Genomic DNA, 53,596 nt, shown 5'->3' on the forward strand with positions numbered 1-53,596 from the left:
GCGCGCCAGATGGCCGCCGGAGTGGAGTTTCAAACGGCTTTCAGCCGCCTGACTTGGGCACCAGCAGGGGAATGATCCGGTCGGTCTTGGCCACGGAAGGTCGTCCTGCTGAACCATAGGAAATGCCGAGCGCGTCCCAGGTCTCGACCAGGGCGTCCTGCAGCTCGGCGATCAGCGCATCGGAATGGAACGGCGTCGGCGTGATGCGCAGCCGCTCCGTGCCGCGCGGCACGGTCGGATAGTTGATCGGCTGGATGTAGATGCCGTGCACGCCGAGCAGCCGGTCGCTGGCCATCTTGCAAAGCTCGGGGTCGCCAACCAGCACTGGCACGATGTGGGTCGCCGATTCCATCACCGGCAGGCCGGCGGCGGAGAGGATCTGCTTGGTCCGCGTCGCCTGCTGCTGCTGGGCGTCACGCTCGGCCTGCGAGCGCTTGAGATGACGGATCGATGTGGTGGCAGCGGCGGCGATGGCCGGCGGCAGCGCGGTGGTGAAGATGAAGCCCGGCGCATAGGAGCGCACGGCGTCGATGACAGCACTCGTGCCGGTGATGTAGCCGCCCAGCGTGCCGAAAGCCTTGGCGAGCGTGCCCTCGATGATGTCGATGCGGTCGGCGAGGCCTTCCCGCTCGGTGATGCCGCCGCCGCGCGGACCGTACATGCCCACGGCGTGGACCTCGTCGATATAGGTCATGGCGTTATAGCGCTCGGCGAGGTCGACGATCTCTCTGATCGGCGCGATATCGCCATCCATCGAATAGACGCCCTCGAACACGATCAGCTTGGCGCGTTCGCGGCCCGCCGCCTGCAGCAGGCTTTCCAGGTGCGCGACATCGTTGTGGCGAAAAATCTTCTTTTCCGCGCCCGAGCGCCGCACGCCTTCGATCATCGAGGCATGGTTCAACTCGTCCGAGATGATCAGGCAGTTGGGCAAAAGCCGCGCGATGGTCGAGATCGAGGCCTCGTTGGAGACAAAACCGGAGGTGAAGACCAGCGCGGCTTCCTTGTCGTGCAGGTCGGCGAGCTCATGCTCGAGTTCGACCAGCGGATTGCTGGTGCCGGAGATGTTGCGGGTGCCGCCGGCGCCCGAACCCATCCGGCCCGCCGCGTTCTGAAACGCTGCGATGACATCCGGGTGCTGGCCCATGCCGAGATAGTCGTTGGAGCACCAGACGGTGATTTCCTCTGCGCGGCCGTTGGCGCGCCAGATGGCACGCGGAAATTTGCCCGCTATGCGCTCGAGGTCGGCAAAGACGCGGTAGCGTCGTTCCGCATGGAGCTGGTCGATCGCGTCCTCGAAGAACCGCTGATAATTCATGTCGGCTTCCCAGTTTTGCGCTGGATCATAATCATTGCCCGATTGGCCGTCCACCGGCCCGTTTTGGTCAAAATGCCACGCCCCGCACCTGTTCCTAACGAGGGGCGGATCATGGCCTATTTCCTGGCGATAACGGCCTGTAGGGCGCTTTTGTTTCGACATGATGCCATATGCCGGCCAAGTCGGTTACGCAGGGTTTTATTGGTCATGGGGCGGGCTTTCCAGTAGAGCGGTATTGAGACAGTTTCCGATAGATCTTGAATGCGAGGACGCGGAATGACGGTTTTGGTGACGGGCGGCGCCGGTTATATCGGCAGCCATATGGTCTGGGAATTGCTGGATGCGGGCGAAAGCGTGGTCGTTCTCGACCGGCTTTCGACCGGTTTCGAATGGGCGGTGGCACCGGAGGCAAAGCTGGTCGTCGGCGATGTCGCCGACAAGGAATTGGTCGGCTCCATCATCCGCGACAACAATGTCGATGCGATCATCCATTTTGCCGGCTCGATCGTCGTTCCCGAATCCGTCGCCGATCCGCTCGGCTACTACGAGAACAACACCTGCAAGACGCGCACGCTGATCGAAACGGCGGTGCGCGAGGGCGTGCCGAACTTCATCTTCTCCTCGACAGCCGCCGTCTATGGCGGCGCTGGGCTGGAACCGGTGCGCGAGGATGCCCGCCTGGCGCCGGAATCGCCCTACGGCCTCTCCAAGCTGATGAGCGAATGGATGCTGCGCGATGCGGCGATCGCGCATGGCCTGCGCTATACGGCGCTGCGCTATTTCAACGTCGCGGGCGCCGATCCCAGGGGGCGCACCGGCCAGTCGACGCCGGGCGCCACGCATCTGATCAAGGTCGCTTGCGAGACGGCGCTCGGCAAGCGGCCGTTCATGCAGGTGTACGGCAGCGATTATCCGACGCCCGACGGCACCTGCATGCGCGATTATATCCATGTCAGCGACCTGGCCGCGGCGCATCGCCTGGCCCTTGAGCGGCTGCGCGCCGGGGGCGCGAGCCTCGTCGCCAATTGCGGCTACAGCCACGGCTACTCGGTGCTGGAGGTGATCGAGAGCGTGCGCCGCGCCTTCGGCCATGATTTCGAGGTCAGGACGGGCGAGCGCCGCCCCGGTGACGCCGCCGCGGTGGTTGCCAATTCCGATCTCGCCCGGACGGAACTCGGCTGGACTCCGCAACGCGACGATCTCGACCAGATCGTTGCAGATGCGCTCGCCTGGGAGCGTATCCTGACGGGGAAGAATTCCGCACGCGGTTGAGCGGGTTTTCCCAAGGGCTCGCAAGCCGCTCCGCGAAGCGCTATGGAAGCGTTCGCGGAGGGTGCGGAAGCGCGCTGCCCGGTTCGACCTTTTTTGGGGGGACGACATGAAGATAACGGTGCTCGGGGCCGGCGTCGTCGGCACGGCGGCCGCCTACTATCTGGCGAGCGACGGCCATGAGGTCACCGTCATCGAGCGTCATCCGGCGCCGGCGCGGGGCACCAGCCAGTCGAATGCCGGGCTGGTGTCGCCGGGCGATGCCACCGCCTGGGCTTCCCCGGCGGCGCTGAAGACCTTCCTGCGCGGGCTCTACAACCACGATCTCGGCATCAAGGTGCGACTGCGCTTCGATCCCTATTTTCTCGCCTGGAGCCTGCGCTTCCTGCGCCAGTGCACGGTGGCGCGCCTGCGCGCCAACACCGACATCAAGCTGCGGCTCGCGCTCTATTCGCGCGACTGCATCAATGCGCTGTCGGAGGCGACCGGCATCCACTATGACGAGCGCAAGAAGGGCATCCTCTACTTCTTCCGCTCGCAGAAGAGTCTCGACACCGGGACCGACAATTATCGCTATCTTGCCGAGCATGGCTTGCCGATCGAGATCGTCGGGCGCGACCGGCTGGTCGAACTGGAGCCGGGGCTTGCCGGGGTGAAGGACAAGATAGCCGGCGGGGTTTATTCGCCCACTGACCAGACTGGCGATTCCAAACTGTTTGTCGACAGGCTCGCCGCCTATGCGACCGAGAGGCTTGGCGCCGAGTTCCGGTTCGGCACCACGGTCGAAGGTTTCGATATCGAAGGCGACAGGGTGCGGGCCGTCATCACCTCGTCAGGCCCGGTGGCCGGCGATGCGGTTGTCATCGCAATGGGCCCGGAAAGCGGCCTACTCGGCCGCCGCTACGGCATCGACCTGCCGGTTTATCCGGTGAAAGGCTATACCGCGACGATCCCCCTGGAGGACGAAAGCAAGGGGCCGACTATGGGTGGCGCCGACGAGGACCGGCTGATCGGCTATTCCAGGCTGGGCAACCGCTTGCGGATGTCCTCGACGGCCGAGTTCACCGGCTTTGACCGAAGCTTCAAGCCCGCTGACTTCAACACCATCATCAGCACCGGCAAGGATCTTTTCCCTGGCGCCTTCGACGAGAAGAAGGCCATGTTCTGGGCGGGCCTGCGGCCGATGATGCCCAATTCCGTGCCGGTCATCGGCCGGGCCCGCTACAAAAATCTCTATCTCGACACCGGCCACGGCCATGTCGGATGGACCATGGCCTGCGGCTCGGGCAAATTCCTCGCCGACCTCGTCGCCGGCCGAAAGCCCGAAATCGATCCACAGGGGCTGGTCTATGAAGATTAGGCAAGCGGATCCGTAGTTAGCCCCGCCCTTCGACCGCCGCACGCCAGGTGCTTGCATAATCCGTCAAGGCGGGGTCGACCGGCGGTTCTTGTCTCAAGCCCTTGCCATGCGCCTCAGCCTTGTCCGATGCCAGCAACGCGGCGCCGATGCTGGTGCCGGTCGCGGCTTCGGAGGCGACGACGCTTCTGGCGGTCGCCGCCGCCAGCATGCCGACAAAGAGCCGGTTGCGGGCGAAAGGGCCTTCGACAATGGTCGGGCCGTCGGCGCCGATCAGATCGAGGCAGGTCGCCGACATCAGCGCCAGATAGAAAGAGATGGCGGCAAAGCGCTGGCCGCTATTCATGCCGTCAGCGTTGAGCCACGCCGCCGCATGATGCGGGAACGGTCCCGACCCCTGTTGTGTCGATGGCAGCAGCAGCGTCCTTTTTGCCAGCACGGCCCCGACATCGTCTTCGGTCCAGTTCTCCGGCTGATCATCCGTCAGCACGGAAAATTCGCGGCCGCCCATGAAGCGCGCCGATGGCACGGGATCGCCCAGCGCGTTGACGTTGACCAGCGTATCACACGCCGGATCGAGCGCCACCGATCTGCCGCTGACCGACATCGACACCACCCAGGTGCCGGTCGAGACGACGCTGAAAGGCGGCGCGTCGGCGAGAAGATGCGGCAACAGCGAGGCGTTGGAATCGTGCAGGCCGCAGAACACAGGCGTCCGCGGATCGAGCCCCGTTCGCTCGGCAAGCGCCGGCAGGAGCGGGCCGAGCCGGTCCCTTGCCGGCCGCACCGGCGCCATCAACGCGCGCCAACCGAGGCGGTCGATCATTGCCGAAAAATCCGCTTTCCACGGGTTCCACAGATCGGTGTGGCAGCCGAGCGAGGTCACCTCGTTGGCGGCGATGCCGGTCAGCCGCAGCGCCCAATATTGGGGATACATCAACATCGCCGTTGCCCTGGCGAATTCCGTCGGAAAGCGCTTCTGCTGCCAGAAGAATTGCGCGCCGAGATTGAGGCCGAGCGGCAGCCGCGGCGTGCCGGTTTCAGCGAAGGGCGGACGGATCGCGTCATACTCGGCCGCGAGTTCCTCGGGGCCGTCGAATTCGTAGTCGAGCACGGGCAACACCAGTTCGCCGGAGGCCTCAACCAGAGCGCCCGTCGCGCCATGGGTAGTGATCGAAACGGCGTCGATGGTCTGTTCGCGGTTGAGATCGGCAAGACTGTCGAGGATGAAGGCCCACAGCGCCTCGACGTCGTGATGCGGGTAGCGGGCTTGCCGCACCGGCGCGTTCGCCACTCGGCGCAGCGAGACCTCGCGCAGCGTGGCGAGGTCGACCAGCGCCACCTTGGCGTTGGTCTTGCCGATGTCGATGACGGCGATGTGGCGCGGGGCACTCATGCCATGTGGAACATGGTTTCCAGGGGCACGGCCACCGGCTCATTGTCAGGCCTGGTCTCCATGAGGTCGGCCATGTCTGCCCACCAGCGCTGCATCACCGGATGCTTCGGCAGGTCGGCCATGCCATGGTCGTCCCGCCGCCACAGCACGCCGAACAGGATGTTGGTCTCCTCGTCGAGATGGATGGAATAGTCGGAAACCCCGGCCTGCTTCAACAGCGCGACCAGCGATGGCCATATCTCGTCGTGACGCTTCTTGTATTCCGCCTTCATGCCGGGCTTGAGCATCATCTTGAACGCGTATTTTTCGGCCATCAGCGTCCCCCGCGCAGCCGCCGCCAGACGATCGGCAGCGCGATGACGATGATCAGGAGCAGGCCGATGAAGATCGACATGACGATGCCGGGCACGTTGAGCAGGCCGAGCCCGAAGGTCACCAGCCCCATGATGAAGGCGGCGAGCACGACGCCGACAATGCTGCCTGCGCCGCCAAGGATGCTGACGCCGCCAAGCACCACCATGGTGATGACTTCCAGCTCATAGCCCTGCGCGATCGAGGGACGGGTCGAACCGAGCCGGGAGGTGATCAGCACAGAGGCGATGCCGGACATCAGCCCGGTCAGGCAGAACAGGATGAACTTGATGCGGCCGACACGCACGCCGGAAAACTGTGCCGCGACCGGATTGTTGCCGATGGCGAAGACGCGGCGGCCGAAACTCGTGCGGTGCAGCACGAACCAGTAGACGACGGCGGCGATGAGAAAGAGCACCAATTCGAACGACACCACCCACCGGACGTAACCCTGGCCGAAGAAGGCGAAGCTCTCGGGATAACCCTTGTAGGCCTGGTCGCCGAGGATGATGAAGGCGATGCCTCGAAACAGGCTCATCGTGCCGATGGTGACGACGATCGAGGGCAGGCCAAGCCTCGTGACCAGCAGGCCGTTGAAGGCGCCGCAGCCGAGCCCGACGACGATGCCGATCGCCACCAGCACCGGCGTTCCGGCGCCGGCCTGCACCGCCATGCCCATCATGGTCGAGGCCAGCGCGATGATGGCGGCGACCGACAGGTCGATCTCGCCCGAAATGATCAGCAGCGCCATGGCGAAGGCGATCAGGCCCTTCTCGGTGAAGTTGAAGGTCAGGTCCGACAGCGAATAGGGGTCGAGGAAATAGGGCGAGGCGAAGCTGTTGATGGCGAAGATGGCGAGGGCCACCACGACCAGCAGCGCTTCCCAGGAAAAGATCGCCGAACGAAACGGCTTGTCGAGCCGGTCCGGAATGTGGCGCGGGGCAGGGACGTCGCTCATGCCGCCTCCATTTTTCTCAGGATGATGCGGCCCTGCTGGCGTTCGCCGCGCGCGTTGAGCACGACGGCGAGGATGATGGCGCTCCCCGAAATCGCCATCTGCCAGAAGGGCGAGATGTTGATGACCGGCAGCGCGTTGGAGATGATGCCCAGGAACAGCGCCCCCAACACCGCGCCCCCGACCGAACCGATGCCGCCGGCAATCGAGATGCCGCCGATGACGCAGGCGGCGATGATGTTGAGCTCGTAGCCATTGGCGACCTCGACCGAGGCGATCACGTAACGTGAGATCCAGAGATAGCCGGCGAGCCCGCCGATCATGCCGGAGATGCAGAAGACGATGAATTTCGTCCGCCCGACATCGATGCCGGCATAGACCGACGCCGTCGGATTGACGCCGATGGCATAGATCGAGCGGCCGAGCGCGGTGCGTGTCATCAGGATGAAGAACAGCGCGATGACCAGAATGGCGATCCAGGACAGCACCGGAATGCCGAGTAAGGCCGCGCGTTGGAAGCCGATGAACTCGGGGCTCATCTTGTCGGCATTGACCCAGGCGCCGCCGGAGATGACGAAGGTGGCGCCGCGATAGATGGTCAGCGTTCCCAATGTCACCACGATCGAGGGGATATTCAGCCGCCACACCAGAAGGCCGTTGATGGCGCCGAGCACCAGGCCGACGACCAGGGCAATGACGATCAGCAGCGGGATCGGGATCGCCGGGTGAGCGGCGTTCAGCATCGCCACCACCATGCCGGTGAAGCAGAGGTTCGATGCCATCGACAGGTCGATCGAACGGGTCAGGATGACCACCATCTGCCCGAGCGCCAGGATCATCAGGATCGAGGTGTCGTTGAACACCTGGCGCAAATTGCCGGGGTCGGCGAAGGCGGGAAAACGCGTCGAGATCAGCCCGATCAGCACGACGATGGCCGCCAGCAACCAGATTTCGCGATATTTCAGCAAAGTTTTCATGCCGCGATCCCCGCCGCCGTCCGGACCAGCGTCTCGGCGTCCAGTCCGTTGTTGTCGTAGACGGCCGCGACAAGGCCCTCGCGCATGACGACGACGCGGTCGGACATGCCGAGGATTTCGGGCAGCTCCGACGACACCATGATAACCGACAGGCCTTGCGCCACCAGCTCGGCCATGAAGCCGTGCACGGCGGCCTTGGAGCCGATGTCGATGCCCTTGGTCGGCTCGTCCAGGATGATGACCTTGGGCGTGGTCGCCAGCCATTTGGCAATGACGATCTTCTGCTGGTTGCCGCCCGACAGCGTGCCGACATCCTGGCTGAGCGAGGAGGCCCTGAGGTCGAGCCGCTCGGTGTAGGAGCGGGCGAGCGAAAATTCCTCCGCCAGCCGCAGCACGCCGGATTTGGAGGTGCGTGCCAGCGACGGGAGAGAAACATTCTGGAAGATGGGCAGGCCGATCACCACGCCTTGCTTGCCGCGTTCCTCCGGCACGTAGACGATGCCGGCCTCGATCGAATCCGCCGCCGATTTCGGCACGATCGACTTGCCGTCCAGCGTGATCGTGCCGCCGGAGGTGCGAGTGATCCCTGAAATCGCCTGCATCACCTCGCTGCGGCCGGCGCCGACAAGGCCGTAGAAGCCGAGAATCTCGCCTTTGCGCAGCTCGAAACCGATGTCGTTGAATTCGGTGGGGTGCGACAGGCCGGAGACCGACAGCACCGGCGCGCCGATCTCGGCCTTGCGCTGTGGAAAGATGTGGTCGACCGCACGTCCCACCATCATGCGCACGATCTGGTTCTGGGCGGCATCCTTGATCAGCCCTTCGCCGACCATCTCGCCGTCGCGGAACACGGTGTAGCGGTCGGCGATGCGGTAGATCTCGTCGAACTTGTGGCTGATGAACAGGATCGCCTTGCCTTCGCTCTTGAGGAACTCGATTAGCAAAAAGAGCTCTTCGATCTCCTTCATCGAAAGGGCGGCCGTCGGTTCGTCCATGATGACGATCTGCGCGTCGATCGACATGGCCCGCGCCACGGCAACGAGATGCTTGTTGGCGATGCCGAGGTCCTTCAGCCTTGCATCGGCGTCGATATGGCGGGCATGCATGGTGTCGAGCACTTCGCGCGCATTTCTGCGCATGGTGCGCCAGTCGATGGTGCCAAAGCGGGTGCGCGGCGCATGGCCGAGAAAGATGTTTTCGGCGACCGTCAGATCGTCGAACAGCACGGTTTCCTGATGGATGGCGGTAACGCCATGGCCGAAGGCGGCGTGCGCGCTGGGCAGGGTGACGTCCTGCCCGTCTATGCTGATCGTGCCCGCATCGGGCTGGTAGATGCCGGTCATGATCTTGACCAGCGTCGACTTGCCGGCGCCGTTCTCGCCGATCAGCGCCGTCACCTGGCCCGGATAGAGCGAGAGGCTGACATTGTGCAGCGCGCGCACGCCGGGAAAGCTCTTCGAGATGCCGGACAGCGTCAGGCGCGGCGTGGAGGCCAGGGGCCCGTCCTTCACCGTGCCGTGTTGGGCTGTCGTGTCCATGGTCGTATCAAGCCCTGAAACAAGGTGCGTTTGAAGTTGCGGCGGGGCGTGAACCCCGCCGCGTCAGCTTGAAGCTCCGGATCAGTAGATCTTGGAGAACTTCTCGATGTTGGTCTTGTCAAACTGGAAGGGCGGAGCCATCGCAGCCGAATTGGTGTCGTCGAGCGTGACCTTGCCGACGCGGCCGATCGACAGCGTCGCGCCGGGCTTGGCCTCTTCCTTCTTCACCGCCAGATCGTGGGCGAGGTAGACGGCGGAGTAACCGAGGTCGATCGGGTTCCAAAGAGCCACGGCCTGTGAAGCGCCGTTGTCGATGAACTTCTTGAACTCCGACGGCAGCGCGAGGCCAGTGACGTTGACCTTGCCGATCAGCTTCTCATCGGTGACGACCTGGGCAGCGGCGACGACGCCGACGGTGGTCGGCGCGATGATCGCCTTCAGGTTCGGATAGGACTTCAAGAGGCCCTTGGCTTCGTCGGTGCTCTTGGCCGAGTCGTCATCGCCATAGACGGTAGCGACGAGCTTGATCTTCGGAAATTTCTCCGGCAGCACCTTCTTGGCCGCGTCGATCCAGGCGTTCTGGTTGGTCGCGGTCGAGGAGGCCGACAGGATGGCGACGTCGCCGCCCTCAGGCAAATAGTCGGCGGCGAGCTTGATGATGGTCTCGCCGATCAGGCCGGTATCGGACGGGTTGAGGTGAAGCTGGCGGCCTTCCTTGGCGACGCCCGAATCCCAGGAGATGACGGTGATGCCGCGCTCCATGGCCTTCTTCAGCACCGGCACCAGCGCGTCGGCGTCATTGGCCGAGATGGCGATGGCGTTGACCTTTTGCGCGATCAGTGAATTGACCACCTCGATTTGCGCTTCGGCGGTCGCCTTGGTCGGGCCGGTGTAGATGATGTCGATATCGCCCAGTTCCTTGGCCGCCTCTTCGGCGCCCTTGTTGGCGGCGTCGAAGAAGCCGTTGCCGAGCGACTTCACCACCAGCGCGATCTTGACGTTCTCGGCATAGGCGGCATTCACGACCATGGCGGCGGAAAAGGCCGCCGTAACCATCAGTTTCTTCAGAAAGCTCATCGAATACTCCTCCCTTGAGCGTTGCATTCCATCGCCGCTGCGGGCGTGAGGGTGTCTCAGGCTTGCAGCGAAGATTCTTCCTTTGCCGACTTGCGGGCGACGATCAGCGTTACCCCCGCTGTTTCGAGCATCTTTGCCTCGCGGTCCTCGATGCCGTCGTCGGTGATGACGGTGGCGATGCGCGACAGCCCGCACAGGATCAGGCTGGAGCGTTTGCGGAATTTCGAGGAATCGACCAGCACCACCAACTCGTCGGCCTGATCGATCAGCTTCTGTTCCGCCTGGATCAAGAGCGGATCGCCTTCCATCAGGCCGAGCGGCCCGAGCCCCTGGGCGCCCATGAACATGCGGCGCGCGTAGAAATTGCGCGTCACGTCATTGTCGAAGGGCGACAGGATGATGTTCTGCTCGCGGTAGATGGTGCCGCCGGACAGCATCACCGTGTTCTTGGAGTGCTTGAGCAGGCTTTCGGCGATCGGGAAGGAATTGGTGAAGATCGGCATGCGGCGGCCGGTCAGGAAATGCACCATCTGGAAGGTGGTGGTGCCGCCGTTGATGATGATCGGCTCGCCGTCCTTGCAGAGTTCCACCGCTTCCCGCGCTATCGCCCGCTTCTGCGCGGCATTGAGCGTCTCGTTGACGGAAAAAGGCCTGCCGGCAAGGCCGATGAACTGTGGCGGCGTGATCGCCTCGGCGCCGCCGCGCACCCGGCGCAGTCGCTTTTGCACGTGCAGGGCCGCGATATCGCGCCGGATCGTCGCCTCGGAAGACTCCGTCAGGTCGACCATTTCCTGCACCGTCACCACAGGCTTTTCCTGGACGGCGGACAGAATGATCCTGTGGCGCTCTTTTTCGTGCATGGTTCCTCCCTGCATGGCCATCTGGCATTAGAAATCGCGCAGTGTCAATCATTTCCGATCATATAATTTCATTGTGCAGTGCAATATGATTGATGTTGATCGTTTGTGATTGACAAAGCCACGCCTTGCGTAGACATTCCCGACGAAAAGAGGAGCGCACCGTCCGCGCTTCAAGGGAGGATTACCCATGCTCGACAAGCGCTCCGGCTCGCGCCTCGCCAATCTTTGGGATGATGCGAAGGTAAGGGGGATGAGCGATCCCGAGCTTCTGGTCTATCGTTCGAACACGCTCGGCTCCGACAAGCGTGTCACCAATTACGGCGGCGGCAACACATCGTCGAAAATCCGGCAACAGGATCCGCTCACCGGACAGGACGTGGAAGTGCTGTGGGTGAAGGGCTCCGGCGGCGACAGCGCTTCGATCAAGCTTGATGGTTTTGCCACGCTCTACATGGACAAATTGCGAGCCCTCAAAGGCCTTTATCGCGGCGTCGAGCATGAAGACGAGATGGTGGGTTATCTACCCCATTGCACCTTCAATCTCAATCCGCGCGCGGCCTCGATCGACACGCCGCTGCATGCCTACGTGCCGAAGCCCTATGTCGATCACATGCATCCCGACGCCATCATCGCCATCGCTGCCGCCAAAGATTCCAAGGCCCTGACGAAGGAAATCTTCGGCGACGCCATAGGCTGGCTGCCGTGGAAGCGGCCGGGCTTCGAACTTGGCCTGTGGCTGGAGAAATTCTGCCTCGACCATCCAGCCGCCAAGGGCGTGATCCTGGAAAGCCACGGCCTGTTCACCTGGGGCGACAGCCCGAAGGAATGCTACGAAACGACGATCTCGGTGATCAACCAGGCGATCGAGTGGTTCGAGCGCCGTTCCGAGGGCGTCGCCATTTTCGGTGGCGAAGCGGTCAAGTCGCTCGACGCCGCCGAACGCCGCGCCATCGCCGCGAAGCTGATGCCGAGGATCCGCGGCCTCATCTCGGAAAAGAGCCATAAGCTCGGCCATTTCGACGATTCCGCCGCCGTGCTCGAATTCGTCAATTCCAGGGATCTGCGCCCGCTGGCGGCACTCGGCACCTCATGCCCGGACCATTTCCTGCGCACCAAGATCCGGCCGCTGGTCATCGAGTTCGATCCGTCCAAGCCCGATGTCGATGCCGTCATCGCGCGGCTGGCCGACGACATTGCCGAATACCGCGTCGGCTACCAGGCCTATTATGACAGCTGCAAGCATGCGGACTCGCCCGCCATCCGCGATCCCAACGCCGTCGTCTATCTGATGCCCGGCGTCGGCATGTTCACCTTCGCCGGCGACAAGGCCACGGCGCGCATTTCGGGGGAGTTCTACGTCAACGCCATCAACGTCATGCGCGGCGCCTCGACCGTCTCCTCCTATGTCGGCCTGCCTGCGCAGGAAGCCTTCGACATCGAATACTGGCTGCTCGAGGATCTGAAGCTGCAGCGCATGCCGAAGCCCAAGGCTCTTGCCGGCAAGATCGCGCTCGTCACTGGCGGCGCGGGCGGCATCGGCCGCGCGACGGCGAGCCGGCTGCTGCGAGAAGGCGCCTGCGTGGTGCTCGCCGACATTGACGAGACAGCACTTGCCAGCGCCAACGACGAACTGGCCAAGGCCTATGGCAAGGATTTTGTCCGCCCCGTGGTCATCAACGTCACGTCGGAGGATCAGGTCGTCGCCGGCTTTGCCGAAACGGCGGTCGAGTTCGGCGGCATCGATATTCTGGTCTCCAACGCCGGCCTCGCCTCCTCGGCGCCGATCGAGGACACGACGCTGGCGCTGTGGAACAAGAACATGGACATCCTGTCGACGGGATATTTCCTGGTCTCGCGGGAAGCGTTCCGGCTGTTCAGGGTGCAGAAGATCGGCGGCAACGTCGTTTTCGTCGCCTCCAAGAACGGCCTTGCCGCCTCGCCGAACGCTGCCGCCTATTGCACCGCCAAGGCCGCCGAGATTCATCTCGCCCGCTGCTTGGCGCTTGAGGGCGCGGAGGCGCAGATTAGGGTCAACGTCGTCAATCCGGACGCCGTACTGCGCGGCTCCAAGATCTGGTCCGGCGAGTGGAAGGAACAGCGCGCCGCCGCCTACAAGATGTCGACCGACGACCTTGAGGAACATTACCGCTCGCGCTCGATGCTGAAGCGCTCGGTGTTTCCCGAGGACATAGCCGAAGCGATCTATTTCTTCGCCTCCGACATGTCGGCCAAGTCGACCGGCAACATCGTCAATGTCGACGCCGGCAACGCGCAAAGCTTTACGCGCTAGGCCCTCCTTCTCCCCGTTCACGGGGAGAAGGTGCCGGCAGGCGGATGAGGGGCAGCGCCAGCTGAACGAAATTTGGGAGGAGCAGCAGTGTCCGAAACCATCATCTCGGCCGACGTCGTCGAAAAAAACAACGCGGCGCGCAAGGCCGACCTCGAGCGTGACTACGCCTCGCTCGGCGAACGGCTCGACCGTCGCGGCATCGCCATCGACGCGATCCGAGACAAGGTCGAGAAATTCGCGGTGGCGATCCCCTCCTGGGGTGTCGGTACCGGCGGCACGCGCTTTGCCCGTTTCCCCGGCGCCGGCGAACCGCGCGACATCTTCGACAAGATCGAGGATTGCGCCGTCATCAAGCAATTGACGCAGGCGACACCGACGGTGTCGCTGCACATTCCCTGGGACAAGGCCGACCCGAACCGGCTGAAGCAGGCGGCCTCGCGTTTCGGCCTCGGCTTCGACGCCATGAACTCCAATACGTTCTCCGACGCCAGGGACCAAAAGCTGTCCTACAAATTCGGCTCGCTCTCGCATGCCGATGCCGGAACGCGCCGGCAAGCGGTCGAGCACAATCTTGAATGCATCGAGATCGGCAAGACGCTTGGGTCGAAGGCGCTGACGGTGTGGATCGGCGACGGCTCGAACTTCCCCGGCCAGGTCAACTTCGCCAAGGCGTTCGAGCGCTATCTCGATGCCATGAAAGAGGTCTATGTCGGGCTGCCCGCTGACTGGAAGCTGTTTACCGAACACAAGATATACGAGCCTGCCTTCTATTCCACCGTCGTGCAGGATTGGGGCACCAATTACATTATTGCCAAGGAACTCGGCGACAAGGCGTTCTGCCTGGTCGACCTCGGCCACCACGCGCCCAACGTCAACATCGAGATGATCGTGTCGCGGCTGATCCAGTTCAGGAAACTCGGCGGCTTCCACTTCAACGATTCGAAATATGGCGACGACGACCTCGATGCCGGTTCGATCGACCCCTACCGGCTGTTCCTGGTCTTCAACGAACTGGTCGACGCCGAACTGTCCGGCGCCGACGGCTTCGATCCGGCGCATATGCTCGACCAGAGCCACAACGTCACCGATCCGATCGAGAGCCTGATGCTGTCCGCGGTCGAGGTGCAGCGCGCCTACGCGCAGGCGCTGCTGGTCGACCGCAAGGCGCTTGAAGGTTTTCAGGACGGCAACGATGCGCTGATGGCAACGCAGACGCTAAAATCAGCCTACCGCACCGATGTCGAGCCGATCTTGGCCATGGCGCGGCTGAACACCGGCGGCGCCATCGACCCGGTCGCCGCCTACCGGGCGGCAGGCTACCGCGCCAAGGTCGCGGCGGAACGCCCGGCCGTTGCCGGCGGCAGCGGGGGCATTGTCTGAGGCCGAGCCCGCCCCCTCATCCGGCGGCTTCGCGGCCACCTTCTCTCCGCTGGGGAGAAGAGACTGGCACCAGCGCTGACGGCCTCCTTCCACCAGGATAGGTCGGATTGCCCCGAATTGCCCTTCGCAATTCGCATGGCAAGCGGGTGAGGGGGCTCTTTCTCGTGCTCCCTCAATTGTTAGTGGACTCGATCACCCCAACACGGTTTCCTAGGCGTCCCCCGCCAGGAGCCTCGCCATGCATATCACTCGCCGCACGCTGATCGCCGTCAGCCTCTCATTCACAATCGCTTTCGCGCCATGGGCGGCCGCCATCGCCGCCTCGCCAGCGCCTGCCAAGGGCGAGAACGGCATGGTTGTCACCGCGCAGCATCTGGCGTCGGAGGTGGGCGTCGAAGTCCTGAAGAAGGGCGGCAACGCCGTCGATGCGGCGGTCGCTGTTGGTTATGCGCTCGCCGTCGTCTATCCCAATGCCGGCAATATCGGCGGCGGCGGCTTCATGACTGTCCGCTTCAAGGACGGCAAGTCGACCTTCCTCGATTTCCGCGAACGTGCGCCGCTGGCCGCGACCAAGACCATGTATCTCGACAAGGACGGCAAACCGGTGAAAGGCGCCAGCCTCGACGGCTACCTCGCCGTCGGCGTGCCGGGCTCCGTCGCCGGTTTCGAGATGGCGCGCGAAAAATACGGCACCTTGTCCCGGCAGGACCTCATGGCGCCGGCCATTCGCTATGCCAAGGACGGGTTCATCCTCAATCAGGGTGACGCCGCCTCGTTTGCCGGAGGTGCCGACAGGCTGGCGAAGGATCCCGCTGCGGCGGCCATATTCCTGAAGCCGGATGGCAAGCCCTATGGCATCGGCGAGCGGCTGGTCCAACCCGACCTAGCCGCGTCGCTCTCGGCGATTTCCGAAAAAGGCCCCGACGCCTTCTACAAGGGCGCCATCGCCGATGCCATCGTCAAGGCAAGCGGCGCCAAGGGCGGTATCCTGGCCAAGGGCGATTTCGAACAATATGCGGTGCGCGAGCTCAAGCCGGTGACCTGTTCCTATCGCGGCTACGAGATCATTTCCTCGCCGCCGCCAAGCTCCGGCGGCGTCATCATCTGCGAAATCCTCAACGTGCTGGAAGGCTATCCGCTGTCCTATCTTGGCGCCGGTTCGGCCGAGACCGTGCATGTCATGGTCGAAGCCATGCGCCACGCCTATGTCGACCGCAATTCGGCGCTCGGAGATCCCGATTTCGTCGACAATCCGGTCTCGAAGCTGCTGGACAAGGCCTACGCCAAGGATATCCGCGACAAGATCGATCCGTTCCGGGCCGGCGTCTCTCAGGACCTGATGCCGAAGGGGTTCGGCGAGAGCAAGGAGACGACGCATTATTCGATCATCGACAAGGACGGCAACGCGGTCGCGGTCACCTACACACTGAACGGCTCGTTTGGCGCCGGCGTTGTCGCCGACGGCACCGGTATCCTGCTCAACAACGAGATGGACGATTTCACCCAGAAGCCCGGCGTGCCCAACCTCTACGGCCTGGTCCAGGGCGAGGCCAACGCCATCCAGCCGAAGAAGACGCCGCTGTCGTCGATGAGCCCGACCGTGGTGGCCAAGGACGGCAAGCCGTTCATGGTCATCGGCAGCCCCGGCGGTTCGCGCATCATCACCATTACACTGGAAACCATCGTCAACGTCATCGACCACGGCATGAACATCCAGGAGGCGATCGACGCGCCGCGCATCCATCATCAATGGCTGCCCGACACGGTCTATATCGAGCCGTTCGGACTGTCGCCGGACACCGAAAGGTTGCTGGCCGGCATGGGTTATCATCTCGATCTCAGCGACAAGACCTGGGGTCAGGCAGCGGGCATACTGGTCGGCGGCAAGAGCCTGGCGGAAATTGGGAAGGGTGGCGGCGCCCGCTACAATGGCGCCATCGACAGCCGCGCCGCTTCCGGCGAGGCGCTCGGCTATTGATGGGACTGGCGCACTCCGCAAGCGCGTGAACCCGCGTCCGCAATCGCATCGAAAACGAAAAAACAGGGCGGTCTGGGTTTCCGTGAAACGACCGCTTTAATTGACGATCAAGCCGTCACGAAATCAGCGTGACGGTGGATGCGATCAGCATCAGGGCCGCGATGCCGACGAACAGTGCGTAGATGCGCGGCCGGTCGAGCAGAAGCGCGTTTCCCGATATCCAGGCCGATGTGGCGCCGCCGAGCGCGAACAGGAAACCGTTGCGGTGGCCGAAGGTCATCGACGCGGCCATCAGCCCGCCTATGATCAGGGCGCCGAACACGATTATGACGGCGACCGCGTATCTCTCGAAGTCATTGCCGCTGCCCATCGCCGGACCGATCGCATTCAAATTCGGCAGGTCATCCGGATCGAAGGGGCTGGTCGACCCGTATTCGTCTTGACCGATGGATTCTCGCATCACTCGTTCTCCGCTGACCGGCAACAAACCATCAACACATGCCGAGCGCAACCCGATCGCGTGTTTCTCCCTACGTGTTGACCGCGATATCAAACCGTCCGGCAGGGCGCGCCATCCGTTTTGGCGGGTTCGGATCACCGCCGCAACGCCAGCGGTGTCTGCCCGAATGGCAACGGCCCGCCAACCTGCTTTTATATGGGCGTTTCTTCTGGAGAAAACATGATGGCGGAGTTGATTCGAGCTTCGACAGAAGCATTTTTACGCGACCGGAGCCGCGGCGCCAGGCGCGGCCGCGTAAAATTTTCAGCTCCGGGCGTCCGCTTGATGTTGAGCCAGGTGCGTTCCGCACTTGGGGCGAGCGTCATGCTGGCGCTCGCGGGCTCATGATGAACCAGCTCGACCAAAGCGGCCGGGCTGATCGCATGGACAAAGCTCGGCCGGGGATCGATTTTCGGCGACGGCCTGCGATATCCTAAGCTGGTATCAGGGCGGCGATACGATGGATGCTGATCTCCTTGCGTGCCTTGGACGCCTCGTTGGTCAGCCTCATGTAGAACCTCTGTACTGGACAGCCTCAATCCATAGTGCGAGCGCGGTGGCAGGCGACCGTCCCTTTACTTTCAAATCGCGGCCTCGATAGCCGCCGGCCGCGATCCATACCGTTTTTGAACGCTGATAGATTGTTACGCCTCGTGCATTCGCCCAAGCGCATGATTCCGCGAACTTTGGAGCCATTGCCGAGCCCGCTCCCGAGAATGCTGTCTCTATGTGACAAAGCTGCGTGGCCATATCAGGTCCCCTAATCTTGACGGTCCCGGCCGACGATCCCGGCCCCCGCCCAAAATCACCGAATGAATGATAGGACCGCTTCCGTTACGGTAATGTGTCGCCACCAGCGCGGTCAGGTATCTCCCGATGCAAAAGCCGCCAGCTTTCGGCAGGGACAGGTCTGGAGTGGCCAGGGATTAAACCCAGCTTAGGTCAACGAGCGGGCGGAGAGCCGGGATCGGCCGCCATTCAAACCTGATCAGGAGATCGGGCTGGAGACGATGGTGCGCAAGGCGCACCTGTTCGACGCACAGCGCGGCGCCAGGATAAATTAGGGGGAATGGCTGACGCGCGCTGGCGACTGTCAGTTCATCCTGTCTATCAAGGTTTGGCGTTGGCTTTCCGCCAAGCCTCGTACTCGTCGTTCGCGCTTGGGTGCAGTGGATAGTAGCGTTGCAACGGCGCGCCCCCCATGAGTTTCATTCGTGAGAATTCCTCCCAATCGTGATGCTTCTGGGATTCTTCGATGACCTTCGGGGCCATTGCGACGGGAAGCACCACCACCCCGTCGTCATCGGCGACGATGATGTCGCCGGGGATCACCGTGACACCGCCGCAGGCAATCGGAACGTTGACCGCATTGGGATAGATGCTGGTCTGCACATGATAATTTGGCGTCCAGCCGCGCAGCCAAAGAGGCAGGTCGAGCTTTTCGACATTGGGCCGGTCGCGCATGCACCCATCGATGACAATGCCCGCACCGCCTCTGCCCTTGAAATAGGTCGACATCATATCGCCGAAGACACCGGAGCTCATGTCGCCGCGCGCGTCGACGACGACCACGTCGCCCTCCTGCGCATGGTAGAGCACATGTCTGTGAAGTTGCGTCTCCGGATCGGCATATTCTCCCTCGGTGAAGAGGTCCGGTCTCTGCGGCATGAACTGCAATGTCAGTGCCGGCCCGACGATCGACTTCCCATGGTTCTGCGGCACCGGGCCGACCATGTGCGGATTGCGAAAGCCCATATGGCCAAGTGTGCCCGCGACCGTGGCGGCGCCGATCTCCCTTAGCGCGTCGATCAGGTCCTTGGGCGGCCGCGTGATATCGGGAGTATGCGTCATTTTCGGACTCCGGTTGAAATTGAATTACCAGTTGGTGACAGAGCCGTCGCGGCGCTTGAGATGTGGCGCTTCCCAGAAACGGAAACTCTGCGCCTGGACCGCCGCTTCATTGACCTCGACGCCGAGCCCCGGCAGGTCGCTGACCGGATAATCGGGCCCGTCGAGCCTTGGCTGTACGGGGAAAAAGTCGGAATTGTCGAAACCCAGCTTCCTTTCGGGGATCCTGGTTTCTAGCCACGCAAAGTTGGGCACCGCGGCGGCGAGATGCACGGTTGCGGCCGTGCACACCGGGCCAAGGGGATTGTGTGGCATCAGGTCCACATAGTGCGCCTCGCTCCAGCCAGCGACTTTCATCGCCTCGGTGAGCCCGCCGACATTGCAGACATCGAGCCGGTTGAACTGGTGGATGCCGCGCTCGATGTAAGGCAGGAACTGCCACTTGCTGGCAAATTCCTCGCCGATGGCAAAGGGGATGTCGGTCATCGTACGAAGGGACTCGTACGCCTCCGGTGTCTCAGCCCGTATCGGCTCCTCGAGGAAATCAAGCACGCCGCGGCCGAGCTTGCTGCAGAAGCTCGCCGCCTCGGCCACCGACAGCCGATGATGATAATCGACGCCGAGCACCACCTCATCGCCCAGCGCCTCGCGCGCTTTGTTCAGCATGCTCGCGGTAGGGCCGATCGATTCACGCGGCTCGAAGACGTCCTTGCTGCTTTGTCCGATGGGGAAGAAGCGGATCGCCTGCCAGCCCTGCGCGCGCAGTTCGCGGGCGCGTTCGATCGCAACATCGCCCTCGGCCTCGTCTCCGGTCGAGGCGAAGGTGGGCACGCGGTCGCGCTGCTTGCCGCCAAGCAACTCGTAGACCGGCACCCCCAGCGCCTTGCCTTTGATGTCATGAAGGGCGATGTCGATGGCGGAAATCGCCGCCTGCAGGACCCGACCCCCCTCGAAGTACTGGCTGCGATAAACCTCCTGCCAGATACGCCCGATCTGCATCGGGTCGCGGCCGATGAGAAACTCGCGATAGTGCTCGACCGCGCCCGCCACGGCTTTCTCGCGACCGCTCAAGCCGCTTTCGCCCCAGCCGAAGATACCCTGATCGGTCTCGACCTTGACGAGCATCTGGTTGCGCGTTCCCACCCACACCGGGTAGGGCTTGATCGCGGTGATCTTCAGGTTCTTAGTCATCCACGCCCGCGTTCCACGCGCATCCCCTGTCTCAGTCGGCCTTGAGGGCCATTTCAGTTTCGCCATCGAACAGATGCATCCGCTCCTGGTCGAACTCGAGCCAGATACGCTCATCAGCTTTGACGGCGACGTTGGGCGACACGCTGATGTTGACGATGGCGCCCGACAGGAATGCTTGCACGAAGGTGACGTCTCCGGTCGGCTCCACCGTATAGGCCTTGGCCGGAATGGCACCGGGGACCGCGCTTTTGTGCAGCTTGATCGTCGAGTGCCGCGCGCCGAGCACGACCTTCTTGGTGGTCGCTCCCTGGACCTTGCGCGCGTTGAGTTGCGACAGCTCAAGCGTCCAGCCTTCCGCGCTGGTCAATGCGGTGCTGCCGTTTGCCGTCGAAGCCTCCAGCGGAATGAGGCTCATCGCCGGGCTGCCGATGAAGCTGGCGACGAACATGTTGACCGGATGGGCAAAGACCTGCGCCGGCGAATCGTATTGCTGCAGATAGCCGCCATTCATCACCGCCATCTTGTCGGCCATGGTCACGGCTTCGAGCTGGTCGTGCGTCACGTAGATGATCGTTGCCTTGAGGTCCTGGTGGAAGCGCTTGATCTCGGATCGCATCTGCACGCGCAGTTTGGCGTCGAGGTTGGAGAGCGGCTCGTCCATGAGGAACACAGCGGGGTCGCGGACGAGGGCACGGCCAAGGGCGACGCGCTGCTGCTGCCCGCCCGAAAGTTCCCGCGGTTTGCGCTCGAGCAGGTGCGTCATGTCGAGAACGCGCGCCGCTTCCCTGACCTTCTTGTCGATCTCGTCCCTGGAGAGTTTCCGCATCTGCAGCGGGAACGCCAGGTTCTTGTAGACCGATTTCTGCGGGTACAGCGCGTAGTTCTGGAACACCATTGCGATGTCCCGGTCCTTGGGGTCGAGATCATTGACCACCCGGTCTCCGATGACGATGTCGCCCGATGTGATCGAGGTCAGCCCCGCGACGAGATTGAGCGTGGTTGTCTTGCCGCAGCCTGACGGGCCGACCAGCGCAACGAACTCGCCGTCATTGACCGTCAGCGAAACATCGTTGACAGCTTTGAAGCCGCCATAGGTCTTGACGAGATCTTTGAGGACCACGTGGGCCATTGGCAACTCCCTAATGCTTGACCGCGCCTTCTGTAAGGGCGCGTACGAAGTATCGTTGCAGGACGAGGAACAGCACCACGACGGGCACGCTCATCATGAAGCTGGCCGCCATCAGGCCCGGAAAGTCCGTCGTGTTTTCCGAGAAGAAGCGCTGGATGCCGACCGGCAGCGTCAATTGCTCGTTCTTGGAAAGGAAGGTGTAGGCGTAGATGTATTCGTTCCAGGCGCCGATGAAGGAATAGATCGCGGTGGCGATGATCCCGGGCGTCGAGAGCGGCATCACGATCAGGATGAAGGCCTGGAACCGCGTTGCGCCGTCGATGCGCGCCGCTTGCTCGAGTTGCACCGGGATGTTGTCGTAGAAGCCCTTGAGCAGCCAGATCGCCAGCGGCAGCCCGAACGTCAGATAGGTGAGAATGAGCGAGCCGTGCGTGTTCACCAGGCCGATCGCGCGCATCAGGATGAAGAGCGGCACGAGAAAGATCACTGCCGGAAACATGTTGCGCAGCAAAACGGCGAAGAACAGGAAGTTCCGTCCGGGGAAACTGAAGCGCGAAAAAGCGTAGGCCGCGGGGACAGCCACGATTACGGAAAGGATTGTCGTGACGGTCGACACGAACAGGCTGTTCCAGAAGAAGCGGAGGAAGTCCTGGCCGACGCTGTTCTGCGGATCGAGCAATTTCTGATAGCTGGCGAGGGTCGGCTCGTCCGGCCACCATTGCGGCGGGAATTGCGTCGCCGCGAACCCCGATTTGATCGAGGTGATCAGCATCCAGATCATCGGCAACGCCGTATAAAGCAGCATGAAAACGAGGAAGATGCGCCCGGCCCACCGCCATCCGTCGACGCGCATACGGCGACGGGTCTGGCCTCGGGAGACCGTCTCGGCAATCGCGCTCATACGCCGCCCTCCTTCCGCTCGTTGCCGCTCAGCGCACGGACGTAGAAGTAGCCCAGCGTCATCAGGATGATGAACAGGAGCACCGAATAGGCCGATGCCACGCCCCAGCGCTGCCGGCCGAAGGCGAGTTCGTAAATATGGGTGATCCAGATATGCGATGCGTTCGACGGCCCGCCGCCGGTCATGATCCAGGGGATGATGAAGGAATTGAAGTTGGCCACTGCCAGCAGCAGGATCGTCACCACCGAGACGTTGCGCAGATGCGGGAAGGTGACGTGCCAGAAGCGCTGCCAGGCATTGGCTCCGTCAACTTTCGCGGCGAGCAGCAACTGCTCGGGGACTGTCTGCAGGCCCGCCATCATCATGATCATGGCGAACGGAAACTCGCGCCAGATATTGACGACGATCAGCGAGGGGAGAACCGTGCTGACGTTGTCGATGAAATTCGGCGGTCGGTCGGCCAATCCGAGGCCGACCAGCACTGCGCCGATGATGCCGAAATCCGAATGGTAGATCCACTTCCAGATATAGGAGGCGGCGACCGCGCTGATGACCCAGGGAATGATCAGGATAGCGCGCAGCACACCGCGTCCGATAAAGTCGCGGTGGAGCGCCAGCGCAGTGGCAAACCCCAGGACAAAGGAGATGAAGGTGGACCCGAATGTCCAGATCAGCGTGTTCCAGGTGACTTTCCAGAACACCTCGCTGGTGAGGATGGCCGTGTAGTTGTCGAAGCCGATGAAGGTCTTGTCACGAAGCTGCAAGCCGGGCGGCGTCTTATAGAACGACAGCTCGATCGTGTAGTAGATCGGATAGGCGATGACGATGAGCATCACGGCGATCGCGGGCAGCACGTACGCGTAGTCGGCGCGATGCTCCCAGATATCCCGCAGCGCACCGGACCTGCCGGGTTGCAATTTTCGGCGCGCCTCGGCCTGGCCGGTCACGATCGTCACGATGATATGCCCTTGTTTCTTCGGAACGAACCGGCTGCGCTGTCAGCGCGGCCGGTCAGGTCGTGGGTCAGGCGCAGGCTAGAGCCCGCCCATCAGGTCTTTCACCTTCTGGGCCGCGTCGTCCGCCGCCTGGTCGACGGTCATCGCTCCGGTCAGGGCATTCTGCAGCATGTCCGGGACGATGATGTTCATGATCTCCGGGGCCTGCGGCAGCGCCGGGAACGGGATGCCGTATGGCAGCATCGAGGTCGTGACATCGAGGAATTTGATGTTGTCCAGACGTTCCTTCATCCATTTGGTCTTGAAGCCGTTCAGGTTGCCGGGATTCGATCCGGCATAGGCCATCTTCAGCGACCATTCAGGGCTCGTCCACATGCAGATGATAGCCTTCGCCGCCGGCTCGTCTACCTTGCCGCCTTCGACATATTCGGGCTTCAGGATGTGGATGTTCGAGCCGCCGAACACGACGGCGCGCTTGCCGTCGGGCCCGGCCGGGATCAGGCCGTAGCGCATGTTGTCTATGACGGTCTGCGCCTTGTCCTTGTCGGTGCCCGTCGCCTTCTTCTGCAGGTCGAGCATGACATTGTAATCGGACGGGTGCGAGATCATCATGCCGAGTTGGCCGGCGACGAACAGGGGCTGGTTATCGGCCTGCTGGTTGGTGAGTGCCGAAACCGGAACCGACTTGTCGCGAACATACATGTCGTAGGAAGCCTGCAGCGCCGCCTTGCTCTGCGGGCTGTCCAGCTCGACCTGCTCATAGGTCGGGTTTGCCGCCGCTTCGTCGAAGACGCCGCCACCATAGGCCCATAGCTGCGGCATGAAGCGATACGGCGTATTGCCGGCATTCTTGCGAGCCACGAGGCCATACCCGGCAATGCCGAGCTTGTCGTGGATCTGCTTGGAATACTTGATGACGTCGTCCCAGGTTGCCGGTGGCTTGTCCGGATCGAGGCCGGCGCGTTTGAAGATGTCGGCGTTCCAGATGAACGCCATCGTTTCGTTGTTGGTTGGAATGCCGTAGGTCACCCCGTCCCAGGTCACGGCCTTCATGGCGCCGGGCCAGAAGTCCTCGGTCGAATAGCCCACGTCCTCGGGCTTCAGCGGCTGCAGATAGCCTTTTGAAGCGAATTCGGTACCACCCAGGATTTGCAAGCGGACCGCCATCGGCGCGGCATTGCCGAGGAGCGCGGTGCGGAACTTGTCGAGAAGATCGTTATAGGTGAGGGCTTGTTCCTCGAGCTGGATGTTTGGATAGGTCTTGCGGAAGGTTTCGAAGAATTCCTTGTAGTATTGGCGCAGGAGGTCGGGGTCGCCCTCGAACACGCCCTGATACCAGAAGGTCAGTCGCCCCTTGTAGTCCAGCGGGGTGACCTTGGCACAATCGGCCGCCGTGTCGAAATCCTGTGTGCCCGCAATGGCGCGAACATATTCCGGCGACCACTTGCTGAGGTCGACCGGCGGTGCGCCCAGCGCCGATGTGGACATCAGTGATGCCGCCAAAACGCTGACGACAGTGCCGCGCAGGACCGCACTGCCGAGTATAATCCTCGTCATAGGTATCCTCCCTGGTTCTCCCATGCCGCTTTGCGGCGAGGCAAAGCGGTCTTGCTCGTTTGATCGCAGGACGTCTTTGTATCTGTGTACCCGTTCGGGAGCCTTGTACGTTTTCAGATCATGAATTGCCTGTCAACGCGTTAGATCGTACATTGTTTATCGAAACTTTGCGTGTTAATCGGAAAGGGTGTGTATTAATCCAGGGGAGCCGGCCTTGGCCGAACCAAACGATTTCAAAGCCAAGCCACCGGTGGGGATTGACCCCATAGGGGCGTCCAGCGAGGGCGCCTCGCTTTATGAGCTGATCAGGGAAGACATCATCGAGGGACGGCTTGCCGCCAACGAACGGCTCGTGGTCACTGATCTCGCCCGGCGCCACGGCACCTCGACCAACCCCGTGCGCGAAGCCTTGCAGCTGTTGCGCGGCGAAGGCTTTGTCACCTTTCTCCCCAACCGCGGGGCGCGCGTCCGGCCTATCGATCAAGAGTTTGTCCGCGACATTTATGAGATCGGCGTTCTGATCGAGCCGGCCCTGACGCGATGGTTTGTGAATATGGCCACCGGCGAGGACATCGCCGAACTCCAACGTCTCCAGGACCTGATTGAAGAGAACAACTTCGCCGATACGTTCAGGCACAGCGAGCTGGATACCGCCTTCCACACCGTGATGTACCAGCGGCATTACAACCGCCATGCCGCCGAGCTTTGGTGGAAGCATCGTGAAGTGCTGCGAGCCGTGAGCCGGCGTTTCAATTTCACGCTTGCCCGGCGTGCCGCGATCATTCGCGAGCACCGCGAGCTCATCGCGCTGGTAAAGGCGGGAGATGCCGACAAGGCGGCCGAACTCGTTGCTCGCCATGTCGAGGGCTCCGGCCGGCACATCCTCGAACATATGCGTGCGCGCAACGCCGCTCGGGCCGGATAGAATGCGCGATCCAGAACATCGTTAGCCAGACGATCAGACAGAGGTAGCTGACATGAAAATTACGAGCATTCGGCCGTGGCTGATCAAGTCCGATGCGTCCTATTGGGGAGAGTACCTGTTCGTCGAAGTGACGACCGACGAGGGGGTGAGCGGCTGGGGAGAGATCACGACCACCACCAAGCTCGCCAACCGCGCGCTCTGCACGATCCTACGGCAGATCGGCGCCGCCGTGACCGGCGAGGACCCGGCCCGGATCGAGCATCTCTGGCACAAGATTTTCCGCAGCTTCACCTATATGGGCAGCCGCGGCGCCGCGGTCGAATGCGTGAGCGCCATCGACATAGCTCTCTGGGACATCCGGGGCAAAGTTTTGGGCAAGCCCATCTACGAGCTGCTGGGCGGGCCGGTGCGCGATGAAATCGCGCTCTACACCCATCCCAACCAGTCCAAATTTACCAGCAAGGAGGCGGTGGTCCGCGAAATTCGGGACATCGTCGAGTCCGGACACACCGCGCTCAAGTTTGATCCTTTCCCGCATCAGGGACGTGGCGCCGATGGCGTGTCGCGCGAACAGCGGGACGGCTACCTCGATGGCAGCATGACTCGCAAGGACGAGCGCGAAGCGGCCGAACTCACGGCTCTGATCCGCGAAACGGCGGGCCCTGATGTCGATATCCTCATCGATGCGCACGGCCGTTTCGACGTTCCGACCGCCATTCGCCTCTGCCGAAGCCTCGAGGAAGCCGGCCAGATCGACTGGTTCGAGGAGCCTTGCCCGCCCGAGAGCCTCAATGCCCTCAAGCAGGTGCGTGAGAAGGTCAGCGCCGCCATCTCGTGGGGCGAACGCGGCCACACCAAGTGGGACTTCGTGCCGGTGCTCGAAAACAAGCTCGCTGACTACATCATGCCTGACGTCACCTGGACCGGCGGCATTACCGAACTCAAGAAGATCTCAGCCCTGTGCGAAGCCTACTACGTCCCGGTCTCGCCGCATGACGCCGCGGGGCCGATCAACGTGGTGGCGGGGGCGCAGGTGATGATGACAGTTCCTAACTTCTACAAGCTCGAGACGTCGGAGTGGAACCTGGGTAAATACGATCATCTCATCGACACACCGCTCGACGTTTCGAACGGCAGCCTGAAACTGACGTCGAGGCCCGGTCTCGGCATCGAGATGGACCGCGAGTACCTGCAAGCCCACGAGATTGAGCTGGGCTGACGCATGTCGCCTCATGTCGGGGCTGCATGCCGCCGAAAAGCCCGCCTACCAAAAACGAGGATAAGTGATGCCCAAGACCGGTGGAGCCGACGAAGCCCTTGATCGGGTGAACATGAACTCCAAGCCGTCCGATCTTCGCATCACCGACATGCGGGTGGCTGAAATCGTCGGCGCACCGTTCACAACGGCGCTGCTCAAGATCTACACCAACCAGGGCATCGTCGGGCTTGGCGAGGTGCGCGACGGGGCCAGCGCCACCTACGCGCTGATGCTGAAGAGCCGGTTGCTTGGCGAGAATCCCTGCAACATCGATCGCCTGTTTCGCCGGATCAAGCAGTTCGGCGGGCACGGCCGGCAAGGTGGCGGCGTCTCGGCGGTCGAAATCGCGCTGTGGGATCTCGCCGGCAAGGCCTATGGCGTTCCGATCTACCAGATGCTCGGCGGCCGGTTTCGGGAGAAGGTGCGCCTCTATTGCGATACCGATGCAACCGTGCCGAGCGGCACAGAGACCGGCAAACGTCTCAAGCAGCGCATGGAGCTCGGCTTCACCTTCCTCAAGATGGATCTGGGGCTGATGCAGATCGCGGATGTGCCCGGCGCGGTCGTGTCTCCTGCCGGCTCACTGGAAGGCTATCGCGTTCATCCCGCCCGCGGCCCACTCAAGACCGTTGATGAGCGGCGCGCCCGCAACGCGGCCTACGACCTGCATAATGTCGCCCACCCGTTTACCGGCCTCCATTTTTCCGACAAGGGCCTCGACCTGCTCGAGCAGTACATTGCCGAAGTTCGCGAGGTCATCGGCATGGAGATCCCGCTCGCTATCGACCACGTCGGCCACATCTCACTCCAGAACGGCATTCGGCTCGCCAGGCGAATTGAAAAATACGTGCCGGCCTGGCTCGAGGATGTAATCCCCTGGCAGTACACCGAGCAGTACCGGCAGTTGCAGGACGCCACCACGGTGCCCATCTGCACCGGCGAGGACATTTACCTCAAGGAGGGGTTCGAACCGCTGCTCAAGAGCGGGGGCCTCTCCATTATCCACCCGGACCTGCTCACCAGCGGGGGCATCCTGGAGACCAAGAAGATCGGCGACATGGCGCAGGATCACGGCGTCGCCATGGCCATCCACATGGCCGAAAGTCCAATCGCTGCGATGGCCGCGGCCCATGTCGCGACCGCGACCGAGAATTTCATGGCGCTCGAATACCACTCCGCCGATGTCGACTGGTGGGACGATATCGTCACCGGCCTTCCCAAGCCGCTCGTGCAGGACGGGTTCATCACTGTTCCGGACAAGCCGGGTCTGGGGATCGACGACGTCGTAGACGAGGTGATCTCGCAGCATCTGCAGCCGGGTGTCACCGGCATCTGGCAATCCACCGAGCATTGGGACAATGAATATAGCTGGGACCGGACCTGGAGTTAGCCCAGACGCCCAGCCCTCATTCCTCAAGCTCACAGGGCTAACGACCGACCATTTGTGTCGACCTCTCCGTGGGGAGAGGCGAAGAAAGAAACGGACGAAACCATGATCTACGAACTGCGTATCTATGACTGCCTGCCGGGCAGGCTGCCGGCTTTGCTCAAGCGCTTTTCCGACCAGACGCTGGCCATCTGGGAGAGGCATGGCATCCGCCAAGCCGGGTTTTTCACCACGGCGATCGGCGAAAACAGCAATCGCCTTACCTATTTCCTCGCCTGGGAATCGCTGGCCGAGCGTGAGGCGAAATGGGCGGCTTTCGTCACCGATCCGGCATGGCACAGGGCCCGGGACGAGTCTGAGCGTGACGGGCAGATCGTTGCCAATATCGCCAGCCAGCTGCTCACACCGACAGCTTTCTCGTCTGTGAAATAGGACTGTGCCATGAAGATCACCGACCTGCGCTGCGCCGTCATCGGGCGGCATCCCATCGTTCGCGTCGTCACTGACGAGGGCCTCCATGGCCTTGGCGAGGTCGAGTTCACAAAGACCTATCTCAAGCCCTTTGTGCTGCATTTCCGCGAGGCGCTGATCGGCGAGGATCCGACCGACGTCGAGCGGGTGATGCTGAAGATCCGCCAGCGAGGTTCGTTCAAGCCCTATGGCGCCGCCGTCTCCGCGATCGAGCATGCGCTGTGGGACATTGCCGGCAAGGCCGCTGGCGTGCCGGCCTACAAACTGCTCGGCGGCAAGGTGCGCGACAAGGTGCGCGTCTATAACGGCTCGATCCGCCGGAAACGCGCGGGCGACCGGCCGGAGGATTATGCGGCCGACGTCAAATGGATGATGGAGCAGCCGCAGAACTTCTTCATGGTCAAGCAAGGAATCTCGTTCCACTCGAACATGAAGGACAGCATCGAGGACTTCCATTATGGCGTGACGCAGAAGAAGGCCGGCTATCACGGTGCCATGGATCAGGGCGTGATCAGCGAGCGCGGTTTCAACCACATGCTCGACTGCGTGATCGCCATGAAGGAAGTGCTGGGCGACAAGGTCAGCCTGGCGCTCGACTGCGGCCCGGGCTGGATGCTGCCCGATGCGATCAAGTTCGCTCGCGCGGTGGAGAAGTACAATTTGATGTGGCTCGAGGACATGCTGACCGGCGACTATGTGCCGTGGGTCAATCCGCAGGCCTATCGGGAGCTGACCACCTCCACCTCGACGCCGATCCATACCGGCGAGCAGATTTACCTGCGGCACAATTTCAAGGAGCTGATCGAGACGCAGGCGGTGCGCGTCATCGGCCCAGATCCTGCCGATATCGGCGGCATTGCCGAGCTCAAATGGGTCGCCGAGCATGCCTACATGCACTCGATCCTGATGGCGCCGCACGGCACCGCGAACGGCCTGCTGGGCCTCGGCGCCCTGATCAACGTTTGCGCCACCTTGCCCGCCAACTACATCGCCTTCGAATATCCCAGCGCCTCCGACCCCTGGTGGGAGGATCTCGTGATCGGCCTGCCGTCGCAGATCGTGAAGGACAGCATGGTGGACCTGCTGGAAGCGCCGGGCCTGGGCCTCGATATCGACGCCGAAGCAGCCAGGAAGTATCTCAGGGAAGAGGATACGGGCTTCTTTGATTGAGCCCCTCTTCTTTCGCCACCGGAACCACGCCGACCGCGCCGCTACATTCTCATCGGTACCCATCGTCAGACGCCTGTTGATGTGATCCACAGCTTGGGTCAAAATTGGTTGGTCTGAACTGGACCTTCAAAGGCGGTGGTGTTGAAGCGGACTGGCAAAAACATCGTTGTCTGCTGCGATGGAACGGGAAACCAGATCGAGCGCAATCTCTCGAACGTCTTGAAGTTGTTCCGCATCCTGAAGAAGAATGAGGAGCAGCGCGTCTATTACGACGCCGGCATAGGAACCATCGGTGCCAGCGATGCCTTGACGCGATGGCGCCAGAACGCGAAATCCGTGTTCGAGCTCGCAACTGGATATGGTCTCGACGCCGAAATCGCCGGCGCCTACGCCTTCATCTGCAGGCACTACGTCGAAGGGGACGCAATCTTCCTCTTTGGCTTCAGCCGGGGAGCCTATACAGCCCGCGCCGTTGCGGGCTTGATCCACATGATCGGCCTGCTGCATCCGGACCAACTCAACATCGTCGAGTATGCCGTAAGCTCTTACAAGCAAGCCAGCGACGAGCACGACCTTAACGTTGCCTGGCACTTTTCCAAGGTTTCAGGAGCCCGGGACGCGCGCATCAAGTTTCTTGGTGTCTGGGACACCGTAGCGTCGATCATCGTGCCGCGAGGCGACCGGCTTCTGCCACAGCTCCTCACACTGCCGCATACGAGGACCAACCCGAGCGTCGAAGTCTTTCGACATGCAATTGCGATCGATGAGCATCGCCGCATGTTCCGGTTGAACCGGTGGATCGAGCCGCAGCCATTCGTCGAAAACCCTTTCGACAAGATTGCGCCGGCAAAAGAGCAGGACATCAGGCAAGTCTGGTTCGCCGGATCTCATTCGGATGTCGGCGGTGGCTATCCTGAAGAGGAAAGCGCCATATCCAAATTTCCGCTCGACTGGATGGTTGATCAGGCCAAAGCATTTGGATTGCAGACCAATTCCCGCATGCTGGAGCGGCTTGTCTTCGGGGAAGGGAAGGGCGAGGGGACGATGACGTTCGTCAGCCCCGATCCGTTGGGGATCGTGCATGATTCAATGACCGTGGGCTGGAAGCCGCTCGAGTGGATCCCAAAGTCCGTCAAATGGCGTGAATGGAAGCGAAAATCGGTCCTCGGCTTCTACCTACCGCAAGCCGAGCCGCGCACGATCGAGCGACAGGGACGGCGGCCGCTGGTCCATCAGTCGGTTCTGGATCGGAAGGCGGCGATTCCGGCCTATAAGCCCGAGAATTTTCCAACCGCATTCGATGTTGAATCTTATGGTGACCTCATGAAGGACCACCTGGCCAACGAAGCCGCTACCTAGCGCAGACACCGAGCGGGCCGTATAGCCGGTGAAGAAATTTCAGGTGGGCACGGCGCGATTTCGGCAGTCAACGCGTGGAACGCGCGCGTTTCGTCGGGTCATGGAACTCTGCTGCTTTCAACGCCGGTTCAACGAGACGGCAATGATGATGATAGCGCCCTTGATCACCTCCTGGATGCTGGTCGAAAGACCGAGCACGAGAAGACCGAATCCGAGAATTCCTATGAAGATTGCTCCGACGACAGAACCGACGATCGATCCATAGCCGCCGAAGAGACTTGTCCCGCCTATGATCACGGCCGCGATGACGTCGAGTTCGAGACCCGCCCCCAGGCTGGGATTGCCGGCGGTGGAGCGGGCCGCGAGCATCATGCCTGCAAGGGATGCCATCATGCCGGACAGCACAAAGGCGAAAATCTTGACGCTGTCCGTCCGCACCCCGGAAAAGCGGGCGGCTACAGGGTTTCCACCAGTCGCATAAACACGCCTGCCGAAGGGCATCTGGTGCAGAAGATAATAGCCGACGGCAGTTAGGACGATCGTCCACCAGATTGGCGCCTGCACGCCCAGAAAACTGCCGTTCCAGAACAGGTTCGAGAAATCATCGTCGACGATCGACACTGGCCGGGTGCCGGTGATCGTCAGCGCCAGTCCGGAAAAGATCGACAGCATGCCAAGGGTCACAAGAAACGATGGGATGCGTATTTTTGTAACAAGGATGCCGGAGGTGGCCCCGATCGCTGCGCCGGCTGCCAGCACCAGAAGAGCTGCGACGTAGGTGGGAACATCCTGGCCGAGCAGCAGCGCTCCGATCATCCCTGAAAAACTTGCAACCGATCCTACCGACAGGTCGATTTCGCCGCAGATGATGACGAATGTCATGCCGATCGCCATTGCCGAAACGATGGCCGTGATGCGCAGAACCGCGCTTGCGGTCGAGACAGACGCGAAGTGGGGAGCAAACAGGACGAAGTAGAGGGTTATCGCCAGGAAGATCACATAGGTGATGTGATCGCGGAAAAAATTTATCGCATTTGCGTGCGAGGGCATAGGCGAAGGTTTCATGCTGCAACTCCCTGGGCGCGCGTACTGGCTTGTCTGGCCGCCTCGGCCTGCAGCAACGCGCGAAGTTTTGTCTCGTCGTCCGCGCGATCGATGCTGCGCGTGATCCGCCCTTGCGCCATCACCAGAATGCGATCGGACAAATCCAGGAGTTCTTCGAGTTCCGAAGAAATGAGCAGCACGGCGACGCCTTCGCCGGCCGTGCGGCGCACAAGGTCGCGCATATCGCGCTTGGCATTGATGTCGACGCCGGAGGTTGGCTCGTCGAGGATCAACAGCTTCGGCTTCATGGCCAGCCATTTGGCGAAGACGATCTTCTGCTGATTGCCGCCCGAAAGCTCCTGGGCTTTCTGTAAGGGACCGCGGCACAGGATACTGAGATCGTCCCGGTATTGTCTGAACAGAGCCGTTATCCGGGCCTTCGCCATCGGCCCGAACGGACCCGCCAGCGAGAAATCGGAAAGACGCGGAAGGGCGAGGTTCTCCTCGATCGAGCGACCACCCACAAGACCTTCGAGCCCACGGTCTTCGGGAACAAGCGCGATACCGGCAGCGATGGCCCTGCTGACACTGCCCGGCTGAACGGGGTCGTTCCCGACGGCGATGTGGCCGGTTACATCCGGAAGGACGCCGAACAAGGCCTTGCCCAGGGTCGAGCGGCCACTGCCGACAAGCCCGGCAAGGCCGACGATCTCGCCCGGGCCGATCGAGAACGACACCCCGGACAGTTTGCGCGAGGTGGCAAGGCCACGGACCTCAAGAGCCGGCGTTCCGGCGGGCATTGCCGGTTGACGATTTGCTGGCGCGGCTGCGGCTGGGGAAACTGTTTCGACCTTGGGCCGGGACATAAACGCCGCGATATCCTCGATGGACGTCTTCTCCGGATCGAGCGGACCGACCAGACGCCCATCCTTGATGATCGAGATGCGATCCGAAAGGTGCAGCACATCGGCCATGCGATGGCTGATGTAGACGATACCGATTCCGTTCTGCTTGAGCTGACCGATTGTCCGAAAAAGCGTTTCCTCCTCATGGATGGTCAGGGACGAAGTCGGCTCGTCCATTACGAGCAGCTTGGCGCCCCGCGAGATCGCTTTGAGAATCTCGACCATCTGGCGCTGAGCGAACGCCAGGTCGCCCACACGTGCCGAAGCATCGAGCGAGAAGGCATATCGCTCGATCAGAGCCCGGGCCTCGCGCAGCATTTTTCTGGCATCGACACGTCGGCCGAAGGCGAGCGGCTCGCGAAGGATAAACAGGTTTTCGGCAACCGAACGATTCGGCAACACGCTCAGCTCCTGGAAGATCATTGCGATTCCGCGATCGATCCTCTCTCGAAGCGACAGGGCGGTGACATCCTCGCCGTCGAACAGAATCCGGCCTTCGTCCGTCCGATACGCGCCCATGAGGATCTTCATGAGCGTCGACTTGCCCGCACCGTTTTCGCCGAGCAGTGCATGCGTTTCGCCGGCCTTGACCTCGAACGAAATGTCCGACAGCACGCGGTTCGCGCCAAACGACTTGCCGATGCGTTGCATCGTTACGATAGGGCGCTGGGACGTTGGAGTTTTCGCTTCGGCCATGACGATTTTCTCGATCGCTCGGGGAGCGCCGGCGGACTGCTGCGGCCCGCCGGCGAAAGAAGGAGCTAGAGCAATTCCAAGAAAAGTGTGTACGGTTTTCCGTCCGGAATTGCGCAAAAACAAAGAGATAGAGCGGTTCGCCGTTTCCGTGAAACGGTGAACTGCTCTAGAAGCACTCGCCGTTGCAGATTTTCACCACCGAAGCCGGCGCATCTTCCTTGGTGACCTGCTTGAGGGCACTGAGAAGGTCGAGCTTCTTGACGCGCAACGTCGGTACCGAAATATACGGCGGGACGTCATGTCCAAGCAGAGCAAGCGCGGCCGCCTTGGCCTCCGCGACGCCCTGGTCATAGGGGCGTTGCGCACCCACGGCCAGAAACTCGCCACGTGCAACGTTCAGCGCGCTGTCTGCGGCAATGTCATTCGTGGTGATGACGATGTCGCGGCCGAGTGTCTTGGTCGCTGCCACGACCTGCTGCGCGGGCGTGTCCCAGGCAACGAAAATGCCCTTCATGTCGGGATGCGCCGTCAACATGGCTGTGGCGACCTCGTAGGCCTTCTCAGGCGCGGTGAAGGTACCGACGTCCGCGACCTTGATGTCGGGGTGTTCGCCGAATGCCTTGAGTGCGCCGACCTTGCGGGCCGCGACAGAGTAGTAATAGTCATAGACCAGCGTGATGATGCCGACCTCGCCCTTGCCGCCAATGGCCCCGACAAGTTCCTGCGCGGCGAAATAGGCGTTCTTCTCATTGTCGGAAGCGACAACGGACACATAGTCCTTGCCCGGCGCCATATCGACCGGAACGTTGTCCATGAAAACCAGCTTGATGCCGGCTGCCGCCGCCTTCTTGTAGGCTTCGGATTCGGACTTCGGATCGATCGGGATCGAGAAGATCACATCCGGCTTGCGTGCGATCATCTGCTCGAGATCACTGATCTGCTGGCCGGGCTGGAACTTGGCGTCGGTGGTTCCGACAACCTCGATGCCAAAATCCTTGAGCGTGTTCGAGATCCCGGCCACCTGCAATTGAGGCCAGCCGGCATCCATCGTGTGCATCACCAGCCCGGCGGTGAACTTTCCGGCCTTCAGCTTTGCAAGGTCGGCATCGGAGAATTTCAGCACGTCTGGCGACACCGCCGGTGGACCGTCCGGGAAGCCCGGAACGGGTTGGCCTCTCGGCGATAGAGGCAACGGCTCAAGCAACGCCTTTGCTTCCGGTGGAATGGTGTCGTCGGCGATCGCCGAAGATGCGGCCAGTCCTGATAGTGCCACGGCCAAAGCCGCCGCCATGAATCCACGATAGTGCATTTTATTCCTCCCGATGAGATGAAACGGCCATTGCGGCCGGGTAGCGACCTGGCTGGTCGTACTGGCTGGGCGCTGTTCAGCGCCCGTAAGGCATCAATGCCGCCGTGGCGGCACCCGAGTAATTCACGTAGACCGTCTTCTTGCGCATGTAGCTCTCGAGCCCGTGTACGCCGTCGTCACCGCCCAATCCGCTCTCGCGGAAGCCGACATGGAAGCCCTGCAGCATTTCTGGCCCGATCCGGTTCACATAGATTTCGCCAAACGAAACCTCGTTGACGGCGTTCATGACGCGACCAAGATCGTTGGTGAAAAGATAGGCCGACAGGCCATAGCGACTGGTATTGGCGATGCTGACTGCCTCCTCGAAGGTGTCGAAGGGCATGATCGGCACGACCGGGCCGAAGATTTCCCGCGTCATGATCGGCATGTCGGGCGTCACGTCGGTCAATACGGTCGGATTGAGCCAGTAGCCGCCGTCGATCGGCGCCTTGGCCGGGCGTCCGCCGGCCAGCCCCAGCTTCGCGCCGCCCGCGACGGCTTCCGCCAGGACCACCTCGACCTTTTCCAATTCCTCACGGCTGACTTTGGGACCGATATCGGTATTCGCCTGCATCGGGTCACCGACGACCAGCGACTTCGAGAACTCCACGAAGCGCGTGACGAACTGATCGTAAATCGAACGGTGAACGAGCGTGCGTTCGTTGCATATGCAGACCTGCCCGCAATTCATGTAGCGCGAAGTGGCCGCCGACCGTACCGCCAGGTCGAGATCGGCATCGGCCAGGACGATGAAGGGCGCCTTGCCGCCAAGCTCCAGCGAAACGGGCGTCAGGTGGCGCGAAGCATTCGCCATGATGCGCTTGCCGGTCGGCACGCTTCCGGTCATGGTGATGAGGTCGACGCCGGGTTCCGTGCACAGCACCTCGCCTATGGTTTCGCCTCGTCCTGTTATGATGTTGACGACGCCGTCCGGCACGCCCGCTTCCACAAAGATGCGAGCCATTTCGAGCGCCGAAAGCGGCGTGTCTTCATGCGGTTTGAGGACGATGGTGTCGCCGGCGATCATGGCGGGCGCCACCTTTCGGCTGACCAGGGCGCTCGGATAATTCCAGGGAATGATGGCGGCGACGACGCCTACGGGTACGCGCTGGATCCAGACCTGCTCTCCCGCGTAGTCGGATGGCAGGATCTCACCTTGAATGCGGCGGGCAAACTCGGCGTAGTAGTCGAAGAACTCGGCCGCACCGCCCACTTCACCCATGGCCTCATTGATCGGCTTGCCTTGTTCCCTGACGACCACCTCGGCCAGATGTCGGGTGTTCTGCCGGATCAACACCGCGATCCGCTTCATGATCGCCGCACGGGCGAGGGGTGATTTGAGCCCCCAGGCTTTCTGCGCCTTACGGGCTGCCTCTATCGCCTGGCGAGCCTGATCCGGACTTGCCTCGGGCACGTCGACAAAAACCTTGCCGTTGGCCGGGTTGATCACCGGGCGCGTGCCGGCTTCGCCGGTGACAAATCTGCCGTCGATCAGCATGAGATGGGACTTCTCTACAGCCATGATTCGATCCGCTTCTTCGTGCGTTGCAGGCGTGCCGGTGCCTAAGGTTTGGATTTTGCCGCGGCCATCTGAACGGCGAACTCGATCGCCTCGACCAGGCTGTCCTCGTTGGCGATGCCCTTGCCGGCGATGTCGAAGGCCGTGCCGTGGTCGACGGAGGTACGAATGATCGGAAGGCCGAGCGTCACATTGACACCGGAGAGCGCTTTCCATTCACCGGTCGCGGGATCGACATTGAAGCCGAGCAGCTTCACCGGAACATGGCCCTGATCGTGATACATCGCGACCACCGCATCATACTGACGGGCACGTAGCTTGACGAAGACCGTGTCGCCCGGAACAGGTCCAACCACGGCGAAATCGGGCGATGTGTAAGAGGCGACGACCGGGGTCGTGATGTCGATGTCCTCACGACCGAAAATGCCGCCTTCGCCAGCGTGCGGGTTGAGCGCGGCAATCGCAATGCGCGGATGGGCAATGCCGAGGCTCTGCAATGCCTCGACAGTCAACTCGATAACCCGGCGCAAACGAGGTTCGGTCAGTTTCGACGGAACCTGAGCCAGCGCCACATGGGTCGAGACATGGCTGACGCGAAAATCGCCATGGGCAAGCATCATCACGGAATCGCGTGCGCCTGTCAGCTCCGCCAGCATGTCGGTATGGCCGGCATAGTGATAGCCGGCCAGGTTGAGTGCTTCCTTGTTGAGAGGGGCCGTAACGATGCCTGCTATCGAGCCGGCCTGGGCCAGGCGAACAGCCTTTTCGATGGCCAGGTAGGCAAGGCGCCCGCCTTCGGCCGACATGACGCCTGTCTCTATGGGTGTCCGCTCTGGTCCGGCCTCAAGAATGGCCACGGGCGGAAAATGTCCGTTGGGCGAAGCCGACGGTTCTTCCCGCTCGATACGTCCTGAAATGGACTCCATCGCGCGCATCGCGGTGACGCTGCCGATGATGAGAAGCGACAGTGACCCCTCGGCAAGGCGCGGTTTCAGCCGTGCGCATGCCTTCGCGATGATCTCGGGGCCGATGCCCGCGGGATCACCCATTGTGATGCCGAGCCTTGGACCAGACATAAACACCCCATATCGGTCAATTGTGATCATCTTCTAATCCTTCTGGCCAGATATGCGCAATAGTTTTCTTTCGCGATCATTCGCAATCAAATTTCACGGATGATCGGACTGCGCCTCTCCCTCTGCGGGCTGAAATCTCGACCGCACCCGGCTTCGCAGTGTTTTTTGACGCTATTTGACCGGCAAGGCGGATGTGCCGCGTCTTCGCCGGCGATCGTCCTGATCAGGAACGCGCGAGAGCGGCAAGCCTGCAGAGCAGGGCGCTGTCGCCGAACGCGCCCGATTTCGAAATCGTGGCCAGCCCCTCGAAAACGCCGCCTTTGATGACGGAAACCGGCAGCCCCGGCTCGATCTCGCTTTCGACCGTGAGTTCGACGGCGCCTAGGCTGTCGCACACCGACCGCAATGTTTCGCCGCCAGTGACGAGCAACGTGCCGGGCTTCGGCAAATCTTCGAGAAGCGAGGCAAACACCTTGCCGATATGATCCGCCACCGCGTGGCGATCACCCGATGCAGCGACGCTGACAATTGATGGCGCGCCTTGCATCATCCGCTCCGCCAAGCGCTTTCTCGCTTTGTCGATGTCGCGTTCGATAACGATATGCGCATCCGCATGCCGGGCGGCAAAGAGGGCCACCTGTCCCGCTGTGACCTCGTGATTTGTGCCGACAAGGCCAAGGAACGGCCCGGATAACGCAAGAGCAGGCTTCTGCTGTGCTTTCATGTGCCGGGCGAGTGCCGCCGCCAGGCCGCCTGTGCCGACCCACAAGATCCGTGCCTCCGGCATTCCGGCCGTTGCGACGATCTTGTCCAGGTCCGTGTCCGTTTCGGCATCGTAGAGGGTGATGAAATGGACCGGTCGTGCCCTCGGTGTTGAACGCCCGACCGAAAAGCGCTGGCCGAGGTCGGCGAGGAGGTCGGGACCAACCATTTCAGGCCGATCGAGCCGCCATTGGCGCCCGGCGCGCGTAACACGCCCTTGAAATGGGAAAGCAGGCGCCAGCACAACGCGCTGGTACGTCCCCTCGACGATGCAGGCTTCTATTTCGGCGATGACGTGACCGCGCAAAAGGCTGTCGATCTTCTTGAAACTCAATTGTCCGGCGGCGAGCCATGGCGCGAGCGCCCGGTGCCTGGCGACGGCCGTCGCCTCGGCGCCCTCTCGCGTGGCCGCATCGACAGCCATACGCCCCGAAAACGCACGGTCCAGTTGCCAGCTCACCCCGATGCCGTAGCCAGGCGAGGCGAAGGAAACCGCGCTATCCAGGGCGCCGGTCAGGTCGTCGGCTACGACCCGAATATCCGCAATCTCAAGAGCGCTCAACTGAAGAACCTGGACGGCTGACGCGCACGACGCGGACGTTCACATCGAGCGTCCGAAGATTGGTGAGGTGAGCCTGATCGATGCCCTCGTCGGTAATGATCTGGTGGATATCGGCCAGACGGCAGATGGTGCAGAAATTGGGGGCAGTGAACTTCGAATTGTCCGCAAGCACGACGACACGGCGCGCCGCCGCGATCATCGCCTGCTTCATCGCCGCAACCTCTAGCGAGGTCTCCGTGAGCATGTCTCCGGTGATGGCATGGGTCCCAAGAATGGCCACATCGGCGTGGATGGTTCGCAGGAAATTCTCGCCGGGCTGGCCGACCAGGGTCAGTGAGCCCGGCTTGCAGGTGCCGCCAAGCATGACGAGACGTACTTCCGGCACGGCTGCAAGTATCTGCGCGATCGCAAGACTGTTGGTAACGGCGGTAAGCGGAATAGGCGTCGCGGCGATGGCGCGGGCGACTTCCAGCACGGTCGTGCTTGCGTCGAAAATGACGCTTTGGCCGGCGCGGAGTTCCGACATCATGGCGGCACCGATGGCCTCTTTCTCTGCCCTGGCGAAATGCGCCGCGGTGGCGAGATCCGGCTCGAAGGTGGCGAGTTCCGTGCGCTGAAGCATCGCCCCGCCATGCGTTCGCTCCAGTGCTCCCTGCCGTTCAAGCGTCTCGAGATCGCGCCGGATCGTCGAAGGCGATGCGCCGATGAGATCGATGAGCTCCTGAACGCCTACGGCTCCTTGCCGTTTAAGGCATTCGAGGATGAAGGCATGACGCTTGGCCGGAATCAAGTCGACCCGTCCGCGCCCGCCATCGTCTTCCCATGACCCGGCGGACGCCGAGGGCGCCATGTCCTCCACCGCTGATTTTCGGACATTCCTTGCCACGTTTGTATCTCCGCACGGTGCCGCAAACGCGCTCGCCTGAATCACGCGAGCGATCTGCCGCAAATATCATGAATCCATCCAGCAAGCCCAATCGTTTGTCATCTTGGTGGGCGAATTCCCACCGTTTTGGCTTGGTTAGAATTATTTTGACTGGTTTTTGACCGAATATGCTGATCAAACGTGGTCAACCTTGGTCGGAAGAGGTTGAAAAACGAGCAGTTTTCGTCAAAAAACTTTCTGCGGCGGCGGCAACGGCGCGGCAGATGGGGGGTGTAGACGATGAAGCGGCACTTCGTGATGCCGTTCTGCTGACGCGACCTGGAGACGACGTCGGTCCCGCCGGCCGAATTGGCTTGGCGCTGGCTGGCAACTCGGCCCGCGGAGGATCTTCTGACGAGGCGAGCGTCGTCGGAGTTCTCGATGCCCTGGGGCTTGCCCGGGATGACGAGACGGCGGCCGACTTGGCAGACGAGCTTACGCATCTTGCTGCGACCCACGGCACTGTCGGAACGACGATCGGCACCTTCGCGGCCGTCGAGCGCCGAGGCCTTCCACGCACTGGCGGGTCCTGGTTCGCCGACGCGCTGTTGGTACAGCGGCTGGGTTGGCCCCACGCGGGTCCCGCTGTTCGGTGGCGAAACCGCCAATGATCTTCATTTGAAATGCTTGCGGTCGATATGATCTCGATATAACATTTACGCAATCCAGGCATGACCCCACCGCTCCACTCGATCATTTCCAGGCTCCACCTGAAACAGCTGCGGCTCCTGGTCGCGCTGGGCGAGCACGGCTCGCTCCTGAAGGCCTCGCAGCAGGTCGCGTTGACGCAACCGGGCGCGAGCAAGGCATTGCAGGAAATCGAGACGACCTTCGGCACGCCGCTGTTCGTTCGCACCAACCGGGGCCTGGAGCCCAATGCCGTCGGCCATTGCGTGATCCGCTATGCGCGCCTGATCCAGACGGATCTCGCGCACCTGCGCGACGAGATCGTCGGAATCATGCGTGGCCAGGGCGGGCGGGTGGCGGCCGGCGTCATCATGGGCGCGGTGCCGCTGCTCACCGATGCCATCTCCGCGCTCGTTGCGCGGCAGGCCGACTTGTCCGTCGAGATCGTCGAGGACACCAGCGCCGCCCTGCTGGCCCAGCTCGAAGCCGGCCGGCTCGACCTGGCGATCTGCCGCACGACCATCAGCCAGGCGCCGCAGGTCTACGACAGCGTGAAGCTCCAGGATGAAACGCTCGCGGTGATCGCGAACGTCGGCCATCCGCTCCGGCACGCGAAGAAGCTCACCCTGCAGGAGCTGGCGCCATACCGATGGGTGGTATACCGCGCGAACATGCCGATGCGGCTCTTGCTCGAACGCGAATACCGCGATTGCGGGATCCGGTTCCCGCAGCACCTGCTCGAGACGACCTCCGCTTTTGCGACGCTGGCGCTGCTGCAGGCCAACCCGTCCTTCGTGGCCCTGGTGTCGATTGAAGTCGCGCAGTTCTTCGCGCACCGGCAGATGACGCGCATCCTGCCGCTGGCCCTGGCGTCGCGAAGCGAGGCCTATGAGCTCGTCACCCGCAAGGGGGCGTGGGTTCCGCCCGCCGCCAAACTGCTGATCGACGAATTGGTCCATCGCCAGTCCTGAGCATCAGGTCGGCGCGACCGCGCCGGTCAGCGCTGTATCCGCCAGGGTGCCGCATGGGCAAGGCGATGGACCTGGCCAGCGGGGCCGAGGGGGGCCGTCCGTGCGCGCCATGACCGAGCGGCTCGGCTTGCCGACGGGCTTGGCCCAACTGGGCGTGGCGCGCGATGTTCCCCGACATCGTCCGGGCGCCTTGAAGGACCACAGTCACCTGACCAACCCGCGCGTGGCATCTGACACCGGTTACGAAGCGATGCTCGAAGCCAGCCTTTAGGAAGCAAGCACACTATGTTCAACAACCTGATCGGCGGCGAGTGGGTCGAAGGCCCTCGCGTTTCGCGCAACATCAACCCCTCGGACACGCGCGACGTCATTGGCGAGTTCGCGCAAGCCGAGGCGGCCCAAGCCAGGCAGGCCATCGCCGCAGCCACCCAGGCCCAGTCCGCCTGGGGCCTGTCCACCCCGCAGCAGCGCTTCGACATCCTCGACGCCGCCGGCGCCGGGATCCTGGCGCGCAAGGCCGAACTGGGCGACCTGCTCGCCCGCGAGGGAGGCAAGACCCTGCCCGAGGCCATCGGCGAGGTGGCACGGGCCGCAACATCTTCAAGTTCTTTGCCGGCGAAGCGCTGCGTGTCGGCGGCGACGTGGTGCCTTCCGTACGCCCGGCGTCGGCGTGGAAGTCACCCGCGAGCCCGTAGGCGTCGTGGGCCTGATCACGCCCTGGAACTTCCCCATCGCGATCCCCGCCTGGAAGATCGCCCCGGCCTTGGCCTGCGGCAACGCCGTGGTGCTCAAGCCCGCCGATCTCGTATACGGCAGCGCCTGGGCCATCGCCGACATCCTGCACCGCGCGGGCCTGCCAGCGGGGTGTTCAACCTGGTGATGGGCCGCGGCTCCGAAGTGGGCCAGGTGCTGCTGGACGACAAACGCGTCAACGCGATCAGCTTCACCGGCCCGGTGGCCACCGGCCAGCGCATCGCGCAGGCCTGTGTCGCGCGCATGGCCAAGTTCTTCATGCCGCCGGTGCTGGACTCACTGGCCTCGGGTCCGAGGAACAGGTAGTCCCGCCGGACCGAGAGGCATGGCGGGACTATTGTTGAGAGCTGTAGTCCTGCTAATACGAACTGGAGGCTGCGTGCCTTCCTGCGATGATGCCCTGAGAGAGAGCTCGACCGTTCCCGTGCTGACTGAATCCGCCAGCAGCTTCGCCGGCGGCGTAGAGGCCGGGAATCACCTGAGAGGCATAGTCGAGGACCTGGCTTGAGCCGTTGATGCGCAGGCCGGACCGGGCGTCGTGGATCACCGGCGTCGACCAGGCGGCATAGAAGGGGCCCCGTTGGATCTTGTATTGGGGTGTCGGTTTGCCGAAGTCGGCGTCGGCACCCGCGTCAACAAAGCTGTTGTACCGCGTCACCGTTTCGACCAGGTTGCTTGCCGGCATCGGAACCCGCTGATGCGGCATGACGATCTTCTGTGCGAGTTCCTCCAGCGTGTTTGCCTGGAAGAAGAATCCATCGGGATCGACGAAGGGCGGCGCCACATTCCATCTCTGGCGGGCCACGGCATCTGCATCGAAGATGGCCCAGATCGGGCCACCGCCGTTGTGGCCGTCGCCGATTCCAGCCAGAGCGGCGTTGATCCAGTTTTGCGGGTTGTATGTGATGTTCTTGGCGTTCAGGTAGCTGCCCTGAGTGTACGGGTTGACCGAGCCAGCGCTGTTCGTCCCGAATTGACCTCCCGTTTCGTCGTAGAACCGCCTCCCGATCATGTTTACATGGATAACGTTCTGGTTGTTGACGTTGGCTAGTCCCGAAGCTTTCGCAAGGTGGAAGACAGGGCTATTGGGCCCCCACTGCAGGAACGAGTAGTTGTACCGCGTTCCGATGGCGGTTGGCTTGGTGATGTTAGTGCCGAACTCTCCAGTCTGGTTGTACGTGCCCGCGAGCGACGCGCCGACATTCAGCCCTGCGAGTATGCCGCTGGCGTCCTGGAAGGAATAGGGCTCGCCAGCGACGCCGCAGTACTCCGCGGTGAGCCGTGGGTCGAACTGTCGGCGGTATTCCACATTGCCGTTTCCGCCGCCACTCGCAATCACTACGCCCTTGCGTGCCTGAATGTTAACGAGGCGGCCCTGATTGGAGGCTACGACCCCGACCACGCCCGCTTTCGTCCGCAGCAGTGACTCCAAACGGTAATTCAGCAGGATCTTCACGCCACGCGCCTTTGCCGCGGCCTCCAGCGGATATATGAAGCCGGGCCCTTGAGACGTCGTCCGCTGTTGGCTCGCGGCTACCGGCAAGCCGGTCCGGACCGAGACGTAGTTCATGATCGCCGTATGCATCATACGGTTCACCGAGTTGCCGACCTCATTGCCGCCGACATTGTCGGGCCTGGATGTCGTCCACACGACGCCATGGCGGACCAGAAAGTTGTAAAGGTCGACGTTGACGTCGGCAAATGCCCGGATCAGCTCGCGATCGTTATAGCGGTAGCTCGGAAAGCCGTTCGCCTGGACGATGGACCAGTCGGTAAGGTCGCGATACAGGAGGTCTGGCGAGTCCGCGATGCCGGCCGCCATCTGGGCAGGGGTTCCGCCTCCCAGGGGAATGTTGCCTGAGCTGACGATGCCACGTCCCCCGATGTGCGGTTGCGCCTCGAGGACAATAACCGACGCGCCCGCCTCTGCGGCGGCGACTGCGGCCCCGAGGCCCGCCGAGCCGCAACCCACAACGACGATATCGGCTACGCGCGGGTCCGCGGCATTGGCAATGCTCGGCTGCAATATGCTGCTGGCCACCCCTGCGGCGGCGATTCCGGCGCCGGCCTTCAACAATGAGCGTCGGCTGACTGTCATTACGTTCTCCTCCTGATATTTTTAGACCAGCGCATTCGGGCCAGCGCATTCGGGATTGTTTGGATCTGGGCCTGAACAGCGAAACTCATTAATCGTGATCGCCGCAGAGACTTGGCCGGCCGGAGTATTGCAGCATTCGCTCGCGCGACAACTGAGAAGATGTGATCTCGGTATAACGTTTACTCAACCCAGGCATGGCCCCACCGCTCCACTCGATCGTTTCCAGGATCCACCTGAAACAGTTGCGGCTCCTACTCGCGCTGGGCGAGCATGGCTCGCTCCTCAAAGCCTCGCAGCAGGTCGCGTTGACGCAACCGGGCGAGCAAGGCATTGCAGGAAATCGAGACGACCTTCGGTCGCCGCTGGGTTACGGCAGGCCGGAACGCATTGTCATCGACGGCAGCCAAACCAACCGCGAGGCGGTCATTTCCTGCGATGCTGAAAGCCGTCTGCGGGACCGCCCGCGACGTTCACCGAAGCCGATTCACATCCGCAACAGCAAGTACCTCAATAATTGGATCGAACAGAACCATCGACGCGTCAAGCGCCGCATCCACTCCATGTTCGGCTTCAAGTGAATGCGACCGCCGAGGTTATTCTCACTGGCATGGAGATGGTTCACATGATGCGCAGACAGCAGGCGAGGTTTGCCTACAATCCATCTCCCTCGATCGCCGAGCAGTTCGAGATCCTGGCAGCCTGATCAGCGACGCGAAAACAAAAGAACGATTTGCGACAGAGCCCGCGAATGTCGATAGCCAGCGGCAGCCTTGCGCCGTCTGCATGCCACGCTGTTTTGCAAGCCTGTTATCGGCGCCAATCGTACAGCCCTGCGGAGTTCAGAAGCCGATGCCGTAGCGCTGCAGACACGGCGCGAGCGCTTCGGCCGCGCCGCAACGCGCGGGCAGCTCGACGCGTAACCGCGCATAGGCCCATTGCCGCCAGGGACGCGGAGAACTGCCGGATATCTCGATACGGACGAGTGACGGCATGCGGTTGGTGCTTGTCCATTCGGGGCTGAGCGCGCCGTCCGGCCCGGCATAGCTGAACGAAAGCTTCAGATCGCCTCGCACCAGCGGAAGATCCTCCCCGCCCTCGCCCATCCTGTGATCGCGGCGGGCACGAATGAGGGCCTCGTCGGCTCCGGCCCGACCCATCGAATAGGTGATGTCATCAAGTCCCGCACGCGGCTCGTAGCCGAGCGCCGGGCGCTCGAAGGTGACCTCGTCGGCATGGCCGGTGAAGCGGATCGCAGCGGCTCCCTCCGGGTTGGAATAGCCGGGCTGCGCCGCCTCCAGATCCTCGACCATCCGGTCGAGAATCACCGCCACCGTGTCCTCCTGCCCGCCTCTGGCGATTATCCCCTGCCATTGGCGCAGCCAGGTTCCGGTGTAGAGTGCCAGCCCGCCAAACAGCATCGTCGCAAGCACCAGCGAAGCCAATGCCTCGATCAGCGTGAAGCCGGCCCGAGCGCTGCGTTTCCTTGTCATTGCCGCTTGCCGAGGCGCACGGTCTGCATCGCGTCGTCATCCGATCCGTCGGTGCTGCGAACGGTGACGGAGTAAAGCTGCCATCCGGCGCGAGCCAGGGCAGTGCCGCGTTCGAAGCGGTACGGTTCCACGATGACCGTGAAGCCTCCGATCACGCGCCGGCCCGTTCGCAACGGGCTAAGGGTCATCGCCGCCGCCATGGCAGCCTGCATGCCGACACGGCGTTCGGTCGATCGTTCCAGACCCGCGAACGCACCTGCGGTGCCCGTGATCATGCGCGCGATCGGAACGATCAGCAGCACGGCGACGGCAAGCGAGGCCAGAACCTCGATCAGCGTGAAGCCGCGTCTGCGCCGTCCTGTCATTTCGGCCTCATTTCCACGCGGCCGGTCAACCAGTCGACGCGCAGTTCGATCTCCCGGCCGCTGGCGGACAGTGTCATGACGCCCCCACACGACCGTCCGTCGGCAAGGAAGCGCAAGGCTCTGCTTCCGCCTCGTATGGGACACCGGTCCGACGTGACCCAGTTCATGGCCACCCCATCCCTGATCGAGATCGGATTGGCGCCATCCACCTGGATGCGTTTGTTTCCCGGATCGACCCTCACGTCGGCGACGCTGCCCGTGGTCAGCGCCTTCGCTCTGCCCTTGCGGAACTCCCCGCTGACGCGAACCGCCTCGCCAGAAAGCTCGGCAGCCCCGATGCTGGAACGCGGGCGCGGCATCAGCACGAAGGCCGCGAGAGCGACGATCGCAAGCGCCGCGACCACGTCGAGCAGCACGACACCGCGTTGCGTCCTTTTGCGGTTGCTGTTGCCCTTAGGGCTGGGCGGACACATTGGAGCCGCGCCCACCGGGCCCGTCGGTGGTGATGTTGAACGTCTTTCCGTCGCTTGCGTATCTGTATTCATGACCCCACGGATCGAGCGGAACGGTCTCGCCGCGAACGTATGGCCCGTTCCAGACCTGGATGGTCGAGGGCTTGCGCACCAGCGCTCCCAGCCCCTCTGCCTGCACCGGATAACGGCCGACATCGATGTAGAAGATGTCGAGCGCGCTGGAAAACGCCTCGATCTGAAGCTTCGCCGCACGCACGCGCGAGTCGGACAACTGCGCGAGAACACGAGGACCGACGAGCGCCGAGATCAGGCCGATGATGGCCAGCACGACCAGCATCTCGATCAGCGTAAAGCCTGCCTCGCGGCGCCGGGCACGCTTGCGCTGCATGAGATTGGGACCAACTGCGAAATGAACGCTCATGCAAACAGCCTCCTAGCGGACCATGTCGTTGAATGACATGAGGGTGGACATGATCGACACGATCATACCACCGATCAAGATACTGATGGTTGCCACTGCCGCAGGGCCGACAAGCCCGACGATACGGGACAGCGAACGCTCCAGCCGCACTTCATAGAAGTCGGCGACACGATAGGCCAGCCCTGCGAGTTCGCCACTTTGCTCGCCGAGCCTCAACATGCGCACCGCCAGCGGGGGAAGCTGAAGAATCTCAAGCGCATGGCCAAGCCTATTCCCCTGCCTCAGCGCGTCGGACGCCTGCTGCGCGCGTGCCCGCGCGGCCTCGCCGTGGTCGACGGTATCGCTGATGAGCTTGAAAGCCACAGGAACCGCCACGCCAGTCTCGACCATGATGCCCAGGAGACGGGCGAAGCGCCCCGTCCGATAGCTCCCCGGTATCTCCGACAAAAGCGGAAGTTTCTTGGCGAAACCCCAAAGCCATGCCCAGAGAAGGCCCCGCCGCGCCGCCACGAACCCCAGCAATACGAGTATCGAAGCCGCAAGCAAAAGGACCAGCCCATAAGCGCGCAGGAAATTCGAGACCGCGAACATCACCACCATCAGCGTGTCCTTCTTGCCGCTCTGCATGAGCATCGGTTCGAACTGAGGAACGACCCCCACCAGGAAGAAGACCAGTACGCAGATCGTGCCGGCAAACAGGACTGCCGGATACCGCAGCGCCTCGCTGACTTTGGCCCGCAATGCCTCGAAATGCTGGCGCTCCTGCACGATGCGCGACAGGAGGGTGGGTAACTTGCCGGAGGTCTCCGCGACACGAACCATGGCGACCTGGAACGCCGGGAACAGAGCGGGCCAGGCTTCCAGCGCTCTGGAGAACGAGGTGCCCGACGCCAGGTCGGTGCGAATGCCGGCAACCACGGGCTGAAGCCTGCCGCTGTCGAATTCCTTTTCCATGATCGCCAGCGCTTCGTCGATCCGGATCCCCGCATTCAGCATGATCGACAGGTCGGAGAGCAGCCGCGTGACCTGCGACGCCGGTATTCGGGTCGAAAACAGCGGTGCGCGCGATGCAGACTGCCTCGGTTCGACACTTACCGGGATCAGCCCGCGCGCCCCGAGCTTCTGGACGGCATCGTCGGAATCGGACGCATCGATCCGCCCGAGTTCGAGACGACCCTCGCCATTCAAAGCCTTGTATGCGAATGCCGTGGAGACCATGGAGGCCAAATTTCCTAACTGTACGCCTCTACTGGAGACGTTCGTTCCTGATAGCTGTCTGTGAAAGAAACTCGCTCCATTAATCCCTGCCGGAGGCTCGGAATGTGCAACCACTCCATTTGGATCAACCCCCTGAAGGCGTGGGCACCGGCTCCTCCGGTGGCAACATTTGTTCACCGCTTGCCTCATCCGAAAACCGCAGCGAGGCGCGTCCTCCCGCTCCATCGAGCTTGACTTCGAACTGGCCGACTTCCTTCAGGGTCCAACCTTCCCGGCTTTCCCCCGTGCGCAGCGTGAAGGCCGCCATTTCGGCCGGGGTGGTGAAGGTCGCGCTGTTGAGCCTTTCCGACCGCACGATGCCAACCAATTGCCACTCGGGCGCCGCGGCAGGCGGGGGCTCGGGTTCCGGCTCGGGCTGCACGACAATAAGTTCCGGCTCGGGGGCACCGAACGCGATCGGGGCAGTCCGGTCCGGCGAGAACAGGGGCCGATCCCGAAGCGCCGCATAGTCGCTCACCTGGCGTTCCCTGACCGATAGCTTTTCTGCGCCGAAGGACAGGCTCGAAGAGGCCGCGATGGCGGCGAGCATCATTGTCGCGCCCAGCATGGTCATCATGACTGGGGTCCCTTCTCCCGGAAGGCCGACAGCGTGACGTTCAGCGACAGCGGCCGATCCATGGAACCCGAGGTCTGATTCCCCCCCAGATCGACGTTTCGGTTCAACCGAAGCCTGAAGCTATCAACGACCATGACGGGCGAGCTTGCCTCGATGGCGTACATGAGATCGGGCAGCGATTGCTCCATAACCTCGATATCGGCAGTTAAACGAATGCGTTCCAAAGACTCCAACTGAGGATCGCTTATATCGGCGACCTCACCGTCTGTGGGAACATCGACGCGCCGGATAACGGCACCCACGCGTTCAACGCGGTTGGAGAGCAGACTCTGGAATTCGGCCGAGACGAGCCCACTGGTTTGGGCATCGAGAAGAATCTTGCCCTCGCCGGGATCCAGAGCCTGGTTCGCGCCTTGGGGAACCGGGGAAGTGGACGCCTTGCTTTCGAGCAAGGCGGTACGTTCCTCATAGAGCGCCAGCGCGCCCGCCTCCGCGCGCCAGGACAGCAGCGTATCGGCGACGAGTACAAGAGCTCCGACGACCAGCAGGGCCATGACGACCAGGGATTGAAGCCGCGTGTCGCGCCACAGGGGTGTCGTCCTCATCGCAGCGAACCTCCCGTGCGGATGAGCGGGCGGGTATCGACCTCGAACTCCGAGGTAACGCCATCCTCGCCGCGCAGGGCCGATCCGACCAGCTTGCTGTCTTCGAAGCGACCCGACGATTCCAGCGCGGTCAGTACTTCGGGCACGTCCTTGGTCCGGCCCGAGAGACGCATGCGGCCATTGGCGAAGGACACCTCAATGGCATAGGAATGCGTCGGCAAAACCTGAGCCAGGTCGTCCAATGCTCCCAGCGCGCTTATCGCGTCGTCCTTGATATTCAGCGCCTCCTGCTCAGGCGCTGTTTCAGCCTTGTCCGGAGTCGCCGCCAGCGCGATTGCCTGGCGCGCCTTCTCGGCCCGGATCTCGACGGCGGCGCGGCGCTCGGCATAGTTGTTCTGGATCATCGGCCGCACCGCCGGAGCCGTGACTGCAGCGACTAGGCTTACGCCCAGAACTCCGGCAAGGACAAACTTTATCCGGCCACGCGTGCCGGTGACCCGTTGCCGCTGTGTCAATACTTCCACGGCATCGCCTTCCGGAAACGGCGCCGAGATCACGACCTGGCGGGCCTCGGCCACGTTCAGGCAGGCCAAGGCAGCAGCGACACGCGACCTCGGAACGATTGCGACGGCGACGGTGATCTGCCGCGCCTCACGGCTGATCCCGAGGACCCGGTGGCCGAAATAGATATCGGAAGCAGGCAATGGCGAAAGCGCGCCCATCCGCGACGTAACGATGCCTTCGACGTGGCTGGCAGCCTCCATCGGCAGTTCGATCCGGCGCGCGATCACCCAGCTCGCCGGGATGCCGAGATGGACCGCCTTTCCATTCACCGCGGTGCGCAATGCGGCCGGCGCCTGCGTGTCTGGAGAAATCGGTATCAACAGGGGTGCTGACGGCTTTCGGCTGGTCGCCGGCTCGATTTCAAGCGCGCTCCCATCGTCCGCGACCCGCGCGACCACGCGGCTGCCGGATTTGACGCGCGCAAGTTCATCCAGCAGGGAGGCCGGTCCCGCGATCCAGTCATCCAAGCCGCGGATCGCCGCGGTGAAAGGATAAGCCATTCCGGTCAAACCCCAGAGCAGAAGCCGGCACCGGATCCGGAGTTCCGTCGCCCGCGTGAATACAAATCATAGCGCATCTTCAGGCCCTAATTCCAGATCAGTCACAGTTCTTCGCCAATCGAGCACCGATCTTGAACGCAGAGTAGGAACTGTTCTAATGATTGTCGCGCGGCAGGCCGCTGGTGACGGCGATGTTCTGGTACTTCACCGCCGGCTTCAGAACCATTCCCTCGGACAACTGGTCAACCATTGACCGCTGGATCTCCTGCCAGGGTGTCTGATGCTTCGGATATGCATAGCCGCCCTTGTTTTGCAGGTCGACGCGACGGCGCTTGATCTCGTCGTCCGACACGAGGATGTCGGCGGTCCCCTTGCGCAGGTCGATGCGTACCCGGTCACCCGTACGCAGCAGCGCAAGGCCACCACCGACGGCCGCCTCGGGCGAGGCGTTGAGGATCGATGGAGAGCCGGAAGTGCCGGACTGACGGCCATCGCCGATGCAGGGCAGCGAGTGGATGCCCGCCTTCAGCAGGTAGGCCGGCGGCTGCATGTTCACGACTTCGGCGCCGCCCGGATAACCGACAGGGCCGGCTCCGCGCATGAACAGGATGGTATTCTCGTTCAGGCCGAGTGACGGATCCTCAATGCGACGGTGGTAGTCTTCCGGACCGTCGAAGACGACGGCGACGCCCTCGAAGGCATCGGGGTCTCGCGGATTTGACAGATAGCGGTCGCGAAACTCCGGCGAGATGACCGACGTCTTCATGATTGCGGAATCGAACAGATTGCCTTTCAGGTTGATGAAGCCGGCTTCCTTCCTGAGCGGATTGGCCACGGTACGGATGACCTTGCCGTCGAGATTCTCCGCCGCGGCGCAATTGTCGCCGATCGTGCGGCCGTTGACGGTCATGGCTCCAGGATGCGGCAGCAAGCCGGCCTTCATCAGCTCTGCCACCACGGCCGGCACACCGCCCGCATGATGATAGTCCTCGCCGAGATATTCACCGGCCGGCTGGAGATTTACGATCAGCGGAACGTGGTGACCGACCTTCTGCCAGTCATCGACGGTCAGCGACACGCCGAGATGCCGCGCGATGGCGTTGAGGTGGATCGGCGCATTGGTCGAGCCGCCGATGGCAGAATTGACGACGATGGCGTTCTCGAAGGCTTCCCGCGTCATGATGTCGGAGGGTTTCAAGTCCTCGCGCACCATGTCGACGATGCGCTTGCCGGTTTGGTAGGCGATCTGGCCGCGCTCGCGATAGGGTGCTGGAATGGCGGCGGAGCCCGGCAACTGCATGCCGAGCGCCTCGGCCAGCGAGTTCATCGTCGTCGCCGTGCCCATCGTGTTGCAGTAGCCGACGGACGGCGCCGATGAAGCGACGATGTCCATGAACTGGTCGTAGTCGATCTCTCCTGCCGCCAGCCTTTCGCGTGACTTCCACACGACCGTGCCGGAGCCGGTGCGTTCGCCCTTGTGCCAGCCGTTCAGCATCGGGCCGACGGACAGCGCTATGGCTGGAATGTTGACGGTGGCCGCGGCCATCAGCAGCGCCGGGGTGGTCTTGTCGCAGCCGATGGTCAGCACGACGCCATCCAGCGGATAGCCATAAAGCAACTCGACGAGAGCGAGATAGGCGAGGTTGCGGTCGAGCGCGGCGGTGGGCCGCTTGCCTGTCTCCTGGATCGGGTGGACCGGGAATTCCAACGGCACCCCGCCGGCGGCCACAATGCCGTCGCGCACGCGCTTGGCGAGCTCGATATGATGCCGGTTGCAAGGTGACAGGTCCGAGCCCGTCTGGGCGATGCCGATAAGCGGCTTTCCGGACTGCAGTTCTTCGCGGGTCAGCCCATAGTTCAGATAGCGTTCGAGGTAGAGCGCCGTCATGCCGGGATTGTCCGGATTGTCGAACCACTCGCGCGAGCGTAGCCGCTTCGCACCATTGATCTTGGACATTTACACCTCCAGAACCGCCGTTTGGCCATCGATATGGCATCGGCAACTGGCGGACAAGTACCCTCAATCAGATATGTGGACAAATTGCCCATTTTGTGGATTGTAGTAAGATGTGAACGATACGGCAGGCGCGCAGATGCGCCGCGTGCCGGGGAGGGGTAGCCAAGCGTGAGCCAGATCATCTTCATTCCCGCCGAGGGCGGCTCGGGCGAACCCCGTGTCGCGGCGTCGCCCGATACGGTGAAGCGCATAGCCGCCCTTGGCTTCGACGTGGTGGTTGAGAGCGGAGCGGGCACACTGTCCCGCATCGCCGACGAAGACTACGCGAAGGCCGGTGCCACCATTGGTTCCGCATCCGATGCGGCCCGTGCGGATGTGATTCTGAAGGTGCGCCGGCCGACTGATGCGGAGCTGAAAAGCTACAAGTCAGGCGCTGCGGTCATCGCCATCATGGATCCCTATGGCAATGACGCCGCCGTCGCGGCGCTGGCCAAGGCCGGGGTGACCGCCTTTGCGATGGAATTCATGCCGCGCATCACGCGCGCCCAGTCGATGGACGTCTTGTCCTCGCAGGCTAACCTTGCCGGCTACCAGGCGGTGATCGACGGCGCAGCCGAATATGACCGGGCGCTGCCGATGATGATGACGGCGGCCGGCACTGTTCCTGCCGCCAAGGTGTTCATCATGGGCGTCGGCGTTGCCGG

46 protein-coding genes and 3 pseudogenes are annotated in these 53,596 nt (G+C 62.5%); 17 read left to right on the forward strand and 32 right to left on the reverse strand.

The window, feature by feature from the left end; genetic code table 11:
* Window positions 1-40 precede the first annotated feature (40 nt).
* Window positions 41-1,318, reverse strand: coding sequence for a 5-aminolevulinate synthase (gene hemA, locus LB545_RS24905; protein ID WP_224705999.1), 1,278 nt, complete (start codon window positions 1,316-1,318; stop codon window positions 41-43).
* A 276-nt stretch (window positions 1,319-1,594) separates the two neighbouring features.
* Between hemA and galE the strand changes: the two genes are divergently transcribed.
* Both galE and LB545_RS24915 read left to right on the forward strand, forming a co-directional pair.
* Entirely contained in the window at window positions 1,595-2,590 is a 996-nt protein-coding gene (gene galE / locus LB545_RS24910) for a UDP-glucose 4-epimerase GalE (protein ID WP_224706000.1), read from the forward strand.
* 106 nt (window positions 2,591-2,696) lie between these two features.
* Window positions 2,697-3,947, forward strand: coding sequence for a D-amino acid dehydrogenase (locus LB545_RS24915; protein WP_140496573.1), 1,251 nt, complete (start codon window positions 2,697-2,699; stop codon window positions 3,945-3,947).
* 16 nt (window positions 3,948-3,963) lie between these two features.
* Here LB545_RS24915 and LB545_RS24920 read toward each other — a convergent pair whose 3' ends face one another.
* From LB545_RS24920 to LB545_RS24950, 7 genes are all read right to left on the reverse strand, one after another.
* Complete coding sequence (locus LB545_RS24920; RefSeq protein ID WP_224706001.1) at window positions 3,964-5,340, reverse strand: FGGY-family carbohydrate kinase; 1,377 nt, start codon at window positions 5,338-5,340, stop codon at window positions 3,964-3,966.
* On the reverse strand, window positions 5,337-5,654 hold the full coding sequence (rhaM, locus tag LB545_RS24925) for an L-rhamnose mutarotase (RefSeq protein ID WP_140496569.1): 318 nt from the start codon (window positions 5,652-5,654) through the stop codon (window positions 5,337-5,339). Before rhaM ends, LB545_RS24920 begins: the two co-directional genes overlap by 4 nt.
* Window positions 5,654-6,649, reverse strand: coding sequence for an ABC transporter permease (locus LB545_RS24930; protein ID WP_140513291.1), 996 nt, complete (start codon window positions 6,647-6,649; stop codon window positions 5,654-5,656). The genes rhaM and LB545_RS24930 overlap by 1 nt, the downstream gene beginning before the upstream one ends.
* Complete coding sequence (locus LB545_RS24935) at window positions 6,646-7,623, reverse strand: ABC transporter permease (protein ID WP_140564780.1); 978 nt, start codon at window positions 7,621-7,623, stop codon at window positions 6,646-6,648. The genes LB545_RS24930 and LB545_RS24935 overlap by 4 nt, the downstream gene beginning before the upstream one ends.
* On the reverse strand, window positions 7,620-9,161 hold the full coding sequence (locus LB545_RS24940) for a sugar ABC transporter ATP-binding protein (RefSeq protein WP_140557656.1): 1,542 nt from the start codon (window positions 9,159-9,161) through the stop codon (window positions 7,620-7,622). The genes LB545_RS24935 and LB545_RS24940 overlap by 4 nt, the downstream gene beginning before the upstream one ends.
* A gap of 81 nt (window positions 9,162-9,242) precedes the next feature.
* On the reverse strand, window positions 9,243-10,238 hold the full coding sequence (rhaS, locus tag LB545_RS24945) for a rhamnose ABC transporter substrate-binding protein (RefSeq protein ID WP_140557657.1): 996 nt from the start codon (window positions 10,236-10,238) through the stop codon (window positions 9,243-9,245).
* A gap of 56 nt (window positions 10,239-10,294) precedes the next feature.
* Window positions 10,295-11,098, reverse strand: coding sequence for a DeoR/GlpR family DNA-binding transcription regulator (locus LB545_RS24950; RefSeq protein WP_140496559.1), 804 nt, complete (start codon window positions 11,096-11,098; stop codon window positions 10,295-10,297).
* Window positions 11,099-11,285: 187 nt separating this feature from the next.
* On the opposite strand from LB545_RS24950, the gene LB545_RS24955 reads away from it, so the two are divergent.
* The 3 genes from LB545_RS24955 to ggt all read left to right on the forward strand — a co-directional run bounded on the left by LB545_RS24955 (window position 11,286) and on the right by ggt (window position 16,746).
* Complete coding sequence (locus LB545_RS24955; protein WP_140557659.1) at window positions 11,286-13,388, forward strand: bifunctional rhamnulose-1-phosphate aldolase/short-chain dehydrogenase; 2,103 nt, start codon at window positions 11,286-11,288, stop codon at window positions 13,386-13,388.
* Between the two features lie 87 nt (window positions 13,389-13,475).
* Window positions 13,476-14,768 carry an L-rhamnose catabolism isomerase gene (rhaI, locus tag LB545_RS24960; RefSeq protein WP_140557661.1) on the forward strand — a complete coding sequence of 431 codons (1,293 nt, stop codon included), beginning with the start codon at window positions 13,476-13,478 and terminating at the stop codon, window positions 14,766-14,768.
* A 238-nt stretch (window positions 14,769-15,006) separates the two neighbouring features.
* Window positions 15,007-16,746 (forward strand): gamma-glutamyltransferase, encoded by a 1,740-nt coding sequence (gene ggt / locus LB545_RS24965; RefSeq protein WP_140513303.1) that lies wholly within the window; start codon window positions 15,007-15,009, stop codon window positions 16,744-16,746.
* A 115-nt stretch (window positions 16,747-16,861) separates the two neighbouring features.
* Here the strand turns inward: ggt and LB545_RS24970 are convergent, their stop codons facing one another.
* The 7 genes from LB545_RS24970 to LB545_RS25000 all read right to left on the reverse strand — a co-directional run bounded on the left by LB545_RS24970 (window position 16,862) and on the right by LB545_RS25000 (window position 24,827).
* Entirely contained in the window at window positions 16,862-17,206 is a 345-nt protein-coding gene (locus LB545_RS24970) for a hypothetical protein (protein WP_140496551.1), read from the reverse strand.
* A gap of 1,149 nt (window positions 17,207-18,355) precedes the next feature.
* Entirely contained in the window at window positions 18,356-19,096 is a 741-nt protein-coding gene (locus LB545_RS24975) for a ribonuclease activity regulator RraA (RefSeq protein ID WP_140496549.1), read from the reverse strand.
* Between the two features lie 24 nt (window positions 19,097-19,120).
* Window positions 19,121-20,284, reverse strand: coding sequence for a mandelate racemase/muconate lactonizing enzyme family protein (locus LB545_RS24980; RefSeq protein ID WP_140557663.1), 1,164 nt, complete (start codon window positions 20,282-20,284; stop codon window positions 19,121-19,123).
* A gap of 31 nt (window positions 20,285-20,315) precedes the next feature.
* Window positions 20,316-21,413 carry an ABC transporter ATP-binding protein gene (locus tag LB545_RS24985; protein ID WP_140557664.1) on the reverse strand — a complete coding sequence of 366 codons (1,098 nt, stop codon included), beginning with the start codon at window positions 21,411-21,413 and terminating at the stop codon, window positions 20,316-20,318.
* 10 nt (window positions 21,414-21,423) lie between these two features.
* Window positions 21,424-22,314 (reverse strand): carbohydrate ABC transporter permease, encoded by an 891-nt coding sequence (locus LB545_RS24990; protein WP_140496543.1) that lies wholly within the window; start codon window positions 22,312-22,314, stop codon window positions 21,424-21,426.
* Complete coding sequence (locus LB545_RS24995) at window positions 22,311-23,270, reverse strand: carbohydrate ABC transporter permease (protein ID WP_224706002.1); 960 nt, start codon at window positions 23,268-23,270, stop codon at window positions 22,311-22,313. The genes LB545_RS24990 and LB545_RS24995 overlap by 4 nt, the downstream gene beginning before the upstream one ends.
* Before the next feature lie 78 nt (window positions 23,271-23,348).
* Complete coding sequence (locus tag LB545_RS25000; protein WP_140524025.1) at window positions 23,349-24,827, reverse strand: ABC transporter substrate-binding protein; 1,479 nt, start codon at window positions 24,825-24,827, stop codon at window positions 23,349-23,351.
* A gap of 214 nt (window positions 24,828-25,041) precedes the next feature.
* On the opposite strand from LB545_RS25000, the gene LB545_RS25005 reads away from it, so the two are divergent.
* From LB545_RS25005 to LB545_RS25030, 6 genes are all read left to right on the forward strand, one after another.
* The gene (locus LB545_RS25005) at window positions 25,042-25,752 is read left to right on the forward strand and encodes a GntR family transcriptional regulator (protein WP_140524027.1); all 711 of its coding nucleotides are present in this window, start codon (window positions 25,042-25,044) and stop codon (window positions 25,750-25,752) included.
* A 52-nt stretch (window positions 25,753-25,804) separates the two neighbouring features.
* Window positions 25,805-26,971 (forward strand): mandelate racemase/muconate lactonizing enzyme family protein, encoded by a 1,167-nt coding sequence (locus LB545_RS25010; protein WP_140564768.1) that lies wholly within the window; start codon window positions 25,805-25,807, stop codon window positions 26,969-26,971.
* 67 nt (window positions 26,972-27,038) lie between these two features.
* A complete protein-coding gene (locus tag LB545_RS25015) occupies window positions 27,039-28,400 on the forward strand; it encodes a mandelate racemase/muconate lactonizing enzyme family protein (protein WP_140580357.1) in 1,362 nt (453 codons plus the stop codon).
* Window positions 28,401-28,502: 102 nt separating this feature from the next.
* Complete coding sequence (locus LB545_RS25020; protein ID WP_140496531.1) at window positions 28,503-28,829, forward strand: NIPSNAP family protein; 327 nt, start codon at window positions 28,503-28,505, stop codon at window positions 28,827-28,829.
* A 9-nt stretch (window positions 28,830-28,838) separates the two neighbouring features.
* Window positions 28,839-30,038 carry a mandelate racemase/muconate lactonizing enzyme family protein gene (locus LB545_RS25025; protein WP_140496529.1) on the forward strand — a complete coding sequence of 400 codons (1,200 nt, stop codon included), beginning with the start codon at window positions 28,839-28,841 and terminating at the stop codon, window positions 30,036-30,038.
* Between the two features lie 141 nt (window positions 30,039-30,179).
* On the forward strand, window positions 30,180-31,397 hold the full coding sequence (locus tag LB545_RS25030) for a DUF2235 domain-containing protein (protein WP_140764051.1): 1,218 nt from the start codon (window positions 30,180-30,182) through the stop codon (window positions 31,395-31,397).
* A 117-nt stretch (window positions 31,398-31,514) separates the two neighbouring features.
* Here the strand turns inward: LB545_RS25030 and LB545_RS25035 are convergent, their stop codons facing one another.
* The 7 genes from LB545_RS25035 to LB545_RS25065 form a co-directional block, all read right to left on the reverse strand.
* On the reverse strand, window positions 31,515-32,462 hold the full coding sequence (locus tag LB545_RS25035) for an ABC transporter permease (protein ID WP_181168517.1): 948 nt from the start codon (window positions 32,460-32,462) through the stop codon (window positions 31,515-31,517).
* Window positions 32,459-34,165, reverse strand: coding sequence for a sugar ABC transporter ATP-binding protein (locus LB545_RS25040; RefSeq protein WP_224706003.1), 1,707 nt, complete (start codon window positions 34,163-34,165; stop codon window positions 32,459-32,461). Before LB545_RS25040 ends, LB545_RS25035 begins: the two co-directional genes overlap by 4 nt.
* Before the next feature lie 43 nt (window positions 34,166-34,208).
* Entirely contained in the window at window positions 34,209-35,351 is a 1,143-nt protein-coding gene (locus LB545_RS25045; RefSeq protein ID WP_140513321.1) for a substrate-binding domain-containing protein, read from the reverse strand.
* 76 nt (window positions 35,352-35,427) lie between these two features.
* A complete protein-coding gene (aldA, locus tag LB545_RS25050; RefSeq protein ID WP_224706004.1) occupies window positions 35,428-36,912 on the reverse strand; it encodes an aldehyde dehydrogenase in 1,485 nt (494 codons plus the stop codon).
* A 41-nt stretch (window positions 36,913-36,953) separates the two neighbouring features.
* Window positions 36,954-37,958 (reverse strand): 4-hydroxythreonine-4-phosphate dehydrogenase PdxA, encoded by a 1,005-nt coding sequence (gene pdxA, locus LB545_RS25055; protein ID WP_140496517.1) that lies wholly within the window; start codon window positions 37,956-37,958, stop codon window positions 36,954-36,956.
* Between the two features lie 250 nt (window positions 37,959-38,208).
* The gene (locus LB545_RS25060) at window positions 38,209-39,309 is read right to left on the reverse strand and encodes a four-carbon acid sugar kinase family protein (RefSeq protein ID WP_140764042.1); all 1,101 of its coding nucleotides are present in this window, start codon (window positions 39,307-39,309) and stop codon (window positions 38,209-38,211) included.
* Window positions 39,296-40,195, reverse strand: coding sequence for a DeoR/GlpR family DNA-binding transcription regulator (locus tag LB545_RS25065; RefSeq protein ID WP_318012478.1), 900 nt, complete (start codon window positions 40,193-40,195; stop codon window positions 39,296-39,298). The genes LB545_RS25060 and LB545_RS25065 overlap by 14 nt, the downstream gene beginning before the upstream one ends.
* Before the next feature lie 167 nt (window positions 40,196-40,362).
* Here LB545_RS25065 and LB545_RS31220 point away from each other — a divergent pair, with 167 nt between their 5' ends.
* From LB545_RS31220 to LB545_RS25085, 4 genes and pseudogenes are all read left to right on the forward strand, one after another.
* A complete protein-coding gene (locus LB545_RS31220) occupies window positions 40,363-40,845 on the forward strand; it encodes a DUF1403 family protein (protein WP_224706005.1) in 483 nt (160 codons plus the stop codon).
* 60 nt (window positions 40,846-40,905) lie between these two features.
* On the forward strand, window positions 40,906-41,832 hold the full coding sequence (locus tag LB545_RS25075; RefSeq protein WP_140496511.1) for a LysR family transcriptional regulator: 927 nt from the start codon (window positions 40,906-40,908) through the stop codon (window positions 41,830-41,832).
* 100 nt (window positions 41,833-41,932) lie between these two features.
* The gene (locus LB545_RS25080) at window positions 41,933-42,103 is read left to right on the forward strand and encodes an iron-containing alcohol dehydrogenase (RefSeq protein WP_140557690.1); all 171 of its coding nucleotides are present in this window, start codon (window positions 41,933-41,935) and stop codon (window positions 42,101-42,103) included.
* A 14-nt stretch (window positions 42,104-42,117) separates the two neighbouring features.
* A pseudogene (locus LB545_RS25085) lies at window positions 42,118-42,840 on the forward strand (aldehyde dehydrogenase family protein); the annotation flags it as partial.
* Window positions 42,841-42,943: 103 nt separating this feature from the next.
* Here LB545_RS25085 and LB545_RS25090 read toward each other — a convergent pair.
* Window positions 42,944-44,683: an FAD-dependent oxidoreductase gene (locus LB545_RS25090; RefSeq protein ID WP_140557692.1), complete on the reverse strand. Its 1,740-nt coding sequence runs from the start codon at window positions 44,681-44,683 to the stop codon at window positions 42,944-42,946.
* 368 nt (window positions 44,684-45,051) lie between these two features.
* On the opposite strand from LB545_RS25090, the pseudogene LB545_RS25095 reads away from it, so the two are divergent.
* Window positions 45,052-45,386, forward strand: a pseudogene (locus tag LB545_RS25095) (DDE-type integrase/transposase/recombinase); the annotation flags it as partial.
* A gap of 136 nt (window positions 45,387-45,522) precedes the next feature.
* On the opposite strand, the gene LB545_RS25100 reads toward LB545_RS25095, so the two are convergent.
* From LB545_RS25100 to LB545_RS25140, 9 genes are all read right to left on the reverse strand, one after another.
* Window positions 45,523-46,173 (reverse strand): type II secretion system protein J, encoded by a 651-nt coding sequence (locus tag LB545_RS25100; protein ID WP_140496507.1) that lies wholly within the window; start codon window positions 46,171-46,173, stop codon window positions 45,523-45,525.
* Window positions 46,170-46,538, reverse strand: coding sequence for a type II secretion system protein J (locus LB545_RS25105; RefSeq protein ID WP_140496503.1), 369 nt, complete (start codon window positions 46,536-46,538; stop codon window positions 46,170-46,172). Before LB545_RS25105 ends, LB545_RS25100 begins: the two co-directional genes overlap by 4 nt.
* Entirely contained in the window at window positions 46,535-46,954 is a 420-nt protein-coding gene (locus LB545_RS25110) for a hypothetical protein (protein WP_140496501.1), read from the reverse strand. The genes LB545_RS25105 and LB545_RS25110 overlap by 4 nt, the downstream gene beginning before the upstream one ends.
* Window positions 46,955-46,991: 37 nt before the next feature.
* Entirely contained in the window at window positions 46,992-47,432 is a 441-nt protein-coding gene (gene gspG / locus LB545_RS25115; RefSeq protein ID WP_140496499.1) for a type II secretion system major pseudopilin GspG, read from the reverse strand.
* Window positions 47,433-47,444: 12 nt separating this feature from the next.
* Window positions 47,445-48,764 carry a type II secretion system F family protein gene (locus LB545_RS25120; RefSeq protein WP_181165436.1) on the reverse strand — a complete coding sequence of 440 codons (1,320 nt, stop codon included), beginning with the start codon at window positions 48,762-48,764 and terminating at the stop codon, window positions 47,445-47,447.
* Window positions 48,765-48,774: 10 nt separating this feature from the next.
* Window positions 48,775-49,266, reverse strand: coding sequence for a hypothetical protein (locus LB545_RS25125; protein WP_140629482.1), 492 nt, complete (start codon window positions 49,264-49,266; stop codon window positions 48,775-48,777).
* Window positions 49,263-49,871, reverse strand: coding sequence for a type II secretion system protein GspM (gspM, locus tag LB545_RS25130; RefSeq protein ID WP_140629480.1), 609 nt, complete (start codon window positions 49,869-49,871; stop codon window positions 49,263-49,265). The genes LB545_RS25125 and gspM overlap by 4 nt, the downstream gene beginning before the upstream one ends.
* On the reverse strand, window positions 49,868-50,833 hold the full coding sequence (locus tag LB545_RS25135) for a PilN domain-containing protein (protein WP_140629477.1): 966 nt from the start codon (window positions 50,831-50,833) through the stop codon (window positions 49,868-49,870). Before LB545_RS25135 ends, gspM begins: the two co-directional genes overlap by 4 nt.
* A 256-nt stretch (window positions 50,834-51,089) precedes the next feature.
* The gene (locus tag LB545_RS25140; RefSeq protein WP_140560836.1) at window positions 51,090-52,892 is read right to left on the reverse strand and encodes an IlvD/Edd family dehydratase; all 1,803 of its coding nucleotides are present in this window, start codon (window positions 52,890-52,892) and stop codon (window positions 51,090-51,092) included.
* A gap of 168 nt (window positions 52,893-53,060) precedes the next feature.
* Here LB545_RS25140 and LB545_RS25145 point away from each other — a divergent pair.
* Window positions 53,061-53,596, forward strand: a pseudogene (locus LB545_RS25145) (NAD(P)(+) transhydrogenase (Re/Si-specific) subunit alpha); the annotation flags it as partial.

It is taken from the genome of Mesorhizobium sp. BR1-1-6 (genome assembly GCF_020165355.1).
GTDB lineage: Bacteria > Pseudomonadota > Alphaproteobacteria > Rhizobiales > Rhizobiaceae > Mesorhizobium.

Bases quoted from the DNA above. Each gene is read 5' to 3' on its own strand.
- gspM (WP_140629480.1), bottom strand. From the start codon at position 49,871: ATGAGGACGACACCCCTGTGGCGCGACACGCGGCTTCAATCCCTGGTC.
- LB545_RS25015 (WP_140580357.1), top strand. From the start codon at position 27,039: ATGCCCAAGACCGGTGGAGCCGACGAAGCCCTTGATCGGGTGAACATG.
- LB545_RS25010 (WP_140564768.1), top strand. From the start codon at position 25,805: ATGAAAATTACGAGCATTCGGCCGTGGCTGATCAAGTCCGATGCGTCC.
- LB545_RS24980 (WP_140557663.1), bottom strand. From the start codon at position 20,284: ATGACTAAGAACCTGAAGATCACCGCGATCAAGCCCTACCCGGTGTGG.
- LB545_RS25075 (WP_140496511.1), top strand. From the start codon at position 40,906: ATGACCCCACCGCTCCACTCGATCATTTCCAGGCTCCACCTGAAACAG.
- LB545_RS25090 (WP_140557692.1), bottom strand. From the start codon at position 44,683: ATGACAGTCAGCCGACGCTCATTGTTGAAGGCCGGCGCCGGAATCGCC.
- hemA (WP_224705999.1), bottom strand. From the start codon at position 1,318: ATGAATTATCAGCGGTTCTTCGAGGACGCGATCGACCAGCTCCATGCG.
- LB545_RS24985 (WP_140557664.1), bottom strand. From the start codon at position 21,413: ATGGCCCACGTGGTCCTCAAAGATCTCGTCAAGACCTATGGCGGCTTC.
- LB545_RS24915 (WP_140496573.1), top strand. From the start codon at position 2,697: ATGAAGATAACGGTGCTCGGGGCCGGCGTCGTCGGCACGGCGGCCGCC.
- rhaS (WP_140557657.1), bottom strand. From the start codon at position 10,238: ATGAGCTTTCTGAAGAAACTGATGGTTACGGCGGCCTTTTCCGCCGCC.
- gspG (WP_140496499.1), bottom strand. From the start codon at position 47,432: ATGAGCGTTCATTTCGCAGTTGGTCCCAATCTCATGCAGCGCAAGCGT.
- LB545_RS25140 (WP_140560836.1), bottom strand. From the start codon at position 52,892: ATGTCCAAGATCAATGGTGCGAAGCGGCTACGCTCGCGCGAGTGGTTC.
- pdxA (WP_140496517.1), bottom strand. From the start codon at position 37,958: ATGGGTGATCCCGCGGGCATCGGCCCCGAGATCATCGCGAAGGCATGC.
- LB545_RS25045 (WP_140513321.1), bottom strand. From the start codon at position 35,351: ATGCACTATCGTGGATTCATGGCGGCGGCTTTGGCCGTGGCACTATCA.
- LB545_RS24990 (WP_140496543.1), bottom strand. From the start codon at position 22,314: ATGAGCGCGATTGCCGAGACGGTCTCCCGAGGCCAGACCCGTCGCCGT.
- LB545_RS24920 (WP_224706001.1), bottom strand. From the start codon at position 5,340: ATGAGTGCCCCGCGCCACATCGCCGTCATCGACATCGGCAAGACCAAC.
- LB545_RS25125 (WP_140629482.1), bottom strand. From the start codon at position 49,266: ATGATGACCATGCTGGGCGCGACAATGATGCTCGCCGCCATCGCGGCC.
- LB545_RS24970 (WP_140496551.1), bottom strand. From the start codon at position 17,206: ATGCGAGAATCCATCGGTCAAGACGAATACGGGTCGACCAGCCCCTTC.
- LB545_RS25035 (WP_181168517.1), bottom strand. From the start codon at position 32,462: ATGAAACCTTCGCCTATGCCCTCGCACGCAAATGCGATAAATTTTTTC.
- LB545_RS25020 (WP_140496531.1), top strand. From the start codon at position 28,503: ATGATCTACGAACTGCGTATCTATGACTGCCTGCCGGGCAGGCTGCCG.
- LB545_RS25025 (WP_140496529.1), top strand. From the start codon at position 28,839: ATGAAGATCACCGACCTGCGCTGCGCCGTCATCGGGCGGCATCCCATC.
- LB545_RS24975 (WP_140496549.1), bottom strand. From the start codon at position 19,096: ATGACGCATACTCCCGATATCACGCGGCCGCCCAAGGACCTGATCGAC.
- LB545_RS25100 (WP_140496507.1), bottom strand. From the start codon at position 46,173: ATGACAAGGAAACGCAGCGCTCGGGCCGGCTTCACGCTGATCGAGGCA.
- aldA (WP_224706004.1), bottom strand. From the start codon at position 36,912: ATGGCTGTAGAGAAGTCCCATCTCATGCTGATCGACGGCAGATTTGTC.
- LB545_RS25105 (WP_140496503.1), bottom strand. From the start codon at position 46,538: ATGACAGGACGGCGCAGACGCGGCTTCACGCTGATCGAGGTTCTGGCC.
- LB545_RS31220 (WP_224706005.1), top strand. From the start codon at position 40,363: ATGCTGATCAAACGTGGTCAACCTTGGTCGGAAGAGGTTGAAAAACGA.
- LB545_RS24940 (WP_140557656.1), bottom strand. From the start codon at position 9,161: ATGGACACGACAGCCCAACACGGCACGGTGAAGGACGGGCCCCTGGCC.
- ggt (WP_140513303.1), top strand. From the start codon at position 15,007: ATGCATATCACTCGCCGCACGCTGATCGCCGTCAGCCTCTCATTCACA.
- LB545_RS24935 (WP_140564780.1), bottom strand. From the start codon at position 7,623: ATGAAAACTTTGCTGAAATATCGCGAAATCTGGTTGCTGGCGGCCATC.
- LB545_RS25000 (WP_140524025.1), bottom strand. From the start codon at position 24,827: ATGACGAGGATTATACTCGGCAGTGCGGTCCTGCGCGGCACTGTCGTC.
- galE (WP_224706000.1), top strand. From the start codon at position 1,595: ATGACGGTTTTGGTGACGGGCGGCGCCGGTTATATCGGCAGCCATATG.
- LB545_RS24930 (WP_140513291.1), bottom strand. From the start codon at position 6,649: ATGAGCGACGTCCCTGCCCCGCGCCACATTCCGGACCGGCTCGACAAG.
- LB545_RS24950 (WP_140496559.1), bottom strand. From the start codon at position 11,098: ATGCACGAAAAAGAGCGCCACAGGATCATTCTGTCCGCCGTCCAGGAA.
- LB545_RS24955 (WP_140557659.1), top strand. From the start codon at position 11,286: ATGCTCGACAAGCGCTCCGGCTCGCGCCTCGCCAATCTTTGGGATGAT.
- rhaM (WP_140496569.1), bottom strand. From the start codon at position 5,654: ATGGCCGAAAAATACGCGTTCAAGATGATGCTCAAGCCCGGCATGAAG.